Origin of the sequence: Caballeronia humi (assembly GCF_001544475.1) — a bacterium.
Lineage (GTDB): Bacteria > Pseudomonadota > Gammaproteobacteria > Burkholderiales > Burkholderiaceae > Caballeronia > Caballeronia humi.
This window is the reverse complement of record NZ_FCNW02000035.1, coordinates 1-57,216: the sequence shown is the minus strand read 5'-3', so window position 1 is coordinate 57,216 and position 57,216 is coordinate 1. Positions and strand designations below refer to the sequence as shown.

At 64.7% G+C, this 57,216-nt stretch carries 52 protein-coding genes (1 of these 52 only partly in view); 27 read left to right on the top strand and 25 right to left on the bottom strand.

Translation table 11 applies throughout. From position 1 onward, the window contains the following. The 3 genes in view from AWB65_RS24805 to manD are tightly spaced (at most 51 nt apart) and all read right to left on the bottom strand, a layout consistent with a single transcriptional unit that may run on beyond the window. A protein-coding gene (locus AWB65_RS24805) for an MFS transporter (RefSeq protein WP_087669666.1) crosses the window boundary here: on the bottom strand, window positions 1-1,280 show its 5' portion. Its footprint begins 19 nt before the window's first position; 1,280 of the gene's 1,299 nt are visible here — the first part of the coding sequence; it begins with the start codon at window positions 1,278-1,280; its stop codon lies beyond the left edge, outside the window. Window positions 1,281-1,331: 51 nt separating this feature from the next. Then, the gene (locus AWB65_RS24800) at window positions 1,332-2,369 is read right to left on the bottom strand and encodes an L-idonate 5-dehydrogenase (RefSeq protein ID WP_087669665.1); all 1,038 of its coding nucleotides are present in this window, start codon (window positions 2,367-2,369) and stop codon (window positions 1,332-1,334) included. Window positions 2,370-2,407: 38 nt separating this feature from the next. Then, a complete protein-coding gene (gene manD, locus AWB65_RS24795; protein WP_087669664.1) occupies window positions 2,408-3,616 on the bottom strand; it encodes a D-mannonate dehydratase ManD in 1,209 nt (402 codons plus the stop codon). Between the two features lie 96 nt (window positions 3,617-3,712). Here manD and AWB65_RS24790 point away from each other — a divergent pair, with 96 nt between their 5' ends. From AWB65_RS24790 to AWB65_RS24775, 4 genes are all read left to right on the top strand, one after another. Beyond that, window positions 3,713-5,188 carry a mannitol dehydrogenase family protein gene (locus AWB65_RS24790; RefSeq protein ID WP_087669663.1) on the top strand — a complete coding sequence of 492 codons (1,476 nt, stop codon included), beginning with the start codon at window positions 3,713-3,715 and terminating at the stop codon, window positions 5,186-5,188. Between the two features lie 196 nt (window positions 5,189-5,384). Continuing rightward, window positions 5,385-6,179 carry an ABC transporter substrate-binding protein gene (locus tag AWB65_RS24785; RefSeq protein WP_087669662.1) on the top strand — a complete coding sequence of 265 codons (795 nt, stop codon included), beginning with the start codon at window positions 5,385-5,387 and terminating at the stop codon, window positions 6,177-6,179. Window positions 6,180-6,420: 241 nt separating this feature from the next. Beyond that, window positions 6,421-7,536, top strand: a complete 1,116-nt coding sequence (locus tag AWB65_RS24780) for a succinylglutamate desuccinylase/aspartoacylase family protein (protein ID WP_087669661.1) — start codon at window positions 6,421-6,423, stop codon at window positions 7,534-7,536. 82 nt (window positions 7,537-7,618) lie between these two features. Next, window positions 7,619-8,833 carry an FAD-dependent oxidoreductase gene (locus tag AWB65_RS24775; protein ID WP_087669660.1) on the top strand — a complete coding sequence of 405 codons (1,215 nt, stop codon included), beginning with the start codon at window positions 7,619-7,621 and terminating at the stop codon, window positions 8,831-8,833. On the opposite strand, the gene AWB65_RS24770 is transcribed toward AWB65_RS24775, so the two are convergent. Together AWB65_RS24770 and AWB65_RS24765 are read right to left on the bottom strand one after the other, a co-directional pair. Then, window positions 8,830-9,198, bottom strand: coding sequence for a nuclear transport factor 2 family protein (locus tag AWB65_RS24770; protein WP_087669659.1), 369 nt, complete (start codon window positions 9,196-9,198; stop codon window positions 8,830-8,832). The genes AWB65_RS24775 and AWB65_RS24770 overlap by 4 nt on opposite strands. 44 nt (window positions 9,199-9,242) lie before the next feature. Then, entirely contained in the window at window positions 9,243-10,046 is an 804-nt protein-coding gene (locus tag AWB65_RS24765; RefSeq protein WP_125474190.1) for a MetQ/NlpA family ABC transporter substrate-binding protein, read from the bottom strand. A 231-nt stretch (window positions 10,047-10,277) separates the two neighbouring features. Here AWB65_RS24765 and AWB65_RS24760 point away from each other — a divergent pair, with 231 nt between their 5' ends. Next, window positions 10,278-11,453, top strand: a complete 1,176-nt coding sequence (locus AWB65_RS24760; protein ID WP_087669658.1) for a porin — start codon at window positions 10,278-10,280, stop codon at window positions 11,451-11,453. A gap of 56 nt (window positions 11,454-11,509) precedes the next feature. Here AWB65_RS24760 and AWB65_RS24755 read toward each other — a convergent pair whose 3' ends face one another. Beyond that, entirely contained in the window at window positions 11,510-12,172 is a 663-nt protein-coding gene (locus AWB65_RS24755; protein WP_087656528.1) for a MarC family protein, read from the bottom strand. A gap of 111 nt (window positions 12,173-12,283) precedes the next feature. Here AWB65_RS24755 and AWB65_RS24750 point away from each other — a divergent pair, with 111 nt between their 5' ends. Both AWB65_RS24750 and AWB65_RS24745 read left to right on the top strand, forming a co-directional pair. Continuing rightward, on the top strand, window positions 12,284-12,586 hold the full coding sequence (locus tag AWB65_RS24750; protein WP_087669657.1) for a putative quinol monooxygenase: 303 nt from the start codon (window positions 12,284-12,286) through the stop codon (window positions 12,584-12,586). 32 nt (window positions 12,587-12,618) lie between these two features. Then, complete coding sequence (locus AWB65_RS24745) at window positions 12,619-15,270, top strand: excinuclease ABC subunit UvrA (RefSeq protein WP_087669681.1); 2,652 nt, start codon at window positions 12,619-12,621, stop codon at window positions 15,268-15,270. A 52-nt stretch (window positions 15,271-15,322) separates the two neighbouring features. Here the strand turns inward: AWB65_RS24745 and AWB65_RS24740 are convergent, their stop codons facing one another. Together AWB65_RS24740 and AWB65_RS24735 are read right to left on the bottom strand one after the other, a co-directional pair. Continuing rightward, window positions 15,323-16,384 carry an alkene reductase gene (locus AWB65_RS24740; RefSeq protein WP_087669656.1) on the bottom strand — a complete coding sequence of 354 codons (1,062 nt, stop codon included), beginning with the start codon at window positions 16,382-16,384 and terminating at the stop codon, window positions 15,323-15,325. Between the two features lie 85 nt (window positions 16,385-16,469). Then, on the bottom strand, window positions 16,470-16,766 hold the full coding sequence (locus AWB65_RS24735) for an ArsR/SmtB family transcription factor (protein WP_087669655.1): 297 nt from the start codon (window positions 16,764-16,766) through the stop codon (window positions 16,470-16,472). A 388-nt stretch (window positions 16,767-17,154) separates the two neighbouring features. Between AWB65_RS24735 and AWB65_RS24730 the strand changes: the two genes are divergently transcribed. Then, window positions 17,155-17,748 (top strand): kinetochore Spc7 family protein, encoded by a 594-nt coding sequence (locus AWB65_RS24730; RefSeq protein ID WP_087669654.1) that lies wholly within the window; start codon window positions 17,155-17,157, stop codon window positions 17,746-17,748. 51 nt (window positions 17,749-17,799) lie between these two features. Here the strand turns inward: AWB65_RS24730 and AWB65_RS24725 are convergent, their stop codons facing one another. From AWB65_RS24725 to AWB65_RS37050, 3 genes are read right to left on the bottom strand one after another with little or no spacing between them, the layout of a single operon-like run. Beyond that, complete coding sequence (locus AWB65_RS24725) at window positions 17,800-18,192, bottom strand: VOC family protein (protein WP_087669653.1); 393 nt, start codon at window positions 18,190-18,192, stop codon at window positions 17,800-17,802. Between the two features lie 25 nt (window positions 18,193-18,217). Further along, complete coding sequence (locus AWB65_RS37055) at window positions 18,218-18,412, bottom strand: YciI family protein (RefSeq protein WP_235007754.1); 195 nt, start codon at window positions 18,410-18,412, stop codon at window positions 18,218-18,220. An 18-nt stretch (window positions 18,413-18,430) separates the two neighbouring features. Continuing rightward, on the bottom strand, window positions 18,431-18,586 hold the full coding sequence (locus AWB65_RS37050) for a YciI family protein (RefSeq protein WP_235007748.1): 156 nt from the start codon (window positions 18,584-18,586) through the stop codon (window positions 18,431-18,433). Window positions 18,587-18,786: 200 nt separating this feature from the next. Here AWB65_RS37050 and AWB65_RS24715 point away from each other — a divergent pair, with 200 nt between their 5' ends. After that, on the top strand, window positions 18,787-19,194 hold the full coding sequence (locus tag AWB65_RS24715) for a DUF6232 family protein (protein ID WP_087669652.1): 408 nt from the start codon (window positions 18,787-18,789) through the stop codon (window positions 19,192-19,194). Window positions 19,195-19,224: 30 nt separating this feature from the next. Here the strand turns inward: AWB65_RS24715 and AWB65_RS24710 are convergent, their stop codons facing one another. Further along, complete coding sequence (locus AWB65_RS24710; RefSeq protein WP_087669651.1) at window positions 19,225-21,678, bottom strand: glycogen/starch/alpha-glucan phosphorylase; 2,454 nt, start codon at window positions 21,676-21,678, stop codon at window positions 19,225-19,227. Window positions 21,679-21,962: 284 nt separating this feature from the next. Between AWB65_RS24710 and AWB65_RS24705 the strand changes: the two genes are divergently transcribed. From AWB65_RS24705 to AWB65_RS24695, 3 genes are all read left to right on the top strand, one after another. After that, window positions 21,963-22,937: a hypothetical protein gene (locus AWB65_RS24705; protein WP_235007747.1), complete on the top strand. Its 975-nt coding sequence runs from the start codon at window positions 21,963-21,965 to the stop codon at window positions 22,935-22,937. Between the two features lie 113 nt (window positions 22,938-23,050). Beyond that, the gene (locus tag AWB65_RS24700) at window positions 23,051-23,236 is read left to right on the top strand and encodes a hypothetical protein (protein WP_087656518.1); all 186 of its coding nucleotides are present in this window, start codon (window positions 23,051-23,053) and stop codon (window positions 23,234-23,236) included. 76 nt (window positions 23,237-23,312) lie between these two features. Continuing rightward, on the top strand, window positions 23,313-24,194 hold the full coding sequence (locus AWB65_RS24695; protein WP_087669649.1) for a DMT family transporter: 882 nt from the start codon (window positions 23,313-23,315) through the stop codon (window positions 24,192-24,194). A 22-nt stretch (window positions 24,195-24,216) separates the two neighbouring features. On the opposite strand, the gene AWB65_RS24690 is transcribed toward AWB65_RS24695, so the two are convergent. From AWB65_RS24690 to AWB65_RS24650, 10 genes are all read right to left on the bottom strand, one after another. After that, window positions 24,217-24,483: a hypothetical protein gene (locus AWB65_RS24690; protein WP_087669648.1), complete on the bottom strand. Its 267-nt coding sequence runs from the start codon at window positions 24,481-24,483 to the stop codon at window positions 24,217-24,219. Window positions 24,484-24,802: 319 nt separating this feature from the next. Beyond that, a complete protein-coding gene (locus AWB65_RS24685; RefSeq protein WP_235007746.1) occupies window positions 24,803-25,351 on the bottom strand; it encodes a hypothetical protein in 549 nt (182 codons plus the stop codon). 106 nt (window positions 25,352-25,457) lie between these two features. Next, a complete protein-coding gene (locus AWB65_RS24680; RefSeq protein WP_125474189.1) occupies window positions 25,458-29,024 on the bottom strand; it encodes an ATP-binding protein in 3,567 nt (1,188 codons plus the stop codon). A gap of 84 nt (window positions 29,025-29,108) precedes the next feature. Then, the gene (locus AWB65_RS36415; protein WP_159907757.1) at window positions 29,109-29,267 is read right to left on the bottom strand and encodes a hypothetical protein; all 159 of its coding nucleotides are present in this window, start codon (window positions 29,265-29,267) and stop codon (window positions 29,109-29,111) included. Window positions 29,268-29,323: 56 nt separating this feature from the next. Next, window positions 29,324-31,447, bottom strand: a complete 2,124-nt coding sequence (katE, locus tag AWB65_RS24675) for a catalase HPII (RefSeq protein WP_087669646.1) — start codon at window positions 31,445-31,447, stop codon at window positions 29,324-29,326. Window positions 31,448-31,546: 99 nt separating this feature from the next. After that, a complete protein-coding gene (locus AWB65_RS24670) occupies window positions 31,547-33,232 on the bottom strand; it encodes a S10 family peptidase (RefSeq protein ID WP_087669645.1) in 1,686 nt (561 codons plus the stop codon). Between the two features lie 39 nt (window positions 33,233-33,271). After that, window positions 33,272-34,837 (bottom strand): S53 family peptidase, encoded by a 1,566-nt coding sequence (locus AWB65_RS24665; protein WP_087669644.1) that lies wholly within the window; start codon window positions 34,835-34,837, stop codon window positions 33,272-33,274. A gap of 77 nt (window positions 34,838-34,914) precedes the next feature. After that, window positions 34,915-35,517 carry an O-methyltransferase gene (locus AWB65_RS24660; RefSeq protein WP_087669643.1) on the bottom strand — a complete coding sequence of 201 codons (603 nt, stop codon included), beginning with the start codon at window positions 35,515-35,517 and terminating at the stop codon, window positions 34,915-34,917. A 31-nt stretch (window positions 35,518-35,548) separates the two neighbouring features. Then, the gene (locus AWB65_RS24655; RefSeq protein WP_087669642.1) at window positions 35,549-35,932 is read right to left on the bottom strand and encodes a nuclear transport factor 2 family protein; all 384 of its coding nucleotides are present in this window, start codon (window positions 35,930-35,932) and stop codon (window positions 35,549-35,551) included. A 70-nt stretch (window positions 35,933-36,002) separates the two neighbouring features. Next, window positions 36,003-36,398, bottom strand: a complete 396-nt coding sequence (locus tag AWB65_RS24650) for a GFA family protein (RefSeq protein ID WP_087669641.1) — start codon at window positions 36,396-36,398, stop codon at window positions 36,003-36,005. A 117-nt stretch (window positions 36,399-36,515) separates the two neighbouring features. On the opposite strand from AWB65_RS24650, the gene AWB65_RS24645 reads away from it, so the two are divergent. From AWB65_RS24645 to AWB65_RS24610, 8 genes are all read left to right on the top strand, one after another. Next, window positions 36,516-37,796 (top strand): inositol monophosphatase, encoded by a 1,281-nt coding sequence (locus AWB65_RS24645; protein WP_235007745.1) that lies wholly within the window; start codon window positions 36,516-36,518, stop codon window positions 37,794-37,796. Next, entirely contained in the window at window positions 37,786-38,313 is a 528-nt protein-coding gene (locus AWB65_RS24640; protein ID WP_235007744.1) for an isochorismatase family protein, read from the top strand. Before AWB65_RS24645 ends, AWB65_RS24640 begins: the two co-directional genes overlap by 11 nt. Before the next feature lie 107 nt (window positions 38,314-38,420). After that, window positions 38,421-39,221 (top strand): transporter substrate-binding domain-containing protein, encoded by an 801-nt coding sequence (locus AWB65_RS24635; RefSeq protein ID WP_087669639.1) that lies wholly within the window; start codon window positions 38,421-38,423, stop codon window positions 39,219-39,221. 204 nt (window positions 39,222-39,425) lie between these two features. Continuing rightward, window positions 39,426-39,710 carry a DUF4148 domain-containing protein gene (locus AWB65_RS24630; protein WP_087669638.1) on the top strand — a complete coding sequence of 95 codons (285 nt, stop codon included), beginning with the start codon at window positions 39,426-39,428 and terminating at the stop codon, window positions 39,708-39,710. Between the two features lie 285 nt (window positions 39,711-39,995). After that, window positions 39,996-40,682 (top strand): 2Fe-2S iron-sulfur cluster-binding protein, encoded by a 687-nt coding sequence (locus AWB65_RS24625; protein WP_087669637.1) that lies wholly within the window; start codon window positions 39,996-39,998, stop codon window positions 40,680-40,682. A 10-nt stretch (window positions 40,683-40,692) separates the two neighbouring features. Beyond that, window positions 40,693-41,682, top strand: a complete 990-nt coding sequence (locus AWB65_RS24620; protein WP_087669636.1) for an FAD binding domain-containing protein — start codon at window positions 40,693-40,695, stop codon at window positions 41,680-41,682. Further along, complete coding sequence (locus AWB65_RS24615; protein ID WP_087669635.1) at window positions 41,679-43,901, top strand: xanthine dehydrogenase family protein molybdopterin-binding subunit; 2,223 nt, start codon at window positions 41,679-41,681, stop codon at window positions 43,899-43,901. The genes AWB65_RS24620 and AWB65_RS24615 overlap by 4 nt, the downstream gene beginning before the upstream one ends. 107 nt (window positions 43,902-44,008) lie before the next feature. After that, window positions 44,009-44,596: a nucleotidyltransferase family protein gene (locus AWB65_RS24610; protein ID WP_087669634.1), complete on the top strand. Its 588-nt coding sequence runs from the start codon at window positions 44,009-44,011 to the stop codon at window positions 44,594-44,596. Between the two features lie 52 nt (window positions 44,597-44,648). Here AWB65_RS24610 and AWB65_RS24605 read toward each other — a convergent pair whose 3' ends face one another. Then, on the bottom strand, window positions 44,649-45,341 hold the full coding sequence (locus AWB65_RS24605; protein WP_087669633.1) for a glycosyltransferase family 2 protein: 693 nt from the start codon (window positions 45,339-45,341) through the stop codon (window positions 44,649-44,651). Between the two features lie 221 nt (window positions 45,342-45,562). Here AWB65_RS24605 and AWB65_RS24600 point away from each other — a divergent pair, with 221 nt between their 5' ends. The 6 genes from AWB65_RS24600 to AWB65_RS24580 all read left to right on the top strand — a co-directional run bounded on the left by AWB65_RS24600 (window position 45,563) and on the right by AWB65_RS24580 (window position 52,584). Beyond that, window positions 45,563-47,038, top strand: a complete 1,476-nt coding sequence (locus AWB65_RS24600) for a UdgX family uracil-DNA binding protein (RefSeq protein ID WP_235007743.1) — start codon at window positions 45,563-45,565, stop codon at window positions 47,036-47,038. A gap of 106 nt (window positions 47,039-47,144) precedes the next feature. Continuing rightward, window positions 47,145-47,639 carry a hypothetical protein gene (locus tag AWB65_RS24595; protein ID WP_087669632.1) on the top strand — a complete coding sequence of 165 codons (495 nt, stop codon included), beginning with the start codon at window positions 47,145-47,147 and terminating at the stop codon, window positions 47,637-47,639. Between the two features lie 151 nt (window positions 47,640-47,790). Next, window positions 47,791-50,091 carry an FdhF/YdeP family oxidoreductase gene (locus tag AWB65_RS24590; protein ID WP_087669631.1) on the top strand — a complete coding sequence of 767 codons (2,301 nt, stop codon included), beginning with the start codon at window positions 47,791-47,793 and terminating at the stop codon, window positions 50,089-50,091. Between the two features lie 73 nt (window positions 50,092-50,164). Continuing rightward, window positions 50,165-50,743, top strand: coding sequence for a glycosyltransferase family 9 protein (locus AWB65_RS24585; RefSeq protein ID WP_087669630.1), 579 nt, complete (start codon window positions 50,165-50,167; stop codon window positions 50,741-50,743). A gap of 28 nt (window positions 50,744-50,771) precedes the next feature. Continuing rightward, window positions 50,772-50,924: a hypothetical protein gene (locus AWB65_RS36705; RefSeq protein WP_200821790.1), complete on the top strand. Its 153-nt coding sequence runs from the start codon at window positions 50,772-50,774 to the stop codon at window positions 50,922-50,924. 109 nt (window positions 50,925-51,033) lie between these two features. Beyond that, window positions 51,034-52,584 (top strand): methyl-accepting chemotaxis protein, encoded by a 1,551-nt coding sequence (locus AWB65_RS24580; RefSeq protein ID WP_200821789.1) that lies wholly within the window; start codon window positions 51,034-51,036, stop codon window positions 52,582-52,584. Window positions 52,585-52,936: 352 nt separating this feature from the next. Here the strand turns inward: AWB65_RS24580 and AWB65_RS24575 are convergent, their stop codons facing one another. Next, window positions 52,937-54,118 (bottom strand): M20 aminoacylase family protein, encoded by a 1,182-nt coding sequence (locus tag AWB65_RS24575; RefSeq protein WP_087669629.1) that lies wholly within the window; start codon window positions 54,116-54,118, stop codon window positions 52,937-52,939. Window positions 54,119-54,163: 45 nt separating this feature from the next. Then, complete coding sequence (pdxR, locus tag AWB65_RS24570) at window positions 54,164-55,639, bottom strand: MocR-like pyridoxine biosynthesis transcription factor PdxR (RefSeq protein WP_087669628.1); 1,476 nt, start codon at window positions 55,637-55,639, stop codon at window positions 54,164-54,166. 138 nt (window positions 55,640-55,777) lie between these two features. Here pdxR and gabT point away from each other — a divergent pair, with 138 nt between their 5' ends. Continuing rightward, window positions 55,778-57,061: a 4-aminobutyrate--2-oxoglutarate transaminase gene (gabT, locus tag AWB65_RS24565; RefSeq protein WP_087669676.1), complete on the top strand. Its 1,284-nt coding sequence runs from the start codon at window positions 55,778-55,780 to the stop codon at window positions 57,059-57,061. The last annotated feature ends 155 nt before the right edge of the window (window positions 57,062-57,216 follow it).

Below are 57,216 nucleotides of genomic sequence, written 5' to 3'. Positions count from 1 at the left end.
CCCTGAGCCGATTTCTGCGTGCGCGGCTCGCGGATGAACACGAGCGCACAAAGCGCGCCGAGCACCGCGATCGCCCCGGCGAGCACGAACGCGCTGCCATAGTGACCATGCGTCGCCTGGACGATGAAGCCCGTCACCGCCGGTCCGATCACGCCGGCGAGGTTGGCGAGCAGGTGCACGAAGCCGCCCACGCCGCCGACGTTCTCGCGCCGCACCGTATCCTGGATCACCGCCCAGTAGACCGAGCCGGTGACGTAGAGGAAGAAGATCGACACCGACATCAGCGCGACCGCGCCCTGCATGCTCGCAACGCGCCCCGCAAACCCGACGCACACCGCCGCGATGCCGAGGCACACGGACAGCACGATGCGTCGCGACATCAAAGGCTTGCCGGTCAGGCGCAGGATGAAATCGGTGATGAAGCCGCCCGCCGCGAGACCGATGCTGCCGAGCACCCACGGAATGACCGTCGCGATGCTCATGTCGCGCAACGACAAATGGTGCGCTTCGGTGAGATAGGTCGGGAACCACGAAAGGAAGAAGAACAGCACGTAGTTGTAGGCGAAGAACGCAAACGCGGTGGCAAGGATGATCGGCTGCTTCAGGTAGAAGCCGAGACCGGCTTTCTGTCCGCCTGACGCATGTTCCATCGACGACGCCTGCTGCTGGCCTGCGACGATCAGGTCGAGCTCGTCGGCTTTCACGCGCTTGTTCTGCTGCGGGTGTTCGGTGGTCGTGAGCGTCCACAGCACGAGCCACGCGAGCCCGAACAGCATGATCACGACGAACGCCCAGCGCCAGCCGAACTGGATCGCCATATATCCGACAACCGGTCCCGCCAGCGCCCCGCCAAGCGGCGTGCCCGAACTGATGACGCCGATCGCGCTCGCCACTTCGCGGCGCGGGAACCAGTTGTTCACCATCTTGCTGTTCGACGAGCTGAACGGCCCTTCGCCCATGCCGAACAACACACGCAGCACGATCAGCGAGGCCAGGCCACCTGCGAGCGCAGTCGCGCCGCAGAAGAGCGACCAGATGCCCATCGCCGCGCCGAAGACTTTCTTCGCGCCGAACCGGTCGGACGCGACGCCGCCGATGAAATTGAACAGCGCATAGCCGACGAAGAAGCTGCTGAACACGATGCCCATCTGCGCATGCGAGAAGTTCAGGTCCTTCTGGATCAGCGGCGCGGCGATCGAAAGCGCCGCGCGGTCGAGATAATTGATGACGCCCGCGAGAAAAAGCAGGCCGACGACGAACCATCGCTGGCTCTTGATCATGGTGAGTCTCCGGTTGCGCCGCCTCTTGCCGGGCGGTTCGTGCAGGATGGTTTAGTCGAAATGCAGGTGGACTTTCATCGACTGGCTGCGGTCTTGCGCCACCTCGAACGCGCGGTTCGCTTCTTCGAGCGGGAACGCGTGCGTCATGAGCGGCCGCAGGTCGATCTTGTGCGCGCCGAGCTCTTCGGCAGCGACGGCGTATTCGTCGGTGAAACGGAACGAGCCGCGATAGCAAAGTTCCTTCGACATCACGAGATTCGCCGCCACCGGCGACTGCCCCGCCGGCAAGTTGCCGACCTGGATCGCCGTGCCGCCCGCCCGCACGGCGCGCAAGGCGGTGTCGAGGCCGGGCGTGCTGCCCGATGCTTCGAGCACGACGTCGAAGGTGCCGCGCTGCTGCGCCCATCGGTCGATGCGCGACTGATCGTTGGCGAGCGCGGTTTCGTCGGCGCCGAGCGTCGCCGCCATCTGAAGCGCTTTCTCCGCGAGATCCAGCGCGACGATCTGATGCGCGCCCGCGCGTTTGGCCACCGCCAGCAAAATGCAACCGATCGGACCGCAGCCCACCAGCAGCACCTTCGCGCCGACGAGCGATCCGGCCTGTCGCAGCGCATGCAACGCGACGGCGAGCGGCTCGGCCATCGAGGCCTGCGCGAAGTCGAGGCCATCGGGCACCGGCACGCATTGATGCGCGCTCACCGCGATGAACTGGCGGAACATGCCCTGCATGTGCGGGAACGTCGATGCGCTGCCCATGAAGCGCATGTTCAGGCAATGGTTCGGCATGCCCTTCACGCAGTATCGGCAGATACCGCAGTTCATGCCTGGATTGACCGCGACGCGTTGTCCGACGGCGAGACCCGTCACGCCCTCGCCGAGCGCCGCGACTTCGCCCGCGACTTCGTGTCCAAGCACGAACGGCTCGCGTACGGCGAAATCGCCGCTCTTGCCCTTGAAGTAATACGACAGGTCCGATCCGCAAATGCCGCCCGCGCGCACGCGAATCTGCACTTGGCCGGGCTGCGGTTGCGGGGCATCGAGTTCATCGATGAGGAGTTTTTTGGGTTCGTGAAGTACGGCTGCAAACATCGTGATGCTCCTAGACTTATATGCGTTGGGCGAGAGGCTTACCAGTTCCAGAGCGTGCCGTCTTCGAGACGCGCGACCGGCAGATACGCCGGGTCATACGGATAGCGCGCGGCCGCTTCTTCGTCGATATCGACGCCATGTCCCGGCGCCTCACCCGGATGCATCATCCCGCGATCGAACGACCACGCATGCGGGAACACGTCGAGCGCTTCCTTCGGGAAGCCCATGTATTCCTGCACGCCGAAGTTCGGCACCCACAAGTCGAAATGCAGCGCCGCGCCCATGCACACCGGCGACAGGTCCGACGGCCCGTGACAGCCCGTGCGCACCTGATAAAGCGAAGCAAAATCGGCGATGCGCTTCAGGTGCGTGATGCCGCCCGCGTGCGTGAGCGTCGCGCGGATGTAGTCGATCAGTTGCTCTTCGATCAGTTGCTTGCAGTCCCAGATGCTGTTGAACACCTCGCCGACCGCTATCGGCGTCACCGTGTGTTCGCGGATCAGGCGGAAGCCTGCCTGGTTCTCAGCGGGCGTCGGGTCTTCCATCCAGAAGAGGCGATACGGCTCGATCGACTTGCCGAGGCGCGCCGCTTCGATCGGCGTCAGGCGGTGATGCACGTCGTGCAGCATGTGCGAGTCGAAACCGAACTTGTCGCGCACGGCTTCAAAGAGCTTCGGCACGAAATCGAGATACTTTTCCGACGACCAGCTTTGCTCTTCCACCGCGCCTTTCGTCGCGGGCTCGTACATGCCGCTGCCCTTCGAGACGCCGTACACCGAGCGCATGTTCGGCACGCCGCACTGGATGCGGACCGCCTTGTAGCCTTGTTCAAGGTGTTCTTCGTAGCGGTCGAGGGCCTCGGGAATATCGCGGCCGGTCGCGTGGCCGTACACCATCACGCCTTCGCGCGATGCCCCACCCAGCAGCCGGTACAGCGGCAGGTTCGCCACCTTGCCGAGAATGTCCCAGAGCGCCATGTCCACTGCGGCGATCGCGCTCATCGTCACCGGGCCGCGGCGCCAGTACGCGCCCTTGTAGAGGAACTGCCAGATGTCCTCGATGCGTCCCGGATCGCGCCCGATCAAGAGCGGACACACGTGATCCTTCAGGTACGAAGCGACCGCGAGTTCGCGGCCGTTGAGGGTGGCATCGCCGATGCCGTAGACGCCCTCGTCCGTCACCACTTTCAGCGTGACGAAGTTGCGGCCCGGACAGGTGACGATCACATCGGCGCGGACGATTTTCATGGGGATTTCCTTGAGTGGCATTCGTTGGATCGGATGCTACCATACAAGTATATTCAATCGTCAACAACGGGTTTTCCCGCCCCCCCGGACAGACAAATGAACGCTAAATCAACGCTTTGCCGTGACACGCTCGGTTCCATCGAGTTGCATCTTCTTTCGCCTGAATGGCGCGAACCGCGCATCGGGATCGTGCATTTGGGGATTGGCAACTTTCATCGTGCGCACGAAGCGGTTTATACCGAGGAGGCGATGCTCGCGGCGGGTGGCGACTGGGGCATTTGCGGCGTGACGCTGCAAGGCGACGTGACGAAACGCGACGCGTTGATGGCGCAGGATGGCTTGTACAGCGTGGTCGAACGCGGACCGGACGGCGTGCGCGTGACGGTGATCCGCGCACTAGAGGAAATCCTCGCAATGCCGCACGACCGCGCACGCCTCTTCGCGCTGCTCGCCGATGAAAACGTGCGGATCGTCTCGCTGACCGTCACGGAAAAGGGCTACTGCCGCGATACGAAGACCGGCGACGTGGACCTTCGGCACAAAGGCATCGCGCACGATCTGGCGAATTCGGCCGAACCCTCCACAGTGCCGGGCATCCTGACCGCGGCGCTTCGCCAAAGACGCGAAGCCGGCACGCCGCCCTTCACCGTGCTCTCCTGCGACAACCTTTCACACAACGGCGCAGCGCTGAAGCAGGCGGTCGTATCGTTCGCGCGCGCGGTCGATGGCACGCTCGCCGGCTGGATCGATACCCACGTCGCGTTTCCGTCGACGATGGTGGATCGCATCGTCCCCTCCACCACCGATGCCGACCGCGAAGCCGCATTCGACGCCTTGCGCATGAAAGACGCCGCGCCAGTCCCGTGCGAACCGTTCCGCCAATGGGTCATCGAAGATCGTTTCCCGACGGGCCGCCCCGCGTGGGAAAACGTCGGCGCGCAACTCGTCGACGACGTGATGCCGTTCGAACTCGCCAAGCTGCGCATGCTGAACGGCACGCATTCGACGCTCGCGTATCTCTCGATGCTCGCGGGCTTCGCGACGATCGACGAAGCCATCTCCCACGCGCCGCTGAAAAAGCTGATCCACGCGATGATGACGCACGAAATCGCGCCGACGCTTGATGTGCCGCCCTCGTTCGACGTCCTCGCCTACCGCGACGCCCTGCTCGCCCGCTACGCGAACGCCGCGCTGAAACATCGCACGGCGCAAATCGCGATGGACGGCAGCCAGAAGATCCCACCGCGCCTCCTCGCGACGATCGAAGCGCGCCTGGACGCGGGCCAGTCGATCGAACGGCTTGCGCTGGCCGTCGCGGCGTGGCTCGTGTTCCTGCGAGGCCGCGCCGACGACGGCACGCGCTACGACATCAGCGATCCAATGGCCGCGCGCCTGACCGCGAACGTGCCCGCCGACCCGCAGCAACTCATCGAAACGATGCTCGCGATCAAGGAAGTCTTCCCGCCGGAGCTCACCCGTCGCGACGATTTTCGCACTCCGTTGAAAGCCGCCGTAACCTGTCTGCAAGCTGGCGCGCGTGCGGCGATCGACCACTACGCCGGCCTGGAGTGAACCCCCGCGAAGATTGACTCTAAACACGCACCATCCGGGCTTTCACTAACTCCGCAACTATTTTGGGATGTTAATCTGCTGCGGATTCTGACAGGACACGATCCTCGGAATACAAAGCCGCGTGGCGCGACTCGCGCTGCCGCCCCGGAAACGAGACCTGTCCGGGATGTACTGACCACCCTCTGGAGTTAAAACAGTGAAGAAACTGCTCGCCGCCCTGTCGATGTCCCTCATCGCAGTCACGTCGCTTACCGCCGTCACCGCCGCGCAGGCCAAGGACTATTCGACGATCCGCTTCGGTGTCGACGCAAGCTATCCCCCGTTCGAGTCGAAGGGTCCGGACGGCAAGCTGGTCGGCTTCGACGTCGATCTCGGCAACGAAATCTGCGCGCGCCTGAAGGCCAAGTGCGTGTGGGTCGAGAACGATTTCGACGGCATGATCCCGGCGCTCAAGGCGAAGAAGTTCGACGGCGTGCTTTCGTCGATGTCGATGACCCCGCAACGCGCCGAACAGATCGCGTTCTCGAGCAAGCTGTTCAACACGCCGACGCGCCTCGTCACGAAGAAGGGCAGCGGCCTCCTGCCGACGCCTGAAAGCCTCGCTGGCAAGAACATCGGCGTGGAGCAAGGCACTATCCAGGAAACGTACGCCAAGACCATGTGGGCACCGAAGGGCGCGAAGGTCACGCCGTACCAGAACCAGGACCAGGTCTACGCCGACCTGATCTCGGGCCGTCTCGACGGCGCGCTGCAAGACGCCGTTCAAGCCGAAATCGGCTTCCTGAAGACACCGCGCGGCGCGGGCTTCGACTTCGCCGGCAAGGATATCGTCGATCCGAAGATCCTCGGCAACGGCGCCGGCATTGGCCTGCGCAAGGAAGACACCGACCTGAAGACGAAGATCGACAAGGCGATCGCCGACATCATCAAGGACGGCACGTACAAGAAAATCGAGAAGAAGTATTTCGACTTCGACGTGTACGGCGGCTGAAGCAAGCCGTTATCGAACCGCGCCGCTCTCCGCGGCGCGCACGACGGGCTTCGCGTTTCCTCGCGAAGCCCGTTTTTATTTGAGCGGCGGCCGGTTCGCGGGCTCGTTCGGGCGGTTTTCGGCTAAGATCGAACGTCTGAAGCACGCGCGAGCGGCCCTGAAAAACGGTCATTCGCGCGCTCAACCCTCTTTGCAACCATCCCAAGCGCGACCAGACGCAATCGTCGTGCGCTCGAAGACCATGCAGACCAAAAGCCAGAATCTAATTTCGCCGACGCTCGGCACCGCCCGCACCATCACGAGCTTTCATTACGGCCCCGGTGACGGGCAGAAGATCTACATCCAGTCGTCGCTGCATGCGGACGAACTGCCCGGCATGCTCGTCGCGTGGCGATTGCGCCGTCATCTCGCCGAATTCGAGGCGGCGGGCAAGCTGCGCGGTGAAGTCGTGATCGTGCCGGTGCCGAATCCGATCGGCCTGAACCAGTTGCTGCACGGGCAGCTCCTCGGCCGTTTCGAGGCGAACAGCGGCCACAACTTCAACCGCAACTTCCACGATCTCGCCGCACTCGTCGCGCCGCGCATCGAAGCGCATCTCACCGGCGACGTCGACGCGAACAAGCGCGCCGTGCGCACCGCGATGCGCGAAGCGCTCGATGAGCAAACTCCGCACACCGAGCTCGAATCGCAACGTCTCGCATTGCAAAAGCTCTCCTACGACGCCGACGTCGTGCTCGACCTGCATTGCGACCTCGACGCCGCGCTGCATCTCTACACGAATCCGGACATCTGGGAAGAAGTGGAGCCGCTCGCGCGCTATCTCGATTCGAAGGCCTCGCTGCTCGCGCTGAATTCAGTCGGCAATCCGTTCGACGAAATTCACAGCTTCTGCTGGTCCGATCTGCGCTCGCGCTTCGGCGAACGCTTCCCGATTCCGAACGGCGGCATCTCGGTGACGGTCGAATTGCGCAGCCAGCACGATGTGTCGTACGAATTCGCCGAAGCGGACGCGCAAGGCATCGTCAATTTCCTGATCCATCGCGGCGTGATCGATGCACCCGCCGCGCCCCTGCCGGCGCTGCCCTTCCCCGCGACGCCGCTCGCGGGCGCCGAGCCGATCGTCGCGCCGGTGTCGGGCGTGCTCGTGTTTCGCGCGAAGGTCGGCGCGTTCATCGAGGCGGGCGAAGCGATCGCCGATGTCGTCGATCCGCTCACCGATACCGTTACCACGCTCAAGTGCACGACCTCCGGCGTGATGTACGCGCGGCACATCACGCGCTTTGCCACTGCGGGGCTCGAAGTGGCGCGCATCGCGGGCGCGAAGGCGTTCCGTACGGGGTCGCTGCTGTCGGCGTAGTGAGTTCGCGTTAATTGCATAGCGAAGACGCTCCGGCATAGCATGGGCCGATCGAGGCCCGCCGCGTGTGAGGAGCGTCCAATTGACACCGTCCGACTATGACGTCGCCATCGTCGGCGGAGGGCTTGCAGGCGCGACGCTCGCGCGCTCACTTGCAGGAAGCGGCCTGCGCGCGCTCGTGATAGAGCGCGTGATCGCCTTCAAGGATCGCGTGCGCGGCGAAGGCATGCTGCCGTGGGGCCGCGCGGAAGCAACGGCGCTCGGCATCGACGATCTTCTCGATACCGCCGGCGCGGTCGAAATCCGCTACTGGAAGCGCTATATCGGCGGTGCGCCGCGCGATTGCCGCGATCTCATCGAAACGACGCCCGGCCGTCAAGGCTGTCTCGACTTCTACCACCCCGCGATGCAGCGCCAGCTTCTCGATGCCGCCGAAGCCGCGGGCGCGCACGTGCGGCGCGGCGTCGAATTCACGGCGGTGGAATGCGGTAGTCCGGCGACACTGCGCATGCGCGGCGCACATGGCGAGGAACGCGTGACGGCGAGGCTCGTAGTCGGCGCCGACGGACGGTGCTCGAAGGTACGCACGTCAGCGGGATTCACGGTGAAGCGCGACGAGCACTCGCTGATGATCGCGGGCGTTCTGCACGAAGGCCTGAAACTCCCCGGCAACACCGTTCAATACGTCCAGAATCCCGCAGAAGGACGCGCGGCGCTCGTCTTTCCGCTCGGCGAGGAGCGCTTTCGCTCGTACTTCGTGTATTCGTCGAAGAATGCGCCGCGCACGATGAGCGGCAACGGTCATGCCGGCGACTTCGTGACTTCGTGCATCGAAACCGGCGCCCCCGCCGAGTGGTATGAAAACGCCGAAGCGGCGGGGCCGCTTGCTGCGTACCCGGGCGCTGATACGTGGGTCGCGCATCCGTATCGCGACGGCGTGGTCTTGATCGGCGATGCGGCCGCGGCCAGCAATCCCGCGTGGGGCTGCGGGCTGGCGCTGACGCTGCGCGACGTGCGCGTACTGCGTGACCACTTGCTCGCCAACGATCAATGGGATCAGGCCGCCCGCGCCTACGCAAGGGAACACGACGCGTACTACGCCGCGCTGCATCGCGTGCAAAGCTGGTTCACGCTGCTGATGTACGAGACAGGCCCTGCCGCCGACGCGCGTCGCGCACACGTCTTTCCGAATCTCGCCAGGGAGCCGGCCCGCGCGCCCGACATGCTCGCGCTGGGTCCAGATACGCCCAGCGACGAAGCGGCACGGCGCCGCTTCTTCGCCGAGGATGTGGTTTAAAACGGCACGAGACTGCACTGCGCGGCGACGATCCGCCAGCCGCTCGCCGTCTCGCACCACGTGCGCGTGTAGCGCAGGCTTCCGGCGAACGGCGCGCCGCCGAACGTCCCGCGCAACGCGACCTTCGACACGGTAATCGCGCACTTCTCGTACACGCGGATCGATTGCTCCTGCACGTCGAGCTGCTCGATGCGTTGCACGCCGTAGCGATGCCCGTTCAGATCGTCAGCCTTGCTCCAGACCTTGCCCGTTGCATCGACGAAAGTGAGATCGTCGGCGAGGAGCGTGTCCAGCGCGTCGACGTCGGATGCCTGCATTGCCTTCGCCAGGCGCGTTTCAAGATCGCGAATACCGTTCTCATCCATAGGACCATGCTCGCATTGAGTGAACCGCGAGCATAACCAGAAGCTCAGAATGACGGGATGATCGCGCCCTTGAACTGCGTGTCGATGTACTGCTTCACTTCCGGCGATTCATACGCCGCCACGAGCTTCTTCACCCACGGCTTGCTGCGATCCTGCTCGCGCACGGCGATCAGGTTCGCGTACGGGCCCTTCAGGTCTTCGATTGCGATCGCGTCCTTCACGGGCGACAAGCCCGCTTTCACCGCGTAATCGGTATTGATCGAAGCGGCATCGAGATCGGAAAGCGTGCGCGGCAGTTGCGCGGCATCGAGTTCAACGAGCTTGATCTTCTTCGGATTTTCCGCGACATCGAGCGGCGTCGCGTTGCTGCCGTTCGTGCCGGCGCCCGCCTTGAGCTTGATCACGCCGTACTTTTGCAGCAGCAGCAACGCGCGGTTACCGTTCGACGGATCGTTCTGGATGCCGACCTTGGCGCCCTGCGGCAAGTCCTTGAGCGACTTCAGCTTCTTCGAATAGAAGCCCATCGGCGAAACATACGTCAGGCCGACGTTGACGATCTTGTAGCCGCGCTGCTTGATCTGGCTGTCGAGAAACGGCTGGTGCTGAAAGCCGTTCGCATCGAGATCACCGGCGTCGAGCGCGGCGTTCGGCTGCACGTAGTCGTTGAATTCGATGACCTTGAGCTTGAGGCCGTCGCGTGCGGCGACCTTCGTCACTTCGGTCCAGATCTGCGCATCGGGCCCGCTCATCGTACCGATCTTGAGGACGGCGTCATCCGCGTGGGCGTTGATCACGAGCGCGCCGAAAGCGACAGCGGCGATACGGGCAAGGAGTGTTCTTCTGAGCATGAAAGTCAAATCAAGTTGAGCGTGGACGCGCATCGTAGCGCGCGCGCCAGCTCGCGCTAACCAATCAATTTTCATGTGCTTATGGGCGACGGCGATGTATGGAATCGCGAACTTCGAGAGCGCTGTCACATTTGTTTCTTGAGCGTCCGCTACATTCCGCCCGTCGCCGCTACGGGCCGAAGAGCCTCGGGTCGCCGACGACATCAACCACATCGCTCATCGGAGAAAGTTTTGAACAAGAATTTGCTGGCAACCGCCGCGCTCGCCGCCTTTGCCGCTTTCGCATCGACCACGGCGCAGGCGCAAAGCAGCGTCACGCTGTACGGCATCATCGATGCGGGTATCAGCTACGTGAACAACAGCGCGACGCGCACGGGCAGCGACCATCTCTTCAAGTACGACGACGGCGTCGCGCAAGGCAGCCGCTGGGGCCTGCGCGGCACGGAAGACCTGGGCGGCGGACTGAAGGCGATCTTCGTGCTGGAGAACGGTTTCAACAGCGGCAACGGCACGCTCGGTCAGGGCGGCGCGCTGTTCGGACGTCAGGCGTACGTGGGTCTCGCGAAGAACGACGTCGGCTCGCTGACGCTCGGCCGCCAGTACTCGTTCTCGACCGACTATCTCGGCAGCAACTACTCGATCGGCGGCCAGACCGTTGCGGGCAACTACGCGTACCACATCAACGACGTCGATCAACTGACGTCGAGCAGCATCAACAACGCAGTGAAGTTCAGCAGCGCGACGTTCTACGGCGTGACGTTCGGCGGCATGTACGGCTTCTCGAATCAGGCGGGCGCTTTCGCCGGCACCCCGACGACGACCACCGCCGGCGTCACGACGCAAGGCTCCTCGCGTGCGTACAGCTTCGGCCTGAACTACAAGCTCGGCACCTTCGGCATCGGCGCTGCGTACACCGACATCCGCTTCCCCGGCGCGGCGACGCCCGCGTTCAGCACGACCATCGCGAACGTCTCGACCGGCGGCACGAAGGACCTGCGCACGTTCGGTGTCGGCGCGAACTATGCGTTCGGCGGCGCGACGGTGTTCGGACTCTGGACCAACACGCGCTTCGAATCGCTCACCGGCGCGACCTCGAAGTTCAACGCGTACGAACTGGGCGGCAAGTACGCGTTCACGCAGGCGCTGACCGGCGGCCTCGGCTACACCTACATGAAGCTGACGGACGCGGCACAGGGCAAGTGGCAACAGGTCGATGCAAGCGTCGACTACGCGCTCAGCAAGCGCACCGACGTGTATCTGCTCGGCATCTATCAGCATGCGTCGGGCTCGAACAACGGCGTCGATACACAGGCGCAGATCGGTTCGAGCACGAGCTATTTCGGTACGTCGGGTACGGGGTCGAACAATCAGGTGGCGGTGCGTATCGGCATGCGTCACAAGTTCTGATCGTGTTGGCCTGACCGCCCGGCGGGTCGCTTCGGCGGCCCGCTTGGCTTTTGCGGCTAGCGCGCGCTCGCGATCGGGATCAGGAATTCGGAGAAGCCGGTCAGCATGATCTGCACGCCCACGCACAGCAGCAGAAACGACGAGATCCGCATCGCGACCTTCGTCCCTTCGATACCCAGATAGCGCGCGAATCGTGCCGAGTGGCTCAGCGTAAAAAAGACCGCGATCGCGATCAGCATCGAGATCGCAATCGATGCCACCGCCGACGTCACGAACTCGGACAGCTTGTGCGTGCGGTTCGCGTTGAGCGCGACGGCGGTCGCGATCGAACCGGGGCCCGTGGTGAGCGGAATCGTCAGCGGAAAGAACGCCTTCGACATGGCGTTGTCGGCATCGACGTTGCGCGCGGTCGCTTCCTTCGTGCGCACGTCGGGCGCGTTGAGCATCTGCCAGCCGCTCACCGCGACCGCGAGGCCACCGCCGATGCGCAGCGCCTCGATCGAGATGCCGAAGAGATGCAGGATCGGCGTGCCGGCGAAGAACGCGACGAGCAGCACGCACATCGAGTTGATCGACACCTTCTTCGCGAGTGCGTCGCGCTCGGCGTTCGTCATGCCCTCGGTGCGGTCGAGAAACACGAACGCGACGGCGAGCGGATTGATGATGCTGATCAATCCGGTGAAACCGAACAGGATGTCCGAGATGAGGCTGCCGATCATGAGTGTCCTCGCGTTCTTCGCTGTGCGTCATTATGATCAATACCGACAGGCAGCGCGTGGAGCACGTATTATTTGTTCCTCACCCCAAGTGGGTGCAATCGGAGCAATGTCATGGTCAAGACCGCGTTGTTCGTCCGGCTGGAAGCTGCGCCGGGCAAGGAGCAGGAAGTCGAAGCGTTTTTATTGAGCGGATTGCCGCTCGTCGAAGCGGAGCCCGCGACGATCGCGTGGTTCGGCTTGCGCCTCGGGCCGTCCACCTTCGGCATCTTCGATGCATTCCCCGACGACGCCGGCCGTCAAGCGCATCTCGCGGGCAAGGTCGCGGAGGCGCTGATGGCGAAAGCCGCCGATCTCTTCGCGAACCCGCCGGAAATCGTGAACGTCGAGGTGCTCGCGGCGAAGTTGCCTGGATAGCGCGGGCCTGCGGATTGCTGCGTGCGCAGCGCATGAACTCCCGTCCGAAACCTTCTCCCGAAGCCGCGCGCAATGGCTTCGTGCGCGTGCGCGGCGCGCGCGAACACAATCTGAAAAACATCGACGTCGACATTCCCCGCGATGCGCTCGTCGTGTTCACGGGTGTGTCCGGCTCCGGCAAGTCGTCGCTTGCGTTCGGCACGCTTTACGCCGAGGCGCAGCGGCGCTATTTCGAATCGGTCGCGCCTTACGCGCGTCGGCTGATCGAACAGGTCGGCGTGCCTGAATTCGATTCGATCGAAGGGTTGCCGCCCGCTGTCGCGCTCCAGCAGCAGCGCGGCACGCCGAGCGCGCGCTCGTCGGTGGGCAGCGTGACGACGCTATCCAGCCTCGTACGCATGCTGTATTCGCGAACCGGCAGCTATCCGCCGAAGCAGCCGATGCTCTACGCCGAGGACTTCTCGCCAAACACGGTCCAGGGCGCCTGCCCGACGTGCCACGGTCTCGGGCGCGTGTACGAAGTCACCGAAAAATCGATGGTACCCGACGACACGCTCACGATTCGCGAACGCGCGATCGCCGCGTGGCCGCCCGCGTGGCACGGGCAAAATCTGCGCGACATCCTCGTCACGCTCGGCTACGACGTCGATACCCCGTGGCGCGATCTGCCGAAGAAGGATCGCGACTGGATCCTCTTCACCGACGAAACGCCGACCGTGCCCGTCTACGCCGGCTTGACGCCCGGGGAAACGCGCGTCGCGCTCAAACGCAAGATGGAGCCGAGCTATCAGGGCACGTTCACCGGCGCGCGCCGCTATGTCCTGCACACGTTCGCGAATACGCAAAGCGCGCTGATGAAGAAACGCGTGTCGCGCTACATGATCGGCAGCGAATGTCCGGCGTGTCACGGCAAGCGGTTGAAGAGCGAAGCGTTGTCGGTGACGTTCGCCGGGCTTGACATCGCCGCGTTCTCGCAGATGCCGCTCACGCGCCTGGCCGATCTGCTCGGGCCGATCGCGCGCGGCGAACTGCCCGCGCACACGCACGGCATCGACGGCGACAGCGCGATCCTCGGCAAGCAGGCGATGCGCGAGGCGACCGAGCGGCGCGTCGCGGCCGGCGGCTCGGCGCACAAGGCGGCGCCCAACGTGCGGCGCACCCCGAACATGTCGGACGAGAAGCGCGTCGCGGCGCAGCGCATCGCGGAGGAGTTGCTCGAACGCCTCACGACGCTCATGGACCTCGGGCTCGGCTATCTCGCGCTGGATCGCGCGACGCCCACGCTTTCATCGGGCGAACTGCAGCGCCTGCGGCTCGCGACGCAACTCGCCTCGCAACTATTCGGCGTCGTGTACGTGCTCGACGAGCCATCGGCGGGGCTGCACCCTGCCGATGGCGAAGCGCTGTTCACGGCGCTCGAACGTCTCAAGGCGGCGGGCAATTCACTTTTCGTCGTCGAGCACGATCTCAACATGATGCGTCGCGCGGACTGGCTCGTCGATGTCGGCCCGGCGGCGGGCGAAGCGGGTGGTCATGTGGTGTACAGCGGCCAGCCGTTGGGGCTCGCGAAGGTCGAAGCGTCGCAGACGCGCAAGCACCTCTTCGGTACGCAAAAGCGCGCCGCCCATACGCCGCGCACGCCTTCCGGCTGGCTGCGGCTCGCGAAGATCAAGCACAACAACCTGCACGCGCTCGATGCCGCGTTTCCGCTCGGCTGCTTCACGACGGTGACCGGTGTGTCGGGCTCGGGCAAATCGAGCCTCGTGAGCCAGGCGTTGCCGGAGCTCGTCGCGGGCCGGCTCGGACGCACGATCACACCGGATGCGGACGAAGAACTCGATCCGCTCCTGGCCGCCGATACGCAGCCGACGGGCGGCGATATCGTCGAAGGGATGGACGCGATCCGGCGGCTCGTGCGCGTCGACCAGAAGCCGATCGGACGCACGCCGCGCTCGAATCTGGCGACTTACACCGGCCTCTTCGATCACGTGCGCAAGCTCTTCGCCGAGACGCCCGCCGCGCGCAAGCGTCGCTACGACGCAGGCCGTTTCTCGTTCAACGTCGCGAAGGGCCGATGCCCGACGTGCGAGGGCGAAGGATTCGTCAGCGTCGAACTGCTGTTCCTGCCCAGCGTCTACGCGCCCTGCTCGACGTGCCACGGCACGCGCTACAACGCGCCGACGCTCGAAATCGAATGGCGCGGAAAGAACATCGCGCAAGTGTTGGGGTTAACGGTCGATGCCGCCTGCGACTTCTTCGCCGACGAAGCCCAGGTCATGCGCGCGCTGCAAGTGCTGCAGGACATCGGCCTCGGTTATTTGCGGCTCGGCCAGCCGGCGACGGAGCTATCCGGCGGCGAGGCGCAACGCATCAAGCTCGCGACCGAACTGCAGCGCGCGCAACGCGGCGACTCGCTCTACATACTCGACGAACCGACGACAGGCCTCCACCCCGCCGACGTCGACCGGCTGATGACCCAGTTGCAGGGACTCGTCGATGCGGGCAATACGGTGATCGTCGTCGAGCATGACATGCGGGTCGCGGCGCATAGCGACTGGCTGATCGACATAGGTCCGGGCGCGGGCGACGATGGCGGAAGGATGGTTGCATGCGGGCCGCCGCGGGACGTCGCGAAGGTGGCGGAGAGCCGCACGGCCGACTATTTACGCGACTGCTTGTCGTAAACCGAAAACAGCGGCCGAAGCCGCTGTTTTCGCGTCTAAAGCAAGCGATAACTCAATCCGCTGTTTCAAGCATCGGATAGTCGGTGTAGCCTTCGGCGCCCGGCGCGTAGAACGTCGACGCGTCCGGCGCGTTGAGCGCGGCATCGACTTCAAAGCGGCGCACGAGATCCGCATTCGCGATGAACGGCTGACCCCAGGCGACGGCATCGGCGTCGCCGCGATCGAGTGCAGTCTGCGCGCTTTCCTTCGTGAACTTCTCGTTCGCGATATAGACGCCGCCGAAAGCCTTCTTCAGTTGCGGTCCGAGGCTGTCCTCGCCGACGTACTCGCGCGCCGCGATGAACGCGATCTTGCGCTTGCCGAGTTCGCGGGCCACGTAGCCGAAGGTGGCGGCGCGGTCGCTGTCGCCCATCGTGTGCGAGTCGGCGCGCGGCGCGAGGTGCACGCCGACGCGGTCCGCGCCCCACACGTCGATACAGGCGTCCGTCACTTCGAGCAGCAAGCGCGCGCGGTTTTCGATCGGGCCGCCGTAGATATCGGTGCGCTTGTTGGTGCTGTCCTGCAGGAACTGGTCGAGTAGATAGCCGTTCGCGCCGTGCACTTCGACGCCGTCGAAACCTGCGCGCTTCGCGTTTTCCGCGCCCTTTCGATAGGCCGCGACGATGCCCGGGATTTCGTCGAGTTCGAGCGCGCGCGGCGTCACGAATTCGCGCTTGGGACGCACGAGGCTCACGTGCCCCGACGGCGCGATGGCGCTCGGCGCGACCGGCAGTTCACCGTTCAGGAACACCGGGTCCGACACGCGGCCGACGTGCCACAGTTGCAGGAAAATTGTCCCGCCAGCGTCGTGCACGGCCTTCGTGACGAGCTTCCAGCCTTCGACCTGTTCGTCCGACCAGATGCCGGGGGTATCGGCATAGCCGACGCCTTGCGGCGTGACGGACGTTGCTTCGCTGAGGATGAGGCCGGCGGCTGCACGGTCGCCGTAGTACTTGGCCATCAGCGCGTTCGGCACGCGCTCGACGCCCGCGCGCTGACGCGTGAGTGGCGCCATGACGATGCGGTTGCGAAGTGTAAGCGCGCCTAGTTTGAGCGGGTCGAAAAGAGTCGTCATGGCTAGTGATCCTAATTGATTTACAAGCTATCTGGAAGTGATTCGAAAGCTACAGCAACCTGAACGATCGGCGTGAGCCTGACGTCTAGAGGCCCTGGTTGATGTGGTCCAGGAACGCCTGGATCACGGCCTCGTCGCGCTTGAAAAAGACCCACTGGCCGATCCGCTTCGACGTGACAAGGCCCGCCTTGTGCAGCGTGGCGAGATGTGCCGAAACGGTGGACTGGGACATCGCACAGCGCTCGTCGATCTGACCCGCGCAGACGCCATTCGCCAGCGGCATGTGCTGCTGGCTGAAATGCACCTCCGGATCCTTCAGCCACGCGAGAATCTCGCGGCGGACCGGATTGGCGAGGGCCTTGTGAATTGCGTCGATGTCCATTTGGGTGCTGACAGGGTCTTCTGAATCGTCTTGGAACGAACTATATATCGAATAAATCCGATATGCAAGTTTTAACATTGTTCTGTGTAAGGGTAATTACGGGTATGAGCGGTGCTATGAACGGACCTCCGCCGAATGGCCAACGACGGTTTTCGACTCGTCATTCCTCATACACTGACGCCGTTGTGCTGCGCTTCGGGTCTTTACAAACGTCAGGATGACTACATTCATGTTTGAACTGACTCGATCGCGGGGGCTATGAGTTTTTTCGACTTTTTTGCGATAGTGGATCGAGATAGGATCGAGGCTGGATATGGGAACGCTCCAAAGGATTTACCCTCACGCAGGCGGCCCTTCAACGAACGGAACAGGAAAGGAGCCACCGAACATGCAACGCGCAAAGCGAGCATCGAGTCTTGAACGAGCCTTGCCGTCGGTAAAGAGCGATATTGCCGTGATGAAGAATGACATCGGAGTCTTGAAGACCGACGGCTCTGCGCTGACGACAGATACGAACGTTCTCAAGACAGACGTCTCTGTTGTGAAAGCCGATGTCACTGTACTGAAAACGGACGTCTCGATCTTGAAGACCGATGTCTCTGTACTGAAGTCCGACGTCGCGGTTCTGAAAACTGACGTCTCCGTGCTCAAGACAGATGTGGCTGTCTTGAAAACCGATGTCGGTGTACTCAAAACAGACGTTGCTGTGTTGAAGACAGATGTCGCTGAACTGAAGACGGATGTGTCCGTCCTGAAGACCGACGTCAACACACTCAAGAGCGATGTGGCCGTCTTGAAAACCGACGTAGCCGTCTTGCAGTCGGACATGATTATCGTGAAGACCGACGTCGCTGTCATCAAGTCGAACTACGCAACGAAAACCGACGTCTCGGACGCCAAGAATGCCATCATTGTGTGGGTGATGTCCGCTGTATTCATCGCGCAGTTGCTTCCGGTGTTTCTCAAACGAGTCGGCCTGTAGCGCGTGCGCCCCAGCCGCGGGCGGCGACATCCCCACCGTCCGCTGCGCGGTTCAGCCAGCCTCCAGCACTGAGATCACGTTCCCTGCCGGGTCCTTGAACCATGCGATCACTGGGCCACCGCTCGCCCGGCAGATGCCCTTCGCATCGGTCTTCAGATTGGGCTCGTCGTAGTGCTCGAAGCGCACGCCTCGCTGCGAAAGCGCATCGACGGCGTCGTCGACGTTTTCCACCGGGAAGTTGAGCACCGTGAACATGGCGGCCGTGTGATTCGGCTTCGGGTAGATCAACACGTCCCTGCCACCCGCGAGATGCAGCGTCAGCATTCCGTTGGACTCGGACACGTCGAGGCCAAGTGTCTCGCCATAGAATGACTTCGCCTTCGGAATATCGTTCGCGGAATAGCCGCTGAACGCGCGGCTCATCTTGAGAAAGTCAGGTTGCATCGTCTCGCTCCTTTGATTTTCGTAGTCAATCGATGGCGCCCCACGCGCTCAGGTCCCGGACGGGCCTCAGTTCGATGCCGCCAAGCCGCCCCGGCGGGATTCGCGATGCCACGCGAATCGCGTCGTTCAGATCCTGCGCCTCGATCAGGATAAACCCGCCAAGCTGCTCCTTGGTCTCGGCAAAGGGCCCGTCCGTCACTGAAACATGCCCGTCCTGCATGCGCAGCAAAGTCGCCGCCTACGTCGATTGCAATGCGTTCGACGTCACGTAATGGCCGCTTTCGCGCATGCGCTCGTCGTTGTCGAGGGATTCTTTGACGAGCGCGTCGAATTCGGACGACGAAAACGCGTCGAGCTTGCGTTCATCGAGATAGATCAGGCAGAGATATCTCATCGACGTCTCCAGAAGTGGGCTCACTGGAACGTCGTTTGACGAGCGGCAAAATCGACACATCGCGGGGAAATTTTTAGCGAACGTGCGGTTTAGCGCCCAGCTTCGGGCAACGCGTCGCCGAACAGCGCTTCTCGCGGTGCGTAAAGCCACTCAACTCTGGTAACCTGCGCGCTTGATTCGGACGCTACCTTCGGGACCCAATGCAAACGGAACCTCCATTCAACGAACGCGGCGTCACGCTGTCGCGCGTGGGCCTGAGCGCTGCTGGTCAGATGTTTCCGCTGCGTGATTTGCGCTCGGCGCGCGTCGTGCGGATCGACCGCAAGAAGCCGCTGCCGATCATCATGGCCGTGGTTGGCCTGGCGACGGTTGTCGCCGGCATATTTATCGGTTCGGGGGCGGCGCTCGTGCTCGGCGTGATGATTGCGGTGGTCGGCTATCTCTCGTGGATCACGCAGGACGTCATCTTTCAACTGCTTGTGACGACGCCCGACGGCGAGCGCGAAGTGATCATCACCACGGACCGGGAATTCGCCGACCGCCTCGCCAGGCTGGTGCACGAGGCGATCGAAAAACACGCGCGCAACACGTCAGCGCCGGCCGCCTGACATAGGCCGAAACGCCGCAAAACACTCCGCTCACCCCAAGTTGAGCGGTTCGACGTGCCAGATTTCCTTCGCATACTCCGCGATCGTCCGATCCGACGAAAAAATCCCCATCCCCGCGACATTCTCGATCGCGCTTCTCGTCCACGCATCCTTGTCGAGAAATTTCCGGTCGACTTCGGCCTGCGCCTGATCAAAGCTCTCGAAATCGGCGAGCACCATATAGTGATCGCCCCAATCCACGAGCGTATGGAAGATGTCATAAAAGCGATGCGGCTCGTCCGGTGAGAAGTGCCCCAGACGAATCTGATCGAGCGCGGTTTTAAGCTCCGGATTCTGCTCGTAAATCTGCCTCGGCCGATACCCCGCCGCCCGCAACGATTCAATCTCATCCGTCGAGTGTCCGAACACGAACATGTTCTCGCGCCCGACTGCATCGCAGATCTCGATGTTCGCACCGTCCAGCGTGCCGATCGTCAGCGCCCCGTTCAGCGCGAGCTTCATGTTGCCCGTGCCCGATGCCTCCGTGCCCGCCATCGAAATCTGCTGCGACAGGTCGGCGGCCGGAATGATCAGCTCGGCGACGCTCACGCCGTAATTCGGAATGAAACCCACCTTCAGCCGGTCGCCCACGAGCGGATCGTCGTTGATCTTTTTCGCGACGTCGTTGATCAGCTTGATGATGTTCTTCGCCATCTTGTACGCCGACGCCGCTTTGCCCGCGAACATCACGACGCGCGGCGTCCAGTCCCGCTCCGGCTCCTCGCGGATGCGGTTGTAGCGCACGATCACGTGGAGGATATTCAGCAATTGCCGCTTGTACTCGTGAATGCGCTTGACCTGCAGGTCGAACAGCGCATTCGGATCGATGATCGCGCCGGTCTCGCGCTTCGCCCGCTCGACGAGCCGCAGTTTGTTCGCGAGCTTCGCGTCGTGAAAATGCTTGCGGAACTCGGGATCGTCGCGCCATTCGCGCAGCCGCGCGAGCTCGAACAGATCGCTGCGCCAGGCCGGCCCGAGCCGCGCATCGATCAGCGACGACAGCGACGGACTCGCCTGCGCGAGCCAGCGCCGCGGCGTGATGCCGTTCGTCACATTCGTGAAGCGCTCGGGATACATGCGCGCGAAATCGGAAAAAATGTTCTGCGTCATCAACTGCGAATGCAGTTTCGAGACACCATTGACCTTATGACTCGCGACGATCGCCAGATGCGCCATGCGCACGCGCCGCTGACCGTATTCGTCGACGAGCGAGATGCGGCGGATCAAATCGACGTCGCGGCCAAACTTCTCGGTCACCTGCTTGAGGAACTGCGAGTTGATGTCGAAGATGATTTCGAGATGGCGCGGCAGCAAGCGCGAGAGCATCTCGACGTCCCACGTTTCGAGCGCCTCGGGCATCAGCGTGTGATTCGTGTACGAAAACATCTGCTGCACGAGCTTCCACGCCTTGTCCCACGGCACGTGGTGGGTATCGACCAGGAGCCGCATCAGTTCGGGAATCGCGAGCACCGGGTGCGTGTCGTTCAGATGCACCGCCACCTTCTCCGCCAGCCGCCCGAAATGCGAATGCGTGCGCTGATAGCGGCGGATCAGATCCTGCATCGTCGCGGAGACGAAGAAATATTCCTGGCGCAGGCGCAGTTCGCGGCCGGCTTGCGTCGAGTCATCGGGATAGAGCAGGCGCGACACGTGCTCCGACGTGTTCTTCGCCTCCACCGAGCGCCGGTAATCGCCCTGGTTGAACGCGGAAAGGTCGAATTCGTCGGTGGCGCGCGCGGACCACAGGCGCAGCGTGTTGGTCGCCGTGGTCGAGTAGCCGGGAATCACGGTGTCGTAAGCCATCGCGTTGACGTGCTCGGTCTCGATCCACTCGGTGCGGTCGTCGTGCTGCACGGTGCGGCCGCCAAAATGCACCATATAGACCACTTCCGGCCGTGGAAACTCCCACGGATTGCCGGCACGCAGCCAGTAATCGGGCGTTTCGACCTGATTCCCGTCGACGATCGTCTGCCGGAACATGCCGTACTCGTAGCGAATACCGTAGCCGAAGCCCGGAATGCCGACGGTCGCCATCGAATCGAGGAAGCAAGCAGCCAAACGGCCCAGGCCGCCGTTGCCAAGCGCTGCATCGGGTTCGAGATCCTCTAGCGTGTTGATGTCGACGCCCAGGCCCGAGAGCGCGTCGCGCACCTCTTCGTGGATGCCGAGGGCGAGGAGCGCGTTCGTGAAAGTTCTGCCGATCAGAAACTCCATCGACAGGTAATAGACGCGTTTCACATCCTGCTCATACTGCTGGCGCGTGGTGCGCATCCAGCGCGCGACGAGCCGGTCGCGCACCGCGAGCTCGACCGCGTGCAGCCAGTCGCGCGGCTGCGCAGTCACGGCATCCTTGCCGACGCCGTACATCAGGCGGTTCGAGATGGAGCGCCGTAGCGCATCGACAGTGCTGTTGAGCTGGTCGAATTCCAGGTCGACGGATGTCATCGAAGCCTCCGGTTTTTACAACTTGTGCAACTCTGCAACGAGGCAGTCCGCGTGCCGCCATTCGTCCGCATGCACGAATGTAAGGCGGCGAGCCGCGCCAGCCGGTCGTCGCGAGGACGAAGGTGCAGGTTACGCTAGTTTTATTTTTTTTGGTATGCGCGGCGAATCGATGAATTTTTCGCATGTCGCGCGACCGCCCGACACGCTGCTGCAACAATTAGCCACAAAGCGCCGAACGGTGATCGCTATGATTCGCGATCCTCACGTTCACATCGACGGGCCCCGTGTCTACTAAACAATACCGTCTGCATGCGCTGCTCGCAGGCGTCCTTACCGGCTTGTGCCTCGTCTCCGCGGCGCGCGCTCAAGAGGCCACGCGGCCGCAGTTTCACGTCGTCGGCGGCAACCTTCAGAAGCGCGCCGATACCGTCCTCGCGTTGATGGGCTACTCGGCGGTCCCGGATCTCTCGGCGAGTTCGCTCAGCATCCGCGACGGCACGACCGACAGCCCTTCCCTTGCGCTCACGCAAGTCGGCGGCGGCTTCACCCTCAGCAAGCGCTTTCCGCTCTATCTGGAAGGCGCGATCGGCGGCAGCCGCTACGACCCGACCTTCGTCGTCAGCGACGGAGAAGAGCGCCGCAAGCTGCCGACGCGCTGGACCAATGTATCGGCGACGGGCGGCATCGGCTGGGACTTTCCGCTGAACGCCGACAAGACCCTCGTCTTCCGGCCGATCTTCAATATCTCGCTCGGCGAGGCGGTGAGCGACGCGCAGGCCGCGCAGTTCTACATCAATCAACATGTGGATCAGGACATCGACTTCCTGACGAACGGTTCGTTGAGCGTGTACGGACTGGGCGGAGCCGTGATGCTGGACTACGAACTCGTGCGCGAAGCCTATGAAATCGACGTCGAGTGGCGTTACAGCTATATCCATTTGCAGAGCTTCGCGGGATCGGCGGCGGCGAGCGGCAGTTCGGACGCGCAGACCGTCAATCTTTACGCCCGCTGGCGCGCGCCGACCGGTGCCATCGTGCTGCACAAGCCGTTGCGCTACGTGCTCGAACTGTCGCATTCGACCTATCTCGGCAGCCAGGCCGGCGTGCTCGGCTTTAATCACCTGACATCGCTCGGCGCCGGGCTCGAACTCGATACCAGCGCCGTCACGAAGATGTTCTCGCGCGTGCGGCTGGTCGGGCGCTATGCGTTCGGGCAGAACATTTCGGGCGCATCGCTCGGGCTCGCGTTGAGTTTTTGAGACGCACGCGGGCGATGCGTCAACCCGTCCGCGCTTGATGCTGTCTTTCCTGCGGGTGCGTAATCGCGGGTCGGTCGGTTGCTAAACTCGGAGTTTTCCTGAAGGGCCCCGCCATGTACAAAAAGGGAATCGTCATCGAGATCCAGTTCCCGCCCGAGCGCCTGAACGACGCCGCCGGCGACCCGTACTGGATCGATCTCACGCTCGACGAAGCCCGTCGCCTTTACGAGCAACTCGCCGCGCGCTTCGCGGGCGATGCCCGCGCGAACCAGCCGCTCGATACTTTTTCGATCGAATAGACGTCGTTGCAGCACTAAACAAGACGGCGCAGCCTGCTCCGCCGATACTTCGGCTTTCCCCGAATGCCTCGCCGTCATGCTTACGTTCCTCGTCGCCGCCGTCTTCGTCTTCCTGTGGTCGACGGGCTTCATCGTCGCCCGGGCGATCACGCCTTACGTCGATCCCAATCTCTATTTGCTCGCACGCTTTTGCGGCACGGCGCTGCTGTTCGTCGCGATTGCGCGGATCGCGCGCGTGCGCTGGCCGCGCGGACGGGACGCCGTGCGGCATCTCTTCGCCGGCGCACTGTTGCAGGGCGTCTATCTCGGCGCGGGATACTGGGCTGTCGCGCAGGGGGTCGGCGCGGGCGTGATGGCCCTGCTCGGCGCGCTGCAGCCGCTCCTGACCGCGGCGATCGCGGCGCGGCTCTTCGGCGAGCGCCTGTCGAGGCGCGCGTGGGCCGGTCTCGCGCTCGGACTCGCGGGCGTCGCGCTCGTACTTTCGCCGAAGATCGCTTCCGGTGGCTCGCAGGCGGTGCACGCGACGGGCGGCGTGCCGCAGTGGTTCGTCGTGACGGTGGCGGTGCTGTCGGTCGTCGCGATCACGGCGGGCACGCTGTATCAGAAGACGTCGCTCGCCAGCGCCGACATCCGCAGCGCGAGCGCGCTGCAGAACATCGGCGCGGCGCTCGTCGCGGGCGTGCTTGCGTGGGCGCTCGGCGAGCACCGCTTCGTGGCGTCGGCGGTGACGTGGCTTTCGCTCGCGTGGGGGATCGTGATGCTGTCGGGCGTTGCGACGACGCTCCTCGTCTGGATGGTCCGGCGCGGCGACGCATCGCGCGCGACGGCGCTGCTGTTTCTCGCCCCACCGCTGGCTGCGGTTGAAAGTTATCTTGCGTTCGGGGAGACGTTGGGTGCGGTGCAGGTAGCGGGGTTCGTCGTCGCGCTGATTGGGGTGATGCTGGCGCGCGCGGGATAGTGGCGTGGTGTTTTTTCGCGCTTCAATGCAATCGCGTCGATGCATCCCCCGCGACGGACGCCCGCGCCTTCAGCGGCACGTCCCGCAGACGCTGATGGCACAGGCGCTGCGCAATCGCCTCGCCGATGTACGGCACGTCGGTGGTCAGCCTGGCTTGCGCGTACGCGTCGGAGGTGCCCGCGCCGTAGACCGTGATTTCCGCTACGTATCCGCCCAGTTCGGTTTCCAGAAAACGCCGGACCTCGGACGCGGCGCAGCGGCGCGGCAGGTTCCAGACGAGCAGATGCATGGCGCTCACCGCTCGCGATAAATACGCCGCGCGATTCGCGCCGGCTGGAGCGCTTTGCGACGGCTCAGGGACGCATAGGCGAGGCTGACGCCGGCGAGCAAAACGGTGAGGGTCAAAGCGGTCATCGCGGCTCCGGAAAATTATTTTAAGACAACTACATGTTAGCCATCTCGACGGCCCTTCGCATGCGACATTTTGACTTTTTGTGTCGGGCGGCGGGAGACGCTTGTAGGGCGGGGATGTGTTTTGACGGGGCGGGTCGGGGACTATTTTTCCGGCGCACTGTCCCGATTATTTTGAGACAGAAACGCAGCGCCGTTCAGGACCCCGTGCAAGTCAAACTCGACAGATTCGGATAGCGATTTGGCCAGTCGCCGGCGATCGCAGCCTGCGCCTGGGCAAGCGTCATATCGCCTGTGCAGACGCAGCGTTTCAGGAATACCGTCAGCCGCTCCTTGCGCCGTTGACCGGAACGCCCTTCCCACGGCCGCAGGTCGAGATTGGCGGCCGCGCTCGGCAGGCCGCCGAGCAGCACGGGCATCCGGTGATCGAGCGCGAATTCCGACGCCACCGCGGCATCGACGCCCCGCTGCTTGAGCAGTCGCTCCTTCTGCCGGATCTGGACGTCGAACGACGGCGACACCCGATCCACGTAACCCGGGACGCAAATCGTATCGACGATCGTCGTCTGCGAGACGCGCGGGTCCAGCCACTCGGCGCGCTGCGCGTAGAGCGGCGCGGCCGCGAGCGCCGCGGCAAGCGCTGCGGCGAGCGCGCGATATCGGGCGGCTGTGCGGCGCGAGGGAGCCGTCGCGCCAGGCGCGCGCTCCGGGCGCGGCGGATGAGCCTCGGTGTGCCTTCGATTCATGCGTCGGATGTAAGCGCGCGGGTTGCACGCGGGGTCATTGGATCGTGGGATCGGATTTTGAGACGGGTGCGGGGTCAATTAAAACACACGCGGGCTTTCGGCCGCCTCACATCACGCGTTGCGACAGCGCGGCGTCGAGCGCGGCACCTCTTTCGATGAACTCGCGGAACGCCGCCGCGACTTGCTCGTCGTCCTCGCCGTTGCGATCGTCGTCGAGTGCGCTTTGGCAGGCGTGCTGCAGCGCGACGCACGCCTGCGCGAACGGCGTTGCGCCGATTACAAACGCCGCGCCCTTCATCCGGTGCGCCGTTTCGCGCAGACGATCGTAGTCGCAGCAGGCGAAGGCGTCGCGGGCATCGTCGAAGTCGTGAGTGTTGGCGGTTTGGAGTGCTTCGACGAGGGTGGCAGCCTGGGGGCCGTAGTTGTCGATCAGGGTGTGGTCGAAGGGGGGCGCGTAGTCTGCTTGTGGGCTTTCGTGGCATTGGGGTTCTGCCAATGGTGGCAAATAGGGCTTCGTTGGTGCGGCCGATTGCGGCTGTGTCCACGATTGCCGCGCCGCCTGGGCGGCATCCGATTGCCACTGCGCGTGCCGTTCCGCTTGGGGCTGCGCGTCTGTCTCCGATTTCGTCGGCAACGCAGACACACCCACAGCCCTCGCCCCCACCGCCAAAACCAACGCCCGCCGAAGCTCCTCCATCCCCACCGGCTTGACGAGACAGGCCGTCATCCCCGCGATGACCGCCTGTGCCGCCATCTCGGGCTGCGCGTCCGCCGTCACGCCGATGATCGGCATCGGCCCATCCGATCCCGCCGCCTCCGCCGCCCGGATCGCGCGCGTCATCTCGACGCCGTCCATCACCGGCATCTGGCAATCGGTGAGGATCAGATCGATATCCGCGCGTTCCGCGCGCCAGCGGGCAAGGCCCTCTGCGCCATCGTTCGCGGTCCGCACCGCGCACCCCAGTTCCGTGAGCTGGCTGCCGAGCACGAGCCGGTTGGCCGGATGATCGTCGACGACGAGCGCGCGCAGGCCTGCGAGCCCCGCTGCGTCCGGCTGCAACGCCGGTTCCGGTGCGACGGGAGCCACCGCCGGCGCCACCGGCAGTACCATGCGCACCGTGAAACAACTCCCGCGCCCCGCCTCGCTCGACACTTCGATCGTGCCGCCCATCATCGTCACGAGCCGGCGGCAGATCGTGAGGCCAAGACCCGTGCCGCCGTACCGGCCGACGGGGTCCGCGTGCGCCTGCACGAACGGCGCGAAAATCGCCGCCTGCTGCGCGGCCGTCATGCCGATGCCGGTATCCGACACCGCGATCAACACCTCGCGTGCACCGTCCACGACATCGCCGGCGCTGTATTGCAGCGTCACGCCGCCCTCGGCCGTGAACTTGATCGCGTTCGACAGCAGGTTGCCGGCCACCTGGCGCAGGCGCTGCGCATCGGCTTCGACCCAGACGGAGCCCGGCGCCCCGCTCTTTTCGATGACGAGCGCAACGCCCTTCCCGCGCGCCGCCGGCCCGTAGATCGCAACGACGCCCGCCGCCCACGCATCGAGTTCGAGCGGCGCGGGCGCCAAGACGAGCCGCTCGGCCTCAAGCTTCGCCACATCGAGAATGTCGTCGATCAGGCCGAGCAGGTCGCGCGCGGCCTGATGCGCGATCGCGAGCGAGCGTTCGGTCGCGGCGCGCTCGCCCGGACTGCGCAATTCGAGTTCCAGCAGGCCGAGGACGGCGTTCATCGGCGTGCGGATTTCGTGGCTCATCGTCGCGAGGAAGGTCGATTTTGCGCGGTTCGCGGTCTCGGCCTCCTCCTTGGACGCGCGCATCGCCGCCTCCGCCGCAACCCGCCGCGCGATCTGCGCGCGCAGCGACACCGCCCAGCCGGTCAGGAGCAACAGCACGCCGAACGCGAGCGCGGCGCCGAGCGCGATCTGCGGGCGGCGCCGCTCCCAGAGCGTCTCGGGATGACCGCCGAGCGACCAGCGGCGACGGATTGCATCGAGTTCGGCGGGCTGCAGGTGATCGAGCGCGCGGTTCATGATGCCGGCGAGCAGCGGCTCGCGCGCCGCGACGAGGAAGCTGTAGGGCACGGGTTCGTCGGAGAAGGCGCCGGTGATCGCGAGCTGTCCGCGATACGCGTTCGCGACGGCGTAGCCGGCGAAAGCCATGTCGGCGACGGCGGCATCCGCGCGGCCCTTCGCCACGGCGGCGAACTGGGCGTCGAAGGTGGGAGTTTCGATGATCTTCGCCTGCGGCAGTCTATCCTGCACCATCGAGGCGACAAAGAGGCCGGCGGGGACGGCGATGCGGGCGTGTTCCAATGCTTCGGCGTCGTGCAGCGGCGCGGCGCCCGCGCGCGTGACGACTACGAAAAAACCTTCGCCGTACGGGCGGGTGTAGAAGCCAGACGGGCCGGAGGCGGTGTTTGTGGCATTTGTGGCGTTCGCGGCTGAAGCGACATTGGTCAAATGCGCGCCTGGCGTGGCGCTCGCGCCGGGCGCAAGAGGCACGACAGTCCCCCGAGCCAGCGGCGTCAACGCTGCGAAGCCATCACGCAGATCCCGGTCGACCTCCTCCGTCGAAGCATGCATGCGCGCCTCGAACCGCAAGCCCGTCAAGCGCGCGACGGCATCGAGCACATCCGCCGCTGATCCCGCCGCGCGCCCGTTCGCGTCGCGAAATGCGAGCGGCGCGGCGCGCGCGAGCGTCGAATAGTGGACGACGGGATGAGCGGCGATCCACGCGCGCTCCTCATCGGTAAAGACGAGCGGCTCGTCGAAACTGACAGCGGTTCCCGTCGCGCCCCAGCGCGCATGGACTTCGAGCAGGAAACGCGGCGGCAGCGCGGCGAGCGCGTGGTCGACATGTTCCCGCAGCGCCGCCGCGTCCGGCCGGCCGGACGCGAATGCGAAGCTGTAGCCGCCTTCGTCGAAGGGCGCGAAGCCGGTGATCGCGAGGCTGGTCAGCGCGAAGTGATCGATCGCGTAAGCCGTCGTGATGTAATCGCCGACGAAAGCATCGGCGTCACCGATCGATACCGCCAGCAGCGCCTCCGCGACGTTACGAAAACCCGTCGGCCGCAGCGCGGGATAGGCGAGGCGCACGCGTTCGGGTGACGTCTGTCCTTCGACGTAAGCGATCCGGCCGGTCGTCGCGTGCTTCTGGCGCGACTCGACATGGACCTGCTTCGTCGGAACGTAAGGGCGCGAAAGGATGACCGGCGGGCCGGCGTCGTTGCCGGTGGCAGTCGTCGCGGTGTCGATCTCGCCGCGCGCGAGAGCGGCCAGCATCGACGGGCGATCGGAATAAATACGCCATTCGAGCGCCATGCCGAGCGACTTGGCGATTTCAACGGCGAAATCGGCTGAGATACCGCGCACGGTGGACTGCATTGCGGCTGCGGCTTGGTAACCGACCCCGGTCCGCGAAGTGGATTGCGGCGACATGCCGGATGCGCCCTGCGGGCCAGACACCGGCGGCGTGTTAGCCGCGCCCTGCGGGCCAGCAACAGCCGGCTGACCACTCAAGTCGAGCGGCGGCACCGCGCCGGGCACCGTGCCCACGACCCACCCGCCCTGCGCCGCCGACGCAAGGCCGCAACGAGCGGCGAAGAACAGCGCGCAAAAAGCGAAACGCGCGCCGCGCAAGGAGAGAAAGGCGAAACGAGACAAGCCGGATGCCTGAAGTGTCGATCCGGCCAGTGTCTCAAATTATTTTGTGGAACGGGAAACGACGATGCCACTGCCCATCGGCTGCTAGTCAGAGGACATCGTGAAAGTCGCAAGCGCCTTGACCGAGCCGCTCGCAAGCGTTCCCGTCGTGCGGACGTAGCGCGCCGTAAGCGGAACAAGCCACTGATCCGACGCGCCGGGCGCGGCGGAATCGGTGCCGAAGAACACTTTCGCGTGGTTCAAATCCCCCGACCGAAGCCAGGGAATTTTTCACACACGTCACCAAGCCAAGCGCCTAATCAAGCCGGCACGCTCTCCGCCTTCTGCGCCCGCGACCAAACGCGATGCTTGCCCAGCGCCTCGATGAACTTCGTCATCACGGTTTTCGCATCGCCGCCGACGCTCACGCCCTCATCTCCCGCCGGAAGGTGCGCGGCGGCCAGAACGTCCTCGCCGTCGCCGATCGCGCCGATCGACTTCAGGTGCTTGAACGCCTCCAGCACGAAATGCCGCGCGTCGCCCGACTCCGACAGCGTCTTCGCGCTGCCCTTCCCGCCCGCGATCACGACGCCGTCGAACATGATCGACGGCATTGCAAGAATGGTCGCGTCGACTTCGATACCGCCGTCGAGCGTCCCGAGCACCGGCGCGATCACCTTCGCGTGCGCGCCCTCGGCCTTGAGCGCGTCCTTGATGGCCTTGATGCTGGCGGCATCGGCGCCCTTCGCGGCGAGGATCGCGACCTTGCGCGTTTTCACCGAAGGCGGTGTTTTCGCGACGATTGACAGCGCAGGCGACTCCGCTACCGACGCCCGGCCGAGTTCATCGGCGCCCGCGCTCTTCTTCGGCACCGGCAAGCCGAGGTTCTCGGCGACACGCGCCACCAGAACGTCGTCGATATTGGCGAGGATGCCGAGTTGCCGCTCGCGGATCGGCTTCCGCTCGACCTTGCTCAACTCGAACGAATACGCACCGACGATGTGATCCTTCTCCGGCTGCGTCATGCTGTTCCAGAAGAGCGTCGCCTGCGAGTAGTGATCGATGAACGACGGGCTGCGCACGCGGATTTTCGAGCCTTCGACGCGCTCCGTATACGTCTCAAAACCGCCTCCCGCCGCTGCCGGCGCCGTTTCCTTCGGCCAGCCGCCGTCGATCGAGTTCGGTTCGTACGAAGCCTGTCCCTTGTCGATCGTCATGCGATGCATCGCGTCGCGCTGGCCGTTATGCAGCGGCGCGATCGGGCGATTGATCGGAATCTCGTGGAAATTCGGGCCGCCGAGACGGCTGATCTGCGTATCGGTATAGGAGAAAAGGCGCCCTTGCAGCAGCGGATCGTTCGAGAAATCGAGCCCCGGCACGATGTGTCCAGGACAGAACGCGACTTGCTCGGTCTCGGCGAAGAAATTGTCCGGATTACGATTGAGCGTCATCTTGCCGATCATCGTGAGCGGCACGAGTTCCTCTGGGATGATCTTGGTCGGATCGAGCAAATCGAACGGGAACTTGTGCTCATCCTCTTCCTCGACGATCTGCACGCCCAGTTCCCACTCCGGGAAATCGCCCATATCGATCGCGTCCCACAGATCGCGGCGATGGAAGTCGCAATCCTTGCCCGCGAGCTTCTGCGCTTCGTCCCAGAGGAGCGACGCGGAGCCGATCGTCGGGCGCCAGTGGAACTTGACGAAACGTCCTTTGCCCTCGGCGTTGACGAAGCGGAACGTGTGGATGCCGAAGCCTTCCATCGTGCGCAGGCTTTTCGGGATGGCGCGGTCGGACATCGTCCAGAGCACCATGTGCGCCGATTCGGGCACGAGCGAGACGAAGTCCCAGAAGGTGTCGTGGGCGGAACCGCCCTGCGGCATTTCGTTATGCGGCTCCGGCTTCACGGCGTGGACGAAGTCGGGAAACTTGATCGCATCCTGGATGAAGAACACCGGCATGTTGTTGCCGACCAGGTCGAAATTGCCCTCTTCGGTGTAGAACTTGACCGCGAAGCCGCGCACGTCGCGCACGGTGTCGGCCGAGCCGCGCGAGCCCTGCACGGTCGAAAAGCGCACGTAGACCGGCGTTTCCTTCGACGGGTCCTGCAGGAACGCGGCTTTCGTCAGCGTGGCCTGCGATTCGTAGACCTTGAACACGCCGTGGGCGGCGGAGCCGCGCGCGTGGACGATCCGCTCGGGGATCCGCTCATGATCGAAGTGCGTGATTTTTTCACGCATGATGAAGTCTTCGAGCAGCGACGGGCCGCGCGGGCCGGCTTTGAGCGTGTTCTGGTTATCGGAAACCTTGACGCCCTGATTGGTCGTCAGGGCCTGATTGGTGGCATCGGAGCGGAATTGTTCGAGGCTCTCAAGCTTCTGATTGGTATTGCTTTGCGACGGGGTGCTGGCGACGGCGCTTGCCGTCTTTTTCGGGGTCGGCATCGGGGGAACTCCAAGGTGACAAATGGCCTGGCGCTTTGGATAGCGTCAGGCCATGAGGCGCAACTTGTGTTCCTGCGGTGCGAACCCTTTCTTCCGAGCCTAACGCTTGACCGCCTCATTCATCTTCGCCGCCGTCATATCCTGCAGCGCGATGATGCGGTTCATCGCGACCGCGTTCGTCGTCGCCGCTTCGTACATCGTTGCGAGGTCTTTTTTCAACTGCGTGCGCGATCCGCCGTCGAGATAAACCATGTGTCCCGACGGATAGAACGTCGCCGACAGATTCTGCCGCACGGTTTTGTCGATCAGCGGCATCTGCTGCAGATCGAGCACCGTCTGGTAGAACGGCGTCACGAAATCATACATCCCGTTCGCCGCGAGCACCTTCAGATCGACGTTCAGCGCCATCACCGCCGCCAGATCGCCCGCCGTGTACAGAATGATATTGCCCTTCGAATCGACGCCCTTCTGCGCGCCCGTCGGGTCCGTGTGCTTGAAATCCCAGTTGAGAAACGCCTGATCGTTGAGATCGGTAAACGAGGATGTCGAGGTAAATTTCAACTGCTCGTTCAGGTAGGAATTCCACATCGACGTGTAGACGCCGCTCACCGCTGTCATCGTCGGATCGTTGCCGCCGGAGTTCGGGTCGATCTTGCCCGCGATCCCGCTCGACACGCCGATCACGCGTCCGTCGTACGAACCGAGCGCCTGACCCTTAGATTTCAGGAGCGTCGTCAGGAAAAGCGAGTTGCCGCGGCTGTCGTAGGCGGCGATATCGAGGCTCCACGCGAGCAGCGTCGCCTTCTCGATGCCGGTGTATTCGGAGAGTTTCTGCACGACGTCATCGTCGGTTTGCGGGAACTTCCGCAGCGCGTTCAGGTAATCCGTGCGCGCGAATTCGGCGACTTCCTCGGCGAACGCCTCCAGATTCGTCGGGCGCGGATGGACGTCGAGCTTCTTGTGATACCACGCGTCGGCAGCGGCGGTCGGCAGCGCGCCGACGGGATTGCCCGCCTGCCGGTAATCCAGGATCGACGATTGCAGCGTAACGCCGTTCAGATCGACGCCATCCTCGTGCAGCCGGTACGCGAGCACGCAACTGCGCGCCGTGCCGTACGACTCGCCGAACAGGAATTTCGGCGAGTTCCAGCGATTGTTCTTCGTCAGATAGCGCTTGATGAACTGCTTGATTGAATCGGCGTCCTGGTCGACGCCCCAGAAATCGCGATTCTTGTTCGGCGCGATTGCCGCCGAATAGCCCGTCCCGACCGGATTGATGAATACGAGATCGCTCTTGTCGATCAGGCTGTCGGGGTTGTCTTCCATTTGGTAGGGCGCCGGCGGCGTGAAGCTCGGCATCGACGTCTTGATGCGGCGCGGCGCGAACGAGCCGAGCAGCACGAATACCGACGACGATCCCGGCCCGCCGTTGTAGAAAAACGTGACGGCGCGCTGCTCGGCCTTCTGGTTGTCCTTCGTGAACGCGACGTAGAACATCTTGGCGTCGGGCTTCGAGCTGCTCGGATCGACCGTGACGAGATGCCCGACCGTCGCGGTATAGGCGATCTTCGCGCCGCCGACCGTCACCGAGTGATGCGTGACGGCGGCGTTCTCGTCGGCTTCGGTGGCTTCGACGGAATCGTCGGGGCCGTTGCCGTAGGCGACCGGATCGAAGTACGGCTGGTCACGCCCGGCTGCTTTTTTCTTCGGCGCCTTCCTGGCCGCTTTCGCCGCCAGTTCCGGCGTCTCGTCGGCGGGGCTTGCTGCAACTGAATCGGAGTTCATCGTCGTCGCTCCTGGTCGTCGTTGTTTTTACTGCGAGGGTTATGCTTTCAAAGCCGCCGCCACCTTCGCGCCGTCCGGGCTGCCGAGTCCCGTGCAGGCATCCCAGCCGGGCGCGGCCGCGAAACTGCCGTTGTCGCCTTGCGTAATGTCGCGGCAGGCCGACGCGCGATACAGCTTCGGGTTGATGAGGCCGGCGGGCTTTCCGCCGATCGCGTTGATGCGCGCGATCAAGGCCGCCCACAGCGGCGCGACGGCGCTCGTGCCGCCAACCACCGTCTCGCTGCCGTCGATCAGCACTTCATAGCCGGTCATCGGCGAGGCGTCGCCGGCGACGTCGGGCACGCCGCGCTTCGTGAGCGGTGCCGTCCCGCCGCCCACACGCGCCACGGACAAACCTTTCTGCCATACCGGCAACGCAAACGTCGCGCTTACACCGCCGCCACCCGCCCCGCCCTGCGCGCCGTCGTTCCAGACGGTTTCCCGCTGAATGCCGCCCGCCGCCGATGCCGCGAGGTTCGTGCCGCCGCACGCGAGCGCGTACGGGCTTGACGCCGGGAAATCGACGTGATCGCGCCCGTCGCCGACGCCATCGCCCGAACCGCTGTCGCCCGAGGCGACGCACACGGTCACGCCGAGCGCGGCGGCCGTCTGCAGCACGTCGTTGAACGCGCTGACCGATTGCGCCGACCACGACGATTCCGGGCCGCCCCAACTGATCGACACGACCGACGGCCGGTTGACCGAATCGTGGATCGCGCGGTTGACGGCATCGACGAAACCGGCGTCGCTGTTCGGCGCGAAATACACGGCGATCACCGCGCCCGGCGCGATCGCCCCGGCTATCTCGATATCGAGCGTGACTTCGCTGTCCGGGCCGTTGGGGTTGCCGGTCGGCGCGTTCTTCGCCTCGTCGACGCCGATCGCGACGACTTTCGGCGCCTTCACGCCGAGCTTCGAGAAATACGCGCCGAGGTCGCTCGCGCGATAGCCGCCGCCTAGTTCGACGATGCCGATGCACTGGCCCGCGCCGTCGCCTTCAGGGAAGCCGTAGAGGCGCGCGAGATCGACGGGAGTAAACGACGTGCCCGCCAGATCGCGCGCCGGCCTGAACGGTGGCCGGAACCGAAAGTGCGGACGCGCCTGCGGACGGCTGTCGAGGCCGAGCACGGCGGTGACCGCGTCGTGCATCTCGTCGGGCACGTTGACGGGGCCGGTGCGCCCGCGATACTCGCCGATGTTGTGATGTTCGAAGCGTTCGAGCTTGACGTCGAACGCCTTCTGGCACTGCTCGATCGTCCCCTTGAGCACGACGCTGCGCGAGCCCCGGTCCGCGCGCACCACCTGAAGGCCGTACTGATGGGCGAATTTCGTGACCTTATCGACGTCCTCCTGCGACGCGCCGAAGCGCTTTTCGAACGCGTCGCGCGCAACGGGCGCGGGCGATTCCCCCGCGTCGATCTTCGCCATCAGCTCGCGAAAGCCTTGCTCATCTTGCCGCCGCAACATCACGACCACTTCGATTTGTTCCGCCGGATCGCAGGCGCCCACGCACTTCGCGCCTTCCGGATCAACCTTGTCGCTGCCGCTTATCGGTTGCTTCGTCATGTGTCGATGGTCCTTGGAGTGGAGCTTCGTTCAATTCTTCGGACATGTCTTATGCCGACGCGGTTCCTGCACATTCGTTACAGCGCGTGACGCCGGCGCGCGATGTGCAAGCCCTTGCCGACCGGCACGGTGAGCGTGTCGAACTGACCGGTTTTATCGACGGCGGCGAGGTAGCCCGCGATTTCACCGGGATGCGAAAGCACGTTGTCGGCGAGCAGCAGCGCGTCGTCCGTGAGCTTCGGCAAAAGCGCCGCGAGCTGCGCGGGGGCACTGACGCGATCGGCGTCGAAGAACACGCAATCGAAGTAGCCCGCGAGCGATTCGCAAAGCGCGGTCGCATCGCCTTCGAGCACCGTGACGCGCGTGTCCAGCGATGCCGCCCGCAGGTTCGCGCGCGCGAGGGCCGCCTTCGCCGGATCACGTTCGATGCTGATGAGCGTGTCTTCGCGGCTCACGCGTAATGCGTTTGCAAGCCAGATCGCGCTATAGCCGTTCGACGTGCCGATCTCCAGCACGCGCCGCCTACTGGCCGACGCGATCAGCAGGAACACGAGTTCGGCCGTCGGGCGCTCTAGGTTCAGCATCTTCTGGCTGCGATCTGCGGCGCTGGCGTCGTGGTCGGCGGCGAAGCGTTCGAGCCGTGCGAGAAGCGCGGACGTGGGCGGGTCGAGGTGGATCAAGCGGCGCCTCCTCTTGCGAATAACGCGCGCGTCAGCATTGCCTCGCCGCCGTATCGAAGAACTCGATCCAGCGCGTGAGCAGACCGTCCTTCATCGTCACGATGTGCACCCATTCCGTCTCGTACGGCTTGCCGGTCGCGCGCACGTTTGCCTTCACGTGACCGAGCACGACGAACTTGTCGCCCGCGTCGATGACCTCGCGCACCTCGTGCCCCGTGATTTCATCGCCTTCGGCGAGCTGACGGAAGTACTCCGCCACGGCCTGCCGTCCACGACGCGTCCCGCCGAACGGCACGCTCGCCGGCCCGACCACGCGCCATTCGACGTCCTCGGCGATGTACTTCATGACCGTGTCGATGTCGCCTCGTTCGAAACACTTGTACGCGTCTTGCAGAACGGCTAGCTGCTGGCTCATGGCTGTCTCCTCCGCTGCGTGCGTGGTCGAAGTAGCAGAATACGTCGCGGCTCGCGCGGCGGCGAGCGTTTCATTCCGGCCGATCCTCTTCGTATTCCGTGCGAACGCCGCGCGGCAGCCACGGCTCGCGGCGCCGGCACCAAAGCTCGTAGGCCGGCTCGTACACGCCGGTTTCATCGAACGCGCCGAGCGGCACGTCGATCTCGGGCGAGTCCAGATAGGCCATGAACGCCACCGATCCGCACACCGGGCAAAAATGGCGCTCCGCCTCGGCGGAACTCCGCCACGCCTGGGTTCGGCCGGAAAACTCCACGTCAGCGCGTCCGAAAACCGCATAGACTCCAAACGCCGAGCCATGAATCCGCCGGCATGTCATGCAATGGCACAGGCCGACGCGCAGAGGCGCCGCCATGACCCGAAAGCGTACGGCAGCGCACGCGCAGCCGCCCTCGTGAAGCGTATTCATATTTCGTCCTCCTGACCCGAACCACGAATGCGGTAGCAACCGGCGCGCCGCGATCTCGCCCCGCCATCCGTGCAACGGTTTGTTACGATGGAGCCCCACGTCTCGGAGATGGCTACCATGAGCAACCTGTCCTTGCTGAAGCTGCTTCCCGGCGATGGGTCCGATTTCGGCCCCACGGCGTCCGATCTCGTTGCGCACGTGCTGTCGCACGATCGTTTCGATTCGGACGCGAACGCGGTCTCGCCGCGCGAAACCTTCCGCTCGGTGACCGTCGACGAGGCGCTGTCCGACGCGTACGTCTTCCCGCTCGGGACCACCGGCCAGTCGATCGTGCTGCCGGGCTACCGCATCGCGGCGGGCTATCTCGCCGAGCGCGCCGCCGACGAATGGCTCGACCTGACGCACAAGGCACGTCTCGCCGAAGGTTTGCCGGCAAGCCCGGCGCCCGGCGAGCCGCACCTCGCGCCCGATCCGGCCGAAGCCGACCAGTTGCTCGACCGCGCGCTCGACTGCGTGCAGAAGATCATCGATCCGGTTGCGACACATCAATTGATCACGCTTTTCGAGACGCACTATCGCGGCGCGCGCGAGTTCCTGCGCCTCGCGTGGGAGGGCTTGCCCGAGGATCTCGTGCCTGAATCGCGCCGTCCGCTCGTCGCGCTGAAGACAGGCGAGAACCGCGAAAAGCGCGACTACGACCCATACGGCCTCGAAGGCACGAGCGACTACGACGTGGATCGCCCGCTCGCCTATCGCGAAAAGATCGGGCCGTTTCATTTCACGATGACGTATCGCCACGAATATCCGCAAGTCGATGACGAACGGCTCGGCACCGCCTTCGCCGTGTTCCACGAGGTCGGGACGGACATCGTCGCGGCTGCGGTGGAGTTGAAGCTCGTGAAGGTGCCGCCGATCCACAGCAGCGCCGACCTCGTCTACGTGCTCGATACCTACTCGGGCGAGATGCTGTCGCTCGCGCTCGCCGCGACCGAAGCGCTCGACACGGACCTGTGCCGCGTGTTCAACGCGCATCGCGTGGTCTATATCAGCATGTGGGAAGTGCGCAAGCCGTGGCGCGGCGAGGGGCTCGGCGTCGCGCTGCTGCACCAGGCGCTGGAGCGGCTTCCCGTCGATGTCGATGGCCGGCCGAACGCGCTCTGCGTCGCGCCCGAGCCGTATCAGACGGAGATGAAGCATTTCGAGAAGCTGCCGCCCGTGCTGCGCGAGGAGCTGAAGGCGCCCGCGCATCGGCTGAACGCGCATCTGACGAGCTGGCTCGAACGCTCGAAATTGCCCGTCGCGATGCATTTTTTCGTGCCGATGGCGAAGCACGCGGGCATCGGCTCGGCGGGCGAGAACGCGCGGCTCATCGACCGGATCATGGAAAGTGAAACCTAAAGCGGTTCTGCTGGTCGTCGATGTGCAGCAAAAGCTCATGCCGCACATCGACGACCACGCCACGCTCATGCGCAATTGCAGTGCGCTCGTGCGGGCGGCGGATTTGCTCGGCGTATCTGTCGTGGCGACTGAGCAGAATCCGCGCGGGCTGGGCGCGACCGTCGACGGGTTGCTGTTGGCGACGCATCGCGTGATCGAAAAAGATACCTTCGATGCCACGCTCAACGATGCCTTCATCGCCGCGTTGCCTGCGCCGAAGGACAGCGTGCTATTTGTCGCGGGCGCCGAAGCGCATGTCTGCGTGCTGCTCACGACGCTCGGGTTGCTGCGGCTCGGCTATCGAGTGGAGCTGATAGCCGACGCCATCGGCTCGCGCAACTTGAAGAACAAGTCGATCGCGATCAGCCGCGCGCAGCAGGAAGGCGCCCGCCTGACGACCACCGAAACCACGATCTTCAACTGGCTTGGCACCTGCCAGCGTCCCGAATTCAAGGAAGCGCTTCGCCTGATCAAGTGATCCATGCGCGCCGCTCATGGCTGGCATGCGCACATTTCGATTGTGACGGGATTTTGGCGTACCTAGAGTGCATCGACCTTCCTCGTTCAACTCCTCAGGCCACCATCATGACGACTCGCGTTTCCCGCCTCGCCACGCAGTTCTGCGCGACGCTCGCCCTTGCCGCATCGTTTGCCGCGTTCACGTCGACGGCCCACGCCGACGCCCTCGATACGATCCAGAAGAGCGGCGTCGTGCGCATCGGCGTGTTCATGGACTATCCCCCGTTCGGCTCGATCGGCCCGGACATGAAGCCGCAGGGCTATGACATCGAAATGGCGGATTACCTCGGCCGCGCGCTGAAGGCGAAGGTCGAACTCGTGGCGATCACCGGTGAAAACCGCATGGCGTACCTCGCGACGCACAAGGCCGACATGCTGCTGTCTGTCGGACAGACGCCGGAGCGCGAGAAGATCCTCGACTTTTCGCGTCCTTATGCGCCGTATTACCTCGCTGTTTTTGGGCCGAAGTCGCTGCCGGTCAAGGGTACGGCCGATCTCGCCGGCAAGACGATTTCGGTCGCGCGCGGCACGCTGGAGGATTTGAGCGTGAGCAAGGTCGCGCCGCCGAGCGCGACGATCAAGCGCTTCGACGATCCGAACGGCGCGATTTCGGCGTTTCTGTCGGGACAGGCGCAGTTGATGGTGGTCGGCAACGATGTCGGCGCGACGATCATCGCGCGCAATCCGCCGATTCAGCCGGAACAGAAGTTCGAGCTGTTCAGTTCGCCGGATCACGTGGGGTTGAACAAGAACGAGCCGCGGCTGTTGAAAGAAGTCGATGCGGCGATTCTGCAGGCGAAGAAGGACGGCACGCTGAACACGCTTTCGACGAAATGGCTGAAGGCGCCTTATCCGGCGGATCTTTGATCGTCTGAACGGCGGGGCTACGTTTTCAGGCCCCGCTTTCTTCTGACGGCCTGGTCATTCCCTGCCCTTCTAATCACCCTCAGTTCGCTGAAGGTCAAAAAATCGACCGTTAGTTGCACTTCTGCCCTACATCCGATTCTCCACCAAGCGCGTATAACAACAAGAAGCGACGACAACCCGTCGCCGGTTGATGGAGAAACGACGATGAAGATGACGACATTCCTCGCGGCTTGCGCGCTCGGCGCGGCATCGCTCGCCGCGAGCGCGCAGACAAACTACGCGCAGATGAATACCTACGAACAGATGGTCGGAACCGCGTCCACCGGGCCCGTGAACACGAGCAACGGCCCGCTCACTCGCCAGCAAGTGCAAGCCGATCTCGCCCGCGCCCGTACCGACGGCACGATCCCGCGCTTCGGCAACCCCGACCCGTACGGCCCGGGCCGCATGTCGCGCGGCGCACCGAGTTACAACGGTCGAATGAACTGACACTGCTGAATCTGGCGCGAAAGTGGCGGCAACCTGGCGTTAGCCAGTCGCGCGACTTTCGCCGCCGCCATGAGAATTTTTCGACTGAAGTGCGAAATTACCGCCGATTGCAGCATTTACCTGCGAACAAATAGCGGACGGCTTGATCAACCCGCATTCGATTGCATGGCACTTTCCTTGCTCCCTGCCGTTAGTCGCGGCTCGTCGTTCTGAACGGACCGCATCAGCTGCGCCAAGCCAGCCGGCGCAGCGCCCAGTCGACCGAGCGAGGAGCGTCGAATCCACATGTCCCAGATCAAAGATCCCGCTGACCCCACAAAACCCGAGCACGCCGATAAACCATCCCGCCGACGCTTCCTGCAATCGGCCGCCGCGACCGTCGCGGTCAGCGCCGCGCCGCTCGCCCGCGCGCAGCAGCAGCCGAGCGCCAGCGTAGCGCCCCCACCCGCTGCCGCCCCACTACTTCCGGTTCATCTCACGATCAACGGCCGCCCCTACGAGTTGCAACTCGAAGCCCGCACCACACTCCTCGACGCCCTGCGCGAATACGCAGGTCTCACCGGCACGAAAAAGGGCTGCGATCGCGGCCAGTGCGGCGCATGCACGGTGATCGCGGGCGGCAAGCGCATCAACTCGTGTCTGACGCTCGCCGTCATGCACACAGGGGAATCGATCACGACGGTCGAAGGCCTCGCCACGAACGACACCCTCAGCCCGATCCAGCGCGCGTTCATCGAGCACGATGCCTTCCAGTGCGGCTTTTGCACGCCGGGCCAGTTGTGTTCGGCGACCGCGCTTCTCAGCGAATACCGCGCCGGCGACGCCAGCGCCGTCACCGCCGACGTGCGCGCCCGTCCGCCGCAACTCTCCGCCGACGAAATCCGCGAGCGCATGAGCGGCAACATCTGCCGCTGCGGCGCGTACACGAACATCGTCGCGGCGGTTTCGGCCGTCGCGGCGAACAAGGCGTAGGAGACACGACATGGATGCGATTTCCTACGAACGCGCCCCCGATGCCGCCGCCGCGATCCGCTCGGCGAGCCAGCCGGGCGCCGTGTTCATCGGCGGCGGGACGAATTTGCTCGACCTCATGAAAGGCGGCGTCGCGCGGCCGCTGAAGCTCGTCGACATCACGCATATCGACGGGTTGGAGCGGATTAGTCCGCTCCCCGATGGTGGCCTGCGCATCGGCGCGCTCGCGCGCAATAGCGACGCCGCGAATCACGCGTGGGTGCGGGAGCGCTATCCGCTGCTGTCGCAGGCGTTGCTGGCGGGGGCGTCGGCGCAACTGCGCAACATGGCGACTGTCGGCGGGAACCTGATGCAACGCACGCGCTGCTATTACTTCTACGACACCGCATTCCCACAGTGCAACAAGCGCAACCCCGGCAGCGGCTGCGCGGCGCTCGAAGGCAACAACCGCATCCACGCGATCCTCGGCGCGAGCACGCAATGCATCGCGACGAATCCATCGGACATGAGCGTCGCGCTCGCGGCGCTCGACGCCGTCGTGCGCGTCGCCGGCCCGCGCGGCGAGCGGGCGATTCCGTTCAGCGAGTTTCATCGCCTGCCGGGCGAGCGCCCCGATCTCGACACGACGTTGCAGCCGGGCGAGTTGATCACCTCGGTCGATCTGCCGCCGCCGCTCTTCGCCGAGCACTCGAAATACCTGAAAGTGCGCGATCGCGCGAGTTACGCGTTCGCGCTGGTCTCGGTCGCGGCGGCGCTGCAGATGGACGGCGGGACCGTCAAGACGGCGCGCATCGCGCTCGGCGGCGTCGCGCACAAGCCGTGGCGCGCGACCGAAACCGAACGGATGCTGACCGGCCAGCCGCTCTCGCGCGCCACGCTGCAAAGCGCGGCGGCGCTTGCCGTGCGCGAGGCGAAGCCGTATCGCGAGAACGGGTTCAAGGTGGAACTGGCGCAGCGGGCGATCGTCCGGGCCGTCGAACAGGCTGGAGGTGTCGCATGACTTACATCGGACAACCGCTCGATCGCACCGACGGCGTGCTCAAAGTGACCGGCCAGGCGCGCTATTCCGCCGACAACCCCGAGTCGAAGCTCGCTCACGCGGTGCTCGTGACAAGTACGATTGCGCGCGGAAAAATCGCGTCGATCGACAGGATTCAAGCGCAGTCGATGCCCGGCGTGCTGCTCGTGATGACGTACCAGACCGCGATGCGCCTGCCGAACGGCGGCGTCGCCAATGCAGAGCCGCCCGCCGTGCGCAAGCTCACGCTCTTGCAGACCAACGAGGTGCGCTACAGCAACGAGCCGGTAGCCGTCGTGGTCGCGGACACGCTGGAGCGCGCCACCGACGCGGCGCGCCGCGTCCAGGTGCGCTATGAAACCGCCGCGCCGACCGCCGATTTCCAGCGCGAAAAGCCCCGCGCCTACGCGCCGGAAAAGATGAACAACCGCCCGGTGACGACCCGGCGCGGCGACGTCGACGCCGGCCTGCAGCAAGGCCCGACGCGGCTCGACGCCGTCTATACGACGCCCTACGAGCACCACAATCCGATGGAGCCGCACGCGACACTTGCCCGCTGGGACGGCCCGAATCTCACGCTCTACGACGCCACGCAAGGCGTCTCCGGCGCAAAAAGCGCGGTCGCGAAGCTGCTCGGCATCCCCGACGCCAACGTGCGCGTGATCTGCCCGTTCGTCGGCGGCGGGTTTGGCTGCAAGGGCTCGGTGTGGTCGCACGTCGTGCTCGCCGCGATGGCCGCGAAGCAGACCGGCCGGCCCGTGCGGCTCGTGCTGGAGCGCACGCAGATGTGGGGCATCGTCGGCAACCGGCCGTTCACCGAGCAGCACATTCAGATCGCCGCCCGCGACGACGGCACGCTCACCGGCATGCGCCACGATTCGATCTCGACCACCTCGACCTTCGAAGACTGGACCGAAACCTCCGCGATCGTCTCGCGGATGATGTACGCGGTGCCGCATCAATCGACGTCGCACAAGCTGGTCAAGCTCGACATCGGCACGCCGACCTTCACGCGCGCCCCCGGTGAGACGAGCGGCTCGTTCGCGCTGGAATCGGCGATGGACGAAATGGCCTCGCAATTGCGCATGGACCCGATCGCGTTTCGCCTGAAGAACTACGCCGAAACCGAGCCGCAGGAAAAAAAACCGTGGTCGAGCAAGGCGTTGCGCGAGTGTTATCAGGCGGGCGCGGACAAATTCGGCTGGGCGCGGCGCAATCCGCAGCCGCGTTCGATGCGCGACGGACATACGCTGATCGGCATGGGCGTGGCGTCGGCGACGTATCCGGCGAACCGCAGCGAGGCGTCGGCGATCGCGCGCATCCTGCCCGACGGCACGGCGATGGTCGCCTCCGGCACGCAGGATCTCGGCACCGGCACCTACACGGTGATGACGCAGGTCGCCGCCGATGCGCTCGGTTTCGCGCCCGAGAACGTGCACTTCGCGCTCGGCGATTCGTCGCTGCCGAAAGCGCCGGTGTCGGGCGGATCGCAGTCGGTTGCGAGTGTTTCGCCGGCGGTGCGCGCGGCCGCGACCGAAGCGCGCGACCGGCTGATCGCGCTCGCGCTAGCCGATAGCGGCTCGCCTCTCTCAGGCGTCGCGCGTGACGATGTCACGGTCGAGAACGGCTGGGTCATGAGCCGCTCGACGCCGTCGAAGCGCGATCCGGCGGCGGCGATCATCGCGCGAAACGGCGGGAAGCCAGTCGAGGCGTCGGCGACGGTCAAGCCGGGCAGCGAAAAACAGCAGTATTCGTTTCACTCGTTCGGGGCGGTGTTCACCGAAGTCCACGTCGATGAAGACCTCGGCACGATTCGCGTGGCGCGGGTAGTCGGCGTGTACGACGTCGGCAATCTGCTGAACGCGAAGACGGCGCACAGCCAGTTGATGGGCGGCATCGTGTGGGGAATCGGGACGGCGCTGCTCGAAAAAAGCGATCTCGATGCGCGCTACGGCCGCTATACGAACGCAAATCTCGCGGAGTACCACGTGCCGGTGAATGCGGATATCGGCGCGCTGGATATTTCGTTCGTCGGCCCGGGGGACCCGTATATCAACCCGCTCGGGGCGCGGGGGATCGGCGAGATCGGGATCACGGGGGTGTCGGCGGCGATCGCGAATGCGGTTTATCACGCGACTGGCGTGCGCGTGCGCGACCTGCCGGTGACGCTCGACAAGGTGCTGACGAAGCGGACGGTGTGAGTGTCAAACCCGCGCGACACAAGTTCGCGCGGGTTTTTTGTGACAACTTGCGACTGCGTTCGACGCGCTGCACAATCGACGCCATCCCCCTTTGCGACGGACCGGCCATGACCTTTTCATCGAATGCGACCGGCGTTCTGCTCGCCGCTGGTCTCGGCACGCGTTTCGACCCGTCCGGCATCCACAACAAGCTGCTCGCCACGCTGCCCGACGGCACGCCGGTCGTGTTTCAGTCGGCGCGGCGGTTGTTGTCGGTGGTGGCGCAGGTGGTCGCGGTCGTGCGGCCCGGCGCGGAAAAGCTCGCCGATGTGCTGAACGAAGCGGGCTGCGACGTGATTTTCGCGATCGATGCCGAGCGCGGCATGGGCGCGACGCTCGCGGCCGCAGTGCGCGCGAGGTCCGACGCGGAAGGCTGGCTCGTCGCGCTCGGCGACATGCCGTGGATCGAACCGCAGACGATCGAAGCGGTGGCGCGCGCGCTCGATGGCGGCACGCCGCTCGTGGCACCCTACTATCGCGACCAGCGCGGGCATCCTGTGGGCTTCGGGCGCGCGCACGCAAAGGCGCTTGGAACCCTCGACGGCGACGCCGGCGCGCGCTCGCTGAATACGCTCAACCCGGTGCGTCGTATCGACGTGGACGACCCGAATATCCTCCGCGATGTCGATCTGCCGGGAGATTTGGTGACGGGGTGATGGTCTTGGGTCGGCGGCGTGACGCGGCACAGCCGTGGGCGACCGCTGTTGATCAAGCCGCCAGCGCCCCGACCGGCTCCGCAGGCGTGAAATAGCGCCGCCCGACTTCCACCAGCGTCGCTCCGAAACCCTTCGTCGCCCGAAAATCCGTCCGCGCGCTCGTCACCACGCGCGGCCCCGCGCTCCATTCGATGCGCGCGCCGGTCGCCATCAGCGATTCGACGAGCGCCACGTCCTCGCTCGACTCCAGCGGCGCGAAGCCCCCCGCGCGCAGATACGCATGCGCCGACACGCCGAGATTCGCGCCGTGAATATGCCGATGACCATCGGCATCGGTGTAGGTCGCGCCGAAATGCGCCCGCACCTCCGCCACATGCGGCGACCAGTCGCGCACGCCGACCACGCCGCACACGGCATCGGCGCAGCAATCGAGTTGCTGCACGAGCCAGTCGTCGGCGACGGTGGTATCCGCGTCGGTGAACGCGAGCCAGCGCGCCCCGAGCGCGAGCGCCCGCTCCGCCCCGTGCGCGCGCGCCATGCCGACGTTGCGCGCGTCGATCACCGTTACATCGGCGCCGAGCGCGCGTGCGATGGCTTCGGTGTCGTCGGTGCAACTGTCGAGCACGACGATCACGCGGACCTCTTCCCCCAGCAATTGATGATGATTCGCGGCGCGCTGGGCGCACGCCACGCATTCCCCGATGTGCGCTGCCTCGTTGTGGGCGGGTATGACGATGCCGAGCATGTTGTTGACTCCGTTCGTATTGGTTCGGCGGGCCGTTGCCGGCGGCCGCGATGCGGAGCGTTCAGCAAACACTGTTCCCAGCGTTTCACGTTGTGCAATGGCGGCTAACCCATTGAGAGCAAAGGGCCTGATCATCTCGAAAAAGTTGCGGCGATGGCGCGGGCGTCGCTAGAATACTGTATGGATATACAGTACTTTCATCGATTCTTGCCGATCCCGTCATGCCGTTGAACAGCGTTGTCATCGAACCGTCTTATGCCTCGTGGCGCGACGCCGCGCGGGACCTGCTCGCGCGCGGCATCTCGCCGGAGGGGCTCTTGTGGCGGGAGGCATCCGACTCGGCGACCGTGTTCGGCAGCATCGATCCCATGCCGGACGCGCCCGGCGCGCCGCCGCCAGTCAAGATCGCGCGCGGCTTTCTCGACATGATCGAGACAGCCTCGTGCTATCGCGTGCGCGACCGCTGGCCGTTTCTCTACAAGGCGCTCTGGCGCTGGACGCAGGGCGACCGCGCGGTCGTCTCCCTGGACGACTCCGACGGCCGGCGCCTCCACGAAATGGTCGAAGCCGTGCAGGCCGAAGAGACGCACATGAAGAAGTTCCTGCGCTTTCGGCATCGCGATTCGTCGCTTGGGCCGCCCGAGTTCATCAGCTGGTTCGAGCCGGTGCACGACCTGCTGGAGCACGCCGCGCTCAGTTTCGCGACGCGCATGGGCAGCGCCACCTGGATGATCGCGACGCCGCACGGCGCCGCGTTCTGGGACGGCGCCCTGCTGCGCGTCGATCGCACGAGCGAGCCGGAGCCGAAGCCGACCGAGCTGGCGTCGCCGGGAGAAGCCGTCAGCGGCGACGCAATCGAAGCGCTCTGGCTCGCGTACTACGAGAGCACGTTCGCCCCGGCGCTCGCCAACGCGGCCGAGATGGCGTCGCACATGCCGGTGCGCTACTGGAAGAGTCCGCCGGACGCGAAAGCCGATCCGGCGCTGATCGGCCGCCCCGATCCCGGCACGCGGCGCGACCGCCGTCCGCGCAACGTGCCGCCGGAGATGGAAGTCGCGATCGACATGGAGCCGCTCGACGGGCCGTCGCTCAAGACGAAACCCCCTTCGCTCGATGCCTGCAAGCGCTGCGCGCTGTGGCGCAACGCGACGCAGCCGGTCGGGGGCGTCGGGCCGGCGAACGCGCGGATCATGCTGGTCGGCGAGCAGCCGGGCGATCAGGAGGACCTGACGGGCGAGCCGTTCGTCGGGCCGGCGGGCAAGCTGCTCGAAGAAGCGCTCGCCGAGGCGCAGATGCCGCGCGAGACGCTCTATCTGACCAACGCGGTGAAGCACTTCAAGTGGGAGCGGCAGGGCGAGGAGCGCGTGCAGCAGCAGCCCGCGCAGCGCGAGCGCGAGGCCTGCCGCCACTGGCTCGACGAGGAACTGGCGCGCGTCGCGCCGAAGGTCGTCGTCGCGCTCGGGGCGACGGCGCTCAAGTCGCTGACGGGGCATCGGACGGCGCTTTCCGAGTACCTCGGCAAGACGATCGAGCATCGCGGACGCATCGTCGTGCCGACCTATCACCCGTCGTACGTGCTGCGCGTGATGGACCCGAAGGTACGCGACGAGGTATTCGGGACGATCGTCGAGGCGCTCGTGTTCGCGAGCCAGATCGCCGACGGCACCGCCAGCGTGAGGACGCCGCTCAAGGCGTGAAATTTTCGGGCGGATGTGATGAAACAGGACGTAACCGGCGTCAACGTTCCTGTAAGCGAAGCGTTAATACGGGCGTTACCTTCACGCTTCGAGGCACACCGCTCACATGGCCGCTCTCCCGTTCTCAGAACTTCGCCAGCAAAAACAACGTACTGCGCTCGTGCCGAAATCGGCCGGGCAGCTCCGGGCGGAACATGACCGGATCGTCGCGCGCGTGCGACTCTTGCTCAACGTGACGATCGCGCTGGCGCTCGCCGGCTTCGCCGCGATCGTTTGGCTGCCGTTTTCGCCGGTGCCGGCCGAGTTTCGCTTCGGCGCGCAGGAAGTGCTGGGCGTCGCGGTGTTCGCGGGGTGTTTGTTCGTGCTGCATGAGCGCACGGAACTGATGCTGCGGTTGTACAACTTCGAACCCGTCGAGCAGACGACGCAAGGTGAATTGCGCGCGCTGCTGCATCGGGTGCCGGAAGGCGCGTCGTATCAAAGCGCGCTCGCGGCGGATAACCGGACGTTTGTCACGGGTGAGATCGAGGCGATTCGGGAGCGCGCGGAAGCGTTCTTGCCGAAGACCCTTCCGGCTGAGGACGGGAACGGGGAGACGTAAGCACCGCGCCGCGCAGCAGAGAAACCGAAAGCCGCCGCTCCGCCATCGCGGGCCGGCGGCTTTCGTTTTGCTGACCGTTGCAAAAACCGCCGCATCGAGCCTGTTTATTGCTCAATCCACGATTAAACCTGTCGTCGTGGAGAAGAACGCAATGAGCAAGCTACCTCGTATCGAAAAATACGACCATCCGGCCGGCGGCTGGGGATCGGTGAAATCGGTCGCGTCGATCCTCGTCAAGGAGCACGTTGCGCTGAACGGCGCGCGCATCCTGATGCACCAGAACAAGCCTGACGGCTTCGCGTGCGTCAGTTGCTCGTGGGCCAAGCCCGCCGACCCGCATCTCTTCGAATTCTGCGAAAACGGCGCGAAAGCGACCGCCTGGGAAGTCACGACCAAGCGCTGCACGCCCGGATTCTTCCGGCATCACACGCTCGCCGCACTCGAAGCGTGGACCGATTTCGAGCTCGAATCGCAAGGCCGACTCACCGAGCCGATGCGCTACGACGCCGCCTCCGACCGTTACGTCCCGATCGCCTGGAGCGAAGCCTTCGACGAAATCGGCGCGCAGTTGCGCGACTTCGATCCGAAGCGCGTCGTGTTCTACGCGTCGGGGCGCGCGTCGCTCGAAACGTCGTACATGTATCAGCTCTTCGCTCGCATGTACGGCACGAACAACCTCCCGGACAGCTCGAACATGTGCCACGAGAGCACCTCGGTGGCGCTACCGGAGACGATCGGCGTGCCGGTCGGCACCGTGACACTCGACGATTTCGATCACACCGACTGCTTTTTCTTCTTCGGCCACAACACCGGCACGAACGCGCCGCGCATGCTGCATCCGCTGCAGGACGCGCGGCAGAAACGCAACGCGCAGATCATCACGTTCAATCCGGTCAAGGAGCGCGGGCTGGTGTCGTTCGCGAATCCGCAGTCGCCGGGACAGATGCTTTCGTCCGATGAAACCCGTATCAGCACGCACTATCACCAGGTGAAGATCGGCGGGGATATCGCGGCGGTCACGGGCATCTGCAAGGCGCTGATCGAAGCCGACGACCGCGCCCGTGAAGAAGGCCGCCCGCGCGTGCTCGACGCCGCGTTCATCGCCGAGCACACGCACGGCTTCGACACCTTCGCCGACGCGATGCGCGCCGCGAACTGGGCCGATATCGAAGCCGAGAGCGCCTTGACGCGCGCCGCGCTCGAAGGCGCCGCGGCCGAATACGCAAAGGCGAAAGCCGTCATGATCCTGTTCGGCATGGGCATCACGCAGCATCGCGAGGGCGTGCTCGCCGTGCAGATGCTGACCAACCTGATGCTGCTCGGCGGCAACATCGGCAAGCCCGGCGCGGGAATCTGCCCGATTCGCGGGCATTCGAACGTGCAGGGGCAGCGCACCGTCGGGATCACGGAGAAGCCCGCGCTCGTGCCGCTAGACAAGCTCGCCGAGCTGTACCGCTTCGAGCCGCCGCGCGACGAAGGCATGGCGACCGTCGATGTCTGCGCGGGCGTGCGCGACGGCACCGTCGACGCGTTCCTCGGACTCGGTGGCAATTTCGCGCGCGCCACGCCCGATCAGGACGTGCTCGCGCCCGCGTGGAAAAAGCTGCCGCTCACCGTGCAGATCGCGACGCACCTGAACCGCAGCCATCTGCTGCATGGCCGCGCGGCGTACCTGCTGCCGTGCCTGGGGCGCATTGAAGTCGACCGGCAGGCGGGCGGCGCTCAGATCGTCACGGTTGAGGACAGCACCGCGTGCATCCACGCATCGCAAGGGTTCGCGACGCCGGCGAGCGAGCGTTTGCTGTCGGAGCCGGCGATCGTCGCGGGCCTCGCGAAGGCGACGCTCACGCCGGCAAGCGGTTCCGTCGACTGGGACGCCTGGGTCGGCGATTATTCGCTCGTTCGCGAGGCGATCGAGCGCACGTATCCCGACCAGTTCAAGGACTTCAACCAGCGTATGTCGCGGCCGGGCGGCTTTCACCGGCCGCTCGCCGCCTCGCACCGCGAATGGAAGACGAAAACAGGCAAGGCAAACTTCATCACGCCGGAAGGCATGGGCGAGGACCTGGACATGCGCTTCGACGGCGAGCGCACGCTGCGCCTCATGACCACGCGCGGCGACAGTCAGTTCAACACGACCGTTTATTCCCTTGACGATCGCTTTCGCGGCATCTTCAATACCCGTCAGGTGTTGCTGATGAATCGCGACGACATGACGCGCCTGGGCCTCGCGGAAGACGAAGCGGTGACGGTCTCGACCGTCGCGAACGACGACGTCGAGCGCAAGCTCGACGGACTGCGCGTCCACGCGTTCGACATCCCCGCCGGCTGCGTGATGGGCTATTACCCGGAGTGCAATCTGCTGATCCCGCTCGCGCACCACGCGAAGCGCAGCAAGGTGCCGGCGGCCAAGGCGGTTCCAGTGCGGCTCCAGGCGATGGCGAAGGCATGAGCGTCGCGCTGGCACGATGCATGCTGACCCGGTCGGCTGATCAAAAAATCTCATGCCCCTTGCAGGAGCCACGATGCGAAGCCATCCCCTCACCCCGCTCGCCGACGAACTCGCGCTGATGCCCGACGCGCCTGCCGCGCCGCACGGCGCCGTCGAGCAGGATCCGGACTATGACGAACTGGTTGCGTTTCATGGCATCGAGCGCGAGCGGCTCGTGCTGATCCATCCGGGCAGCCACGGCGCGGCGCCCGCGTGGCCCGTCGAGCGCTACGCCGAGGTCGCCGACCAGCTCGCCGCCGACGGCTGGCAGATCGCGATCGTCGGCGATGCGCTCGAGCCCGAGCGCACTGGCGCCGTCCTGGGCGCGATGCAGACGGCTGCGCTCTTTCTCGCCGGCACGATGTCGCCCGCGACGCTGACGCGTCTGATCGGCGACGCCCGCTTCGTCCTGAGCGACGACGCCGCGCTGCCGTCGCCGGTCGCCGCGGCGCGCGAGCTCGGCACGCCGCAGATTGCGCTCGACGAACGCCCCGGCGACGCAACCAGCGAAGCCATCGCGATCGATGCGCGCGCCGCGCTCGCGGGCGAGGACACCGCACATCCGGGCGACCCGTTCACGCTGCACACGCCCGCGCTGCATGCCGCAGCCTGAGCGTTCCTACCTGACGACGAGTGCCATCATGAACTACGAGATGCAGACCAGCCCCATTCCGGACCCGATCGCCGATCCGAACCGCGACCCCGAAGCCGATCCGTTGTCGCCACCGTCACCCGGGCATCGTCCGGACGAGCCGCAACACCCCGACGCCCCGCCTGACAAGGACCCGATTTAACGGCGTCTAGGGTTTTCCCGCCCCTAAAACCGCGCCCCGCACTGCCGTAAAGCCCTCATGCGCGGCCTTTTGCCGCGCCCGGACTATTCATACAGGCGGCTGGCGGAATATGAACAAACTGACGTTGAATCAAAAGCTCGGCTCGATGATCGCCGTGCTGTGGATCGGGCTGATCGCAATCGGGATCATCGGTGCGTGGCAAAACCGCGCGTCGATGATCGATGACCGGCGCGAACAATTGACGGCGCTCGTCGGCGAGGCGTACAGCGTTGCCGTGCACTATCAGGCGCTCGCGGCGAACCGCAAGATGAGCGAGGACGAAGCGAAACAGAAGGCGCTGGAAGTGATCGCCGCGATGCGCTACGGCCGCGACGGCTACATTTCGATCAACGACTCGCGTCCGTTCATCGTGATGCATCCGATCAAGACATCGCTGAACGGTCAGGACGTGTCGAATTTTGCCGACCCTCAGGGCACCAGGCTCTTCGTCGAGATCGTGAAGGCGGGCAACCAGCAGGGCGGCGGCTTCGTCAGTTACCTTTGGCCGAAGCCGGGCAACGAGAAACCGGTCGGGAAGCTCAGCTACGCGCAGCGCTTCGCCCCGTGGGACTGGTATCTCGTCACCGGCATGTACATGGACGACGTGCAGGCCGCGTTCTACGCAAGCGCCCTGCGCTGGCTCGCGATCACGGCGCTGCTCGGCGGGATCGCGACCGTCGCGATGCTGCTGGTTCTGCGCAGTATCAAGCGCAATCTCGGCGGCGACCTCGAACTGGCGGTAAGCGCGGCGCATCGCATCGCGCGCGGCGATTTGACGACGCCGGTACGCGTGAACGCCAACGATACGTCGAGCCTGCTCTATGCGCTCGCGGCGATGCAGAGCGGTTTGGTCGAGACGGTGTCGCGCGTGCGTAACGGTACGGAGAACATCAACGTTGGCGCCTCGGAGATCGCGGCGGGCAATACGGACCTGTCGCAGCGAACGGAGCAGCAGGCGGCGGCGCTGGTCGAGACGGCATCGAGCATGGACGAGATGACCGCCAACGTGAAGCAGAACGCCGACAGCGCAACGCAGGCGGCGCGTCTGGCTGAACAGGCGGCGGACGTCGCGACGCGCGGTAGCAGCGTGGTTGATGACGTCATTCACACGATGACCCGCATTACCGATAGTTCGAAGCAGATCGGCGACATTATCGGGGTGATCGACGGGATTGCGTTCCAAACTAATATTCTTGCGCTGAATGCCGCGGTGGAAGCGGCGCGTGCGGGTGAGCAGGGACGCGGATTTGCGGTCGTGGCGGCGGAAGTGCGCAGTCTGGCGCAGCGCTCGGCGACGGCGGCAAAGGAAATCAAGGCGCTGATCGAAACGTCGACGCAGACGGTGGAAGAAGGTGCGTCCCTCGTAACGAATGCGGGCGCGACGATGGGCGAAATCGTGCAGTCGGTGCGGCGCGTGAACGAGATCCTCGATGAAATCAGCCACGCCTCGCGCGAGCAAAGCGCGGGGATCGAACAGGTGAACCGGGCGGTGGTCGAGATGGATCAGGTGACGCAGCAGAACGCCGCGCTGGTCGAGGAAGCTGCTGCGGCCGCGCATTCGCTGAAGGATCAGGTCGATGTGCTGCGCGAGGCGATCGAGAGTTTTTCGTTGCCGGCTTGAGAGTAGCCAAGAGCGGCTAAGACTCGGAACAGACAAAGCCCCGCAAATGCGGGGCTTTGTCATTTCGATTCGGGCGGTGGGGGTCGCATGCGCTGCTTCAACGAAGGGTTGGATAGCGCCAGAACTTCGAACGCGGTAATCCCCAGGCGTCGCGCTACCTCGTCGTCGATCTGGTTTTCCATACTCGCCAACGCCCATTCAGCCGTGAGCGCGAGCGATGGAACGGCTCGACGTCCGCACAATTCACCGCGCACACAACCAGCGTTTCTTCCTCTTCATGGTAGAAGACCACAAAAAAGCCGATGGGCGAAATGGACCCTCGCGCTTTTATGCGCATAAAGTTTTATAAGAATTATTGCGAAAGATACCGTTCGACAAGCCGCGTCCAGTAAGCCGCTCCGATCGGAAGGTTTTTGTCGTTGAAGTCGTAATGCGGGTTGTGGACCATGCAGCCGTCCTCGCCCGCTCCGTTGCCGATGCGCAGAAACGAACCCGGCCGCTGCTGCAACATGAACGCGAAATCCTCGCTGCCCATCAGGATGTCCGCGTTCCCGACGACGTTCTCCTCCCCCACCAGCTCGCGCGCCACTTGCGCGGCAAACTCCGTTTCCGCGTCCGTGTTCACGACGACCGGATAGCCCTCCTCGTACTTCACGACCGCTTTTGCCCCGTAACTCGCCGCCTGCGCTTCGGCGAGCGCCGAAATGCGGCGCTTGAGCAGCGCGCGCACGTCCTCGCTGAACGAGCGCACGCTCAGTTCCATCGTCGCCGAATTCGGGATGACGTTGTTCGCCGTGCCCGCATGCAGCGAGCCGATGGTCACGACCGCCGGCTGCGACGGATCGACGTTGCGCGCGACGATCGTCTGCAGCGCCATCACGACGCTCGCCGCCACCACCACCGGATCGACCGTCAGGTGCGGCCGCGCCGCGTGCCCGCCCAAGCCTTCGATCGTGATCGTCACCTTGTCGCCCGCGGCCATGAACGCGCCCTTGCGGAACAGGAAGACGCCCGGCGGCATGCCCGGATGATTGTGCACACCGAAGACGGCGTCGCAGGGAAAGCGCTCGAAGAGGCCGTCGGCGATCATTTTCTGCGCGCCGCTCGGCACGCCATATTCCTCGGCCGGCTGGAAATAGAGGTGTACCGTGCCGCTGAAGCGCTTCGTGCGCGCGAGCTGGCGCGCGGCGCCGAGGAGCATCGTCGTGTGACCGTCGTGGCCGCACGCGTGCATCTTGCCGGGCATTGCGCTGGCGTAGGGCTTGCCGGTCTGCTCGACGATCGGCAGGGCGTCCATGTCGGCGCGCAGGCCGATGCTGCGCGGGCCGTCGCCGACTTTAAGCGTACCGACGACACCCGTCCCGCCGATACCGCGCGTGACCTGCCAGCCCCATTCGGCGAGTTTTTCGGCGACGAGCGTCGAGGTTGCAAATTCTTCGTAGGCGAGTTCGGGATGCTGGTGGATGTGGTGGCGGATTTCGCGAAGGGATTCGGCGTCGTCGTTGAGGTCGGGGATGGTGGTGTAGGTGGTCATTGATTTCTCGGGGCAGGCGGGCGAATTCGACATTATGAATATCGGCTACCGATTAATAAACTGGTCCACCACTCCCGCCAGCGTCTCAAAAGCCGGCTCGATTTCCTCATCCGGCACGCACGCATACCCGATCAGCAGCCCTGACTCCGCGCGATCCCGCCGCGCGAAATACCCCGACAGCGGCCGCACGACGATGTTCTCCTCCAGCGCCCGCGCCGCGACCGCCCGGTCATCGACGCCCTCTGGCAGCCGAAGCACCAGATGCAGCCCGGCATCGCCGCCCGCGATCGGCAGCGTCTCGCCGTAGCGCGCCGCGATCGTCGCGAGCATCAACTCGCGCCGCTGCCCGTAAAGCGCGCGCATTCGCCGGATATGCGACGTGAAGTGCCCTTCCGCGATGAATTCCGCGAGCACCGCCTGCTGCAGCAACTGCCCTTCGCGATACAGCTCGGCCGATGCCGTCGCGAAACTCGCCGACAGCGCCTCCGGCACGACGATGTAGCCGATCCGCAGCCCGGGAAACAGCGTTTTCCCGAAGCTGCCGACGTAGATCACCTGCCCCGCCGCATCCAGCCCCTGCAGCGACGCGAGCGGCCGGCTGCCATAGCGGAACTCGCTGTCGTAGTCATCTTCAATGATCCAGCAGCGGTTCTGCCGCGCATATTCGAGGAGCATGCGGCGGCGCGCGAGGCTCATCACCATCCCGAGCGGATATTGATGCGACGGCGTCACCAGAATCAGCTTAGGAGGATTCGCAAGGTCATCCGGCGAAGGCGCGATGCCTTCTTCATCGACGGGAATCGCCTTCAGATCGAGCCCCGAAACCTGCAAGACGCTTCTCACGCCCCAGTAGCACGGGTCCTCGGTCCAGATCGTGTCGCCGGCATCGGAGAGCAGGCGCACGGCGAGATCGATCGACTGGTGGATGCCCGTCGTCACGATGATCTGCTCCGGCGAGCAATGCACCGAACGCGACGTGCGCAGGTAATCCGCGAGCGCATGCCGCAGCGAGGCGAGCCCGCCGCCCGGCGCGTAAGTCAGCAGATCGGGCCGCAAGCGCCGCCAGTATTTCGCGTGCAGACGGCTCCAGACGCGCGCCGGGAAACGCGACACGTCCGGCACGCCCGGCATGAACGCCCCGCCCTGCCGCTTCGAGACGCCCGCGCCTGCGATCAGCCGCTCGCCACGCGCCGACAGCACGGCGGGCGCTGCCTCGACCGCCGACGGCAGTTCGTCGAAAACGATCTCATCGGGCGCGCTGTCGGCGACGAACGTGCCGCGCCCCGTTGCCGACGACACATACCCCTCCAGCGCGAGCTGCTCATACACCTGCGTAACGGTATTGCGCCCGACGCCCAATTCCGCCGCCAGCAAGCGCGACGACGGCACCTTTGCCCCCGCCGTCAATTCGCGCGACAAAATCGCCTGCTGCAACAGCCGGTGCAGTTGCCGGTAAATCGGCTGGACGCTGCCGCGGTCTAGCCGCTGCGCCAGCCAATCGGACAAGACGCTCGCAGGCATCGAATTGGCTCCTATAGATTTATTGAAATGGCTCTGAACTTAAGAGCCAAATCTTACTATAGTCACCACACCTACTCTGAACCAGCCGCGCCCCGCGCGAAGGAGACCCAAGCCGTGACGAACCCTGCTCAAAGCACTCTGAAAAACGCCGACCTGCAAGCCCGCAAGAACGCCGCGACGCCGCGCGGCGTCGGCGTGATGTGCGATTTCTACGCGGCGCGCGCCGAGAACGCGGAACTGTGGGACGTCGAAGGCCGCCGTTTCATCGACTTCGCCGCCGGCATCGCCGTGTGCAATACGGGCCACCGCCATCCGAAGATCGTCGAGGCGATCCGCGCACAGCTCGATTGCTTCACGCACACCGCATATCAGATCGTTCCCTACGAGTCTTATGTTTCGCTCGCTGAAAAAATCAGCGCCCGCGCGCCCGGCGATCATCCCAAAAAGACCGCGTTCTTCACGACGGGCGCGGAAGCTGTCGAAAACGCGGTGAAGATCGCGCGCGCGGCGACCGGCCGTCCGGGCGTGATCGCGTTCACGGGCGGCTTCCACGGCCGCACGCTGATGGGCATGGCGCTGACCGGCAAGGTCGCGCCGTACAAGATCGGCTTCGGGCCGTTCCCGTCGGACGTGTTCCACGCGCCGTTCCCGAATCCGCTGCACGGCGTGACCGTCGAGGACTCGCTGCGCGCCATCGAGCATCTCTTCAAGGCCGACATCGAAGCGAAGCGCGTCGCGGCGATCATCTTCGAACCGGTTCAGGGCGAAGGCGGCTTCTATCAGGCGCCGCTTGAATTCGTGCGTGCGCTGAGAAAAATCTGTAACGAGCACGGGATTATTCTGATCGCCGACGAAGTCCAGACGGGCTTCGCGCGCACCGGCAAGCTCTTCGCGATGCAGCACTACGACGTGGCTCCCGATTTGATGACGATCGCCAAGAGCCTCGCGGGCGGCATGCCGCTGTCGGGCGTGGTGGGACGCGCGGAAATCATGGACGCAGCCGCGCCCGGCGGGCTCGGCGGCACGTACGCGGGCAACCCGCTCGCGGTGGCATCGGCGCACGCGGTGCTCGACATCATCGAGAGCGAGAGCCTGTCGGAGCGCGCGGTCGTCCTGGGCGACAAGCTGAAGGCGAAGCTCACGGCGCTCAAGAGCGAAGTGCCGCAGATCGCCGACGTGCGCGGTCCGGGCGGCATGGTCGCGGTCGAATTCTGCAAGCCCGGCACGACCGACGGCGACGTCGATTTCACGAAGCGCGTCCAGACGCGCGCGCTGGAACGCGGCCTGTTGCTGCTCGTCTGCGGCGTGTACGGCAACGTCGTGCGCTTCCTGTTTCCGCTCACCATTCAGGACGCGGTGTTCGACGAAGCGCTCGCCATCCTTGAAGACGTGCTGACCGAAACGGTCGGCGTGGCGGCTTGATATAGGAATGATCTCAATGAATCTGAAAGACCCCACGCTCCTGCGTCACGACGCGTTCATCGACGGCGAATGGCAAGACGCCGACGATGGCGCGACTTTCGAAGTCGTCGATCCGTCGAATGGTGCTTCGCTCGGAACCGTGCCGAAGATGGGCG

Bases quoted from the DNA above. Each gene is read 5' to 3' on its own strand.
- AWB65_RS24800 (WP_087669665.1), bottom strand. From the start codon at position 2,369: ATGTTTGCAGCCGTACTTCACGAACCCAAAAAACTCCTCATCGATGAA.
- manD (WP_087669664.1), bottom strand. From the start codon at position 3,616: ATGAAAATCGTCCGCGCCGATGTGATCGTCACCTGTCCGGGCCGCAAC.
- AWB65_RS24790 (WP_087669663.1), top strand. From the start codon at position 3,713: ATGAACGCTAAATCAACGCTTTGCCGTGACACGCTCGGTTCCATCGAG.
- AWB65_RS24780 (WP_087669661.1), top strand. From the start codon at position 6,421: ATGCAGACCAAAAGCCAGAATCTAATTTCGCCGACGCTCGGCACCGCC.
- AWB65_RS24770 (WP_087669659.1), bottom strand. From the start codon at position 9,198: ATGGATGAGAACGGTATTCGCGATCTTGAAACGCGCCTGGCGAAGGCA.
- AWB65_RS24765 (WP_125474190.1), bottom strand. From the start codon at position 10,046: ATGCTCAGAAGAACACTCCTTGCCCGTATCGCCGCTGTCGCTTTCGGC.
- AWB65_RS24755 (WP_087656528.1), bottom strand. From the start codon at position 12,172: ATGATCGGCAGCCTCATCTCGGACATCCTGTTCGGTTTCACCGGATTG.
- AWB65_RS24750 (WP_087669657.1), top strand. From the start codon at position 12,284: ATGGTCAAGACCGCGTTGTTCGTCCGGCTGGAAGCTGCGCCGGGCAAG.
- AWB65_RS24745 (WP_087669681.1), top strand. From the start codon at position 12,619: ATGAACTCCCGTCCGAAACCTTCTCCCGAAGCCGCGCGCAATGGCTTC.
- AWB65_RS24740 (WP_087669656.1), bottom strand. From the start codon at position 16,384: ATGACGACTCTTTTCGACCCGCTCAAACTAGGCGCGCTTACACTTCGC.
- AWB65_RS24735 (WP_087669655.1), bottom strand. From the start codon at position 16,766: ATGGACATCGACGCAATTCACAAGGCCCTCGCCAATCCGGTCCGCCGC.
- AWB65_RS24730 (WP_087669654.1), top strand. From the start codon at position 17,155: ATGCAACGCGCAAAGCGAGCATCGAGTCTTGAACGAGCCTTGCCGTCG.
- AWB65_RS24725 (WP_087669653.1), bottom strand. From the start codon at position 18,192: ATGCAACCTGACTTTCTCAAGATGAGCCGCGCGTTCAGCGGCTATTCC.
- AWB65_RS37055 (WP_235007754.1), bottom strand. From the start codon at position 18,412: ATGCAGGACGGGCATGTTTCAGTGACGGACGGGCCCTTTGCCGAGACC.
- AWB65_RS37050 (WP_235007748.1), bottom strand. From the start codon at position 18,586: ATGAGATATCTCTGCCTGATCTATCTCGATGAACGCAAGCTCGACGCG.
- AWB65_RS24715 (WP_087669652.1), top strand. From the start codon at position 18,787: ATGCAAACGGAACCTCCATTCAACGAACGCGGCGTCACGCTGTCGCGC.
- AWB65_RS24710 (WP_087669651.1), bottom strand. From the start codon at position 21,678: ATGACATCCGTCGACCTGGAATTCGACCAGCTCAACAGCACTGTCGAT.
- AWB65_RS24700 (WP_087656518.1), top strand. From the start codon at position 23,051: ATGTACAAAAAGGGAATCGTCATCGAGATCCAGTTCCCGCCCGAGCGC.
- AWB65_RS24695 (WP_087669649.1), top strand. From the start codon at position 23,313: ATGCTTACGTTCCTCGTCGCCGCCGTCTTCGTCTTCCTGTGGTCGACG.
- AWB65_RS24690 (WP_087669648.1), bottom strand. From the start codon at position 24,483: ATGCATCTGCTCGTCTGGAACCTGCCGCGCCGCTGCGCCGCGTCCGAG.
- AWB65_RS24685 (WP_235007746.1), bottom strand. From the start codon at position 25,351: ATGAATCGAAGGCACACCGAGGCTCATCCGCCGCGCCCGGAGCGCGCG.
- katE (WP_087669646.1), bottom strand. From the start codon at position 31,447: ATGCCGACCCCGAAAAAGACGGCAAGCGCCGTCGCCAGCACCCCGTCG.
- AWB65_RS24670 (WP_087669645.1), bottom strand. From the start codon at position 33,232: ATGAACTCCGATTCAGTTGCAGCAAGCCCCGCCGACGAGACGCCGGAA.
- AWB65_RS24665 (WP_087669644.1), bottom strand. From the start codon at position 34,837: ATGACGAAGCAACCGATAAGCGGCAGCGACAAGGTTGATCCGGAAGGC.
- AWB65_RS24655 (WP_087669642.1), bottom strand. From the start codon at position 35,932: ATGAGCCAGCAGCTAGCCGTTCTGCAAGACGCGTACAAGTGTTTCGAA.
- AWB65_RS24650 (WP_087669641.1), bottom strand. From the start codon at position 36,398: ATGAATACGCTTCACGAGGGCGGCTGCGCGTGCGCTGCCGTACGCTTT.
- AWB65_RS24645 (WP_235007745.1), top strand. From the start codon at position 36,516: ATGAGCAACCTGTCCTTGCTGAAGCTGCTTCCCGGCGATGGGTCCGAT.
- AWB65_RS24635 (WP_087669639.1), top strand. From the start codon at position 38,421: ATGACGACTCGCGTTTCCCGCCTCGCCACGCAGTTCTGCGCGACGCTC.
- AWB65_RS24630 (WP_087669638.1), top strand. From the start codon at position 39,426: ATGAAGATGACGACATTCCTCGCGGCTTGCGCGCTCGGCGCGGCATCG.
- AWB65_RS24625 (WP_087669637.1), top strand. From the start codon at position 39,996: ATGTCCCAGATCAAAGATCCCGCTGACCCCACAAAACCCGAGCACGCC.
- AWB65_RS24620 (WP_087669636.1), top strand. From the start codon at position 40,693: ATGGATGCGATTTCCTACGAACGCGCCCCCGATGCCGCCGCCGCGATC.
- AWB65_RS24615 (WP_087669635.1), top strand. From the start codon at position 41,679: ATGACTTACATCGGACAACCGCTCGATCGCACCGACGGCGTGCTCAAA.
- AWB65_RS24610 (WP_087669634.1), top strand. From the start codon at position 44,009: ATGACCTTTTCATCGAATGCGACCGGCGTTCTGCTCGCCGCTGGTCTC.
- AWB65_RS24605 (WP_087669633.1), bottom strand. From the start codon at position 45,341: ATGCTCGGCATCGTCATACCCGCCCACAACGAGGCAGCGCACATCGGG.
- AWB65_RS24600 (WP_235007743.1), top strand. From the start codon at position 45,563: ATGCCGTTGAACAGCGTTGTCATCGAACCGTCTTATGCCTCGTGGCGC.
- AWB65_RS24595 (WP_087669632.1), top strand. From the start codon at position 47,145: ATGGCCGCTCTCCCGTTCTCAGAACTTCGCCAGCAAAAACAACGTACT.
- AWB65_RS24590 (WP_087669631.1), top strand. From the start codon at position 47,791: ATGAGCAAGCTACCTCGTATCGAAAAATACGACCATCCGGCCGGCGGC.
- AWB65_RS24585 (WP_087669630.1), top strand. From the start codon at position 50,165: ATGCGAAGCCATCCCCTCACCCCGCTCGCCGACGAACTCGCGCTGATG.
- AWB65_RS36705 (WP_200821790.1), top strand. From the start codon at position 50,772: ATGAACTACGAGATGCAGACCAGCCCCATTCCGGACCCGATCGCCGAT.
- AWB65_RS24580 (WP_200821789.1), top strand. From the start codon at position 51,034: ATGAACAAACTGACGTTGAATCAAAAGCTCGGCTCGATGATCGCCGTG.
- AWB65_RS24575 (WP_087669629.1), bottom strand. From the start codon at position 54,118: ATGACCACCTACACCACCATCCCCGACCTCAACGACGACGCCGAATCC.
- pdxR (WP_087669628.1), bottom strand. From the start codon at position 55,639: ATGCCTGCGAGCGTCTTGTCCGATTGGCTGGCGCAGCGGCTAGACCGC.